This is a genomic window from Gordonia neofelifaecis NRRL B-59395 (genome assembly GCF_000192435.1).
GTDB lineage: Bacteria > Actinomycetota > Actinomycetes > Mycobacteriales > Mycobacteriaceae > Gordonia > Gordonia neofelifaecis.
In genome coordinates this window covers 57,672-113,052 of record NZ_AEUD01000007.1, presented here as the reverse complement: position 1 = coordinate 113,052, position 55,381 = coordinate 57,672, and the positions used below count along the sequence as shown (strand labels likewise).

The 55,381-nt window shown below is 68.1% G+C and carries 62 protein-coding genes and 2 pseudogenes (2 of these 64 only partly in view); 22 read left to right on the top strand and 42 right to left on the bottom strand.

Annotated features, from left to right (window positions below; translation table 11 throughout):
• From SCNU_RS09950 to mtrA, 10 genes are all read right to left on the bottom strand, one after another.
• Positions 1-312: the 5' portion of a mycothiol transferase gene (locus SCNU_RS09950; protein ID WP_009679236.1), read on the bottom strand. 282 nt of this gene lie to the left of the window's left edge; 312 of the gene's 594 nt are visible here — the first part of the coding sequence; the start codon lies at positions 310-312; its stop codon lies beyond the left edge, outside the window.
• 82 nt (positions 313-394) lie between these two features.
• Positions 395-892 (bottom strand): HPr family phosphocarrier protein, encoded by a 498-nt coding sequence (locus SCNU_RS09945; protein WP_009679235.1) that lies wholly within the window; start codon positions 890-892, stop codon positions 395-397.
• A 27-nt stretch (positions 893-919) separates the two neighbouring features.
• Entirely contained in the window at positions 920-2,365 is a 1,446-nt protein-coding gene (locus SCNU_RS09940; protein ID WP_040518185.1) for a wax ester/triacylglycerol synthase domain-containing protein, read from the bottom strand.
• Between the two features lie 59 nt (positions 2,366-2,424).
• Entirely contained in the window at positions 2,425-2,883 is a 459-nt protein-coding gene (locus SCNU_RS09935) for an Rv3235 family protein (protein ID WP_009679233.1), read from the bottom strand.
• Positions 2,884-3,166: 283 nt separating this feature from the next.
• Positions 3,167-5,938 carry a preprotein translocase subunit SecA gene (gene secA / locus SCNU_RS09930; RefSeq protein WP_009679232.1) on the bottom strand — a complete coding sequence of 924 codons (2,772 nt, stop codon included), beginning with the start codon at positions 5,936-5,938 and terminating at the stop codon, positions 3,167-3,169.
• A 211-nt stretch (positions 5,939-6,149) separates the two neighbouring features.
• Positions 6,150-6,875, bottom strand: coding sequence for a ribosome hibernation-promoting factor, HPF/YfiA family (gene hpf, locus SCNU_RS09925; RefSeq protein ID WP_009679231.1), 726 nt, complete (start codon positions 6,873-6,875; stop codon positions 6,150-6,152).
• A 259-nt stretch (positions 6,876-7,134) separates the two neighbouring features.
• Positions 7,135-7,836, bottom strand: a complete 702-nt coding sequence (locus tag SCNU_RS09920; protein ID WP_009679230.1) for a ComF family protein — start codon at positions 7,834-7,836, stop codon at positions 7,135-7,137.
• Positions 7,837-7,897: 61 nt separating this feature from the next.
• Complete coding sequence (locus tag SCNU_RS09915) at positions 7,898-9,625, bottom strand: LpqB family beta-propeller domain-containing protein (RefSeq protein WP_040518153.1); 1,728 nt, start codon at positions 9,623-9,625, stop codon at positions 7,898-7,900.
• On the bottom strand, positions 9,622-11,247 hold the full coding sequence (mtrB, locus tag SCNU_RS09910) for an MtrAB system histidine kinase MtrB (protein WP_009679228.1): 1,626 nt from the start codon (positions 11,245-11,247) through the stop codon (positions 9,622-9,624). Before mtrB ends, SCNU_RS09915 begins: the two co-directional genes overlap by 4 nt.
• Complete coding sequence (gene mtrA / locus SCNU_RS09905; RefSeq protein ID WP_175284095.1) at positions 11,244-11,930, bottom strand: MtrAB system response regulator MtrA; 687 nt, start codon at positions 11,928-11,930, stop codon at positions 11,244-11,246. Before mtrA ends, mtrB begins: the two co-directional genes overlap by 4 nt.
• A 111-nt stretch (positions 11,931-12,041) precedes the next feature.
• On the opposite strand from mtrA, the gene SCNU_RS09900 reads away from it, so the two are divergent.
• On the top strand, positions 12,042-12,671 hold the full coding sequence (locus tag SCNU_RS09900; protein WP_009679226.1) for a dTMP kinase: 630 nt from the start codon (positions 12,042-12,044) through the stop codon (positions 12,669-12,671).
• A gap of 217 nt (positions 12,672-12,888) precedes the next feature.
• On the opposite strand, the gene ahcY is transcribed toward SCNU_RS09900, so the two are convergent.
• From ahcY to SCNU_RS09885, 3 genes are all read right to left on the bottom strand, one after another.
• Positions 12,889-14,361: an adenosylhomocysteinase gene (ahcY, locus tag SCNU_RS09895; protein ID WP_009679225.1), complete on the bottom strand. Its 1,473-nt coding sequence runs from the start codon at positions 14,359-14,361 to the stop codon at positions 12,889-12,891.
• A gap of 96 nt (positions 14,362-14,457) precedes the next feature.
• Positions 14,458-15,972 carry an APC family permease gene (locus SCNU_RS09890; protein WP_083812587.1) on the bottom strand — a complete coding sequence of 505 codons (1,515 nt, stop codon included), beginning with the start codon at positions 15,970-15,972 and terminating at the stop codon, positions 14,458-14,460.
• Positions 15,973-16,222: 250 nt separating this feature from the next.
• On the bottom strand, positions 16,223-17,149 hold the full coding sequence (locus SCNU_RS09885; protein WP_009679223.1) for a cation diffusion facilitator family transporter: 927 nt from the start codon (positions 17,147-17,149) through the stop codon (positions 16,223-16,225).
• Positions 17,150-17,326: 177 nt separating this feature from the next.
• Here SCNU_RS09885 and SCNU_RS09880 point away from each other — a divergent pair, with 177 nt between their 5' ends.
• Together SCNU_RS09880 and SCNU_RS09875 are read left to right on the top strand one after the other, a co-directional pair.
• The gene (locus SCNU_RS09880; protein ID WP_009679222.1) at positions 17,327-18,469 is read left to right on the top strand and encodes an LLM class flavin-dependent oxidoreductase; all 1,143 of its coding nucleotides are present in this window, start codon (positions 17,327-17,329) and stop codon (positions 18,467-18,469) included.
• A 1-nt stretch (position 18,470) separates the two neighbouring features.
• Positions 18,471-19,127: a CE1759 family FMN reductase gene (locus tag SCNU_RS09875; protein ID WP_009679221.1), complete on the top strand. Its 657-nt coding sequence runs from the start codon at positions 18,471-18,473 to the stop codon at positions 19,125-19,127.
• 75 nt (positions 19,128-19,202) lie between these two features.
• On the opposite strand, the gene SCNU_RS09870 is transcribed toward SCNU_RS09875, so the two are convergent.
• The 6 genes from SCNU_RS09870 to SCNU_RS09845 form a co-directional block, all read right to left on the bottom strand.
• Positions 19,203-19,499, bottom strand: a complete 297-nt coding sequence (locus SCNU_RS09870) for a WXG100 family type VII secretion target (protein ID WP_009679220.1) — start codon at positions 19,497-19,499, stop codon at positions 19,203-19,205.
• Positions 19,500-19,574: 75 nt separating this feature from the next.
• A complete protein-coding gene (locus tag SCNU_RS09865) occupies positions 19,575-19,886 on the bottom strand; it encodes a WXG100 family type VII secretion target (protein ID WP_009679219.1) in 312 nt (103 codons plus the stop codon).
• A gap of 37 nt (positions 19,887-19,923) precedes the next feature.
• Positions 19,924-21,279 (bottom strand): hypothetical protein, encoded by a 1,356-nt coding sequence (locus SCNU_RS09860; protein WP_009679218.1) that lies wholly within the window; start codon positions 21,277-21,279, stop codon positions 19,924-19,926.
• Complete coding sequence (locus tag SCNU_RS09855; protein ID WP_040518181.1) at positions 21,276-21,566, bottom strand: hypothetical protein; 291 nt, start codon at positions 21,564-21,566, stop codon at positions 21,276-21,278. The genes SCNU_RS09860 and SCNU_RS09855 overlap by 4 nt, the downstream gene beginning before the upstream one ends.
• A gap of 43 nt (positions 21,567-21,609) precedes the next feature.
• The gene (locus SCNU_RS09850) at positions 21,610-21,978 is read right to left on the bottom strand and encodes a YbaB/EbfC family nucleoid-associated protein (RefSeq protein WP_139025931.1); all 369 of its coding nucleotides are present in this window, start codon (positions 21,976-21,978) and stop codon (positions 21,610-21,612) included.
• Positions 21,975-22,202: a hypothetical protein gene (locus SCNU_RS09845; RefSeq protein WP_238526421.1), complete on the bottom strand. Its 228-nt coding sequence runs from the start codon at positions 22,200-22,202 to the stop codon at positions 21,975-21,977. Before SCNU_RS09845 ends, SCNU_RS09850 begins: the two co-directional genes overlap by 4 nt.
• A gap of 53 nt (positions 22,203-22,255) precedes the next feature.
• Here SCNU_RS09845 and SCNU_RS21115 point away from each other — a divergent pair.
• The 10 genes and pseudogenes from SCNU_RS21115 to SCNU_RS09795 form a co-directional block, all read left to right on the top strand.
• Positions 22,256-23,260 (top strand): annotated as a pseudogene (locus SCNU_RS21115) (MinD/ParA family ATP-binding protein); the annotation flags it as partial.
• Positions 23,261-23,508: 248 nt separating this feature from the next.
• Positions 23,509-23,805, top strand: a complete 297-nt coding sequence (locus SCNU_RS09835) for a helix-turn-helix domain-containing protein (RefSeq protein ID WP_083812583.1) — start codon at positions 23,509-23,511, stop codon at positions 23,803-23,805.
• A complete protein-coding gene (locus SCNU_RS20010; RefSeq protein ID WP_009679212.1) occupies positions 23,802-24,287 on the top strand; it encodes a hypothetical protein in 486 nt (161 codons plus the stop codon). The genes SCNU_RS09835 and SCNU_RS20010 overlap by 4 nt, the downstream gene beginning before the upstream one ends.
• Complete coding sequence (locus tag SCNU_RS20415; RefSeq protein WP_139025929.1) at positions 24,284-24,607, top strand: hypothetical protein; 324 nt, start codon at positions 24,284-24,286, stop codon at positions 24,605-24,607. Before SCNU_RS20010 ends, SCNU_RS20415 begins: the two co-directional genes overlap by 4 nt.
• Before the next feature lie 101 nt (positions 24,608-24,708).
• Positions 24,709-26,277, top strand: a complete 1,569-nt coding sequence (locus SCNU_RS09825; RefSeq protein ID WP_009679211.1) for an AAA family ATPase — start codon at positions 24,709-24,711, stop codon at positions 26,275-26,277.
• 325 nt (positions 26,278-26,602) lie between these two features.
• Positions 26,603-26,965, top strand: coding sequence for a hypothetical protein (locus SCNU_RS09820; RefSeq protein WP_009679210.1), 363 nt, complete (start codon positions 26,603-26,605; stop codon positions 26,963-26,965).
• Positions 26,966-28,317: 1,352 nt separating this feature from the next.
• Complete coding sequence (locus tag SCNU_RS09810) at positions 28,318-28,557, top strand: hypothetical protein (protein WP_009679209.1); 240 nt, start codon at positions 28,318-28,320, stop codon at positions 28,555-28,557.
• Entirely contained in the window at positions 28,554-28,808 is a 255-nt protein-coding gene (locus SCNU_RS09805; RefSeq protein ID WP_009679208.1) for a hypothetical protein, read from the top strand. Before SCNU_RS09810 ends, SCNU_RS09805 begins: the two co-directional genes overlap by 4 nt.
• Before the next feature lie 307 nt (positions 28,809-29,115).
• Complete coding sequence (locus SCNU_RS09800) at positions 29,116-30,315, top strand: phage major capsid protein (protein WP_009679207.1); 1,200 nt, start codon at positions 29,116-29,118, stop codon at positions 30,313-30,315.
• 81 nt (positions 30,316-30,396) lie between these two features.
• Positions 30,397-30,972 carry a hypothetical protein gene (locus SCNU_RS09795; RefSeq protein ID WP_009679206.1) on the top strand — a complete coding sequence of 192 codons (576 nt, stop codon included), beginning with the start codon at positions 30,397-30,399 and terminating at the stop codon, positions 30,970-30,972.
• 63 nt (positions 30,973-31,035) lie between these two features.
• Here the strand turns inward: SCNU_RS09795 and SCNU_RS09790 are convergent, their stop codons facing one another.
• A complete protein-coding gene (locus tag SCNU_RS09790; protein WP_009679205.1) occupies positions 31,036-32,409 on the bottom strand; it encodes a recombinase family protein in 1,374 nt (457 codons plus the stop codon).
• A 35-nt stretch (positions 32,410-32,444) separates the two neighbouring features.
• Here SCNU_RS09790 and SCNU_RS09785 point away from each other — a divergent pair.
• Positions 32,445-32,861: pseudogene (locus SCNU_RS09785) on the top strand (MinD/ParA family ATP-binding protein); the annotation flags it as partial.
• Here SCNU_RS09785 and SCNU_RS09780 read toward each other — a convergent pair.
• Both SCNU_RS09780 and SCNU_RS09775 read right to left on the bottom strand, forming a co-directional pair.
• Entirely contained in the window at positions 32,843-33,268 is a 426-nt protein-coding gene (locus SCNU_RS09780) for a nuclear transport factor 2 family protein (protein WP_040518147.1), read from the bottom strand. The pseudogene SCNU_RS09785 and the gene SCNU_RS09780 overlap by 19 nt on opposite strands.
• Positions 33,265-33,879 (bottom strand): TetR/AcrR family transcriptional regulator, encoded by a 615-nt coding sequence (locus tag SCNU_RS09775; protein WP_009679202.1) that lies wholly within the window; start codon positions 33,877-33,879, stop codon positions 33,265-33,267. Before SCNU_RS09775 ends, SCNU_RS09780 begins: the two co-directional genes overlap by 4 nt.
• Before the next feature lie 151 nt (positions 33,880-34,030).
• Between SCNU_RS09775 and SCNU_RS09770 the strand changes: the two genes are divergently transcribed.
• From SCNU_RS09770 to SCNU_RS09760, 3 genes are read left to right on the top strand one after another with little or no spacing between them, the layout of a single operon-like run.
• Positions 34,031-35,695 (top strand): AMP-binding protein, encoded by a 1,665-nt coding sequence (locus SCNU_RS09770; protein WP_040518145.1) that lies wholly within the window; start codon positions 34,031-34,033, stop codon positions 35,693-35,695.
• Positions 35,696-35,749: 54 nt separating this feature from the next.
• Complete coding sequence (locus SCNU_RS09765; RefSeq protein ID WP_009679200.1) at positions 35,750-36,307, top strand: nuclear transport factor 2-like protein; 558 nt, start codon at positions 35,750-35,752, stop codon at positions 36,305-36,307.
• A 17-nt stretch (positions 36,308-36,324) separates the two neighbouring features.
• Positions 36,325-36,882, top strand: a complete 558-nt coding sequence (locus SCNU_RS09760) for a hypothetical protein (RefSeq protein WP_009679199.1) — start codon at positions 36,325-36,327, stop codon at positions 36,880-36,882.
• An 835-nt stretch (positions 36,883-37,717) separates the two neighbouring features.
• Here SCNU_RS09760 and truA read toward each other — a convergent pair.
• The 8 genes from truA to infA all read right to left on the bottom strand — a co-directional run bounded on the left by truA (position 37,718) and on the right by infA (position 42,418).
• Positions 37,718-38,608, bottom strand: coding sequence for a tRNA pseudouridine(38-40) synthase TruA (gene truA / locus SCNU_RS09755; RefSeq protein WP_009679198.1), 891 nt, complete (start codon positions 38,606-38,608; stop codon positions 37,718-37,720).
• Between the two features lie 50 nt (positions 38,609-38,658).
• A complete protein-coding gene (gene rplQ, locus SCNU_RS09750; RefSeq protein WP_009679197.1) occupies positions 38,659-39,165 on the bottom strand; it encodes a 50S ribosomal protein L17 in 507 nt (168 codons plus the stop codon).
• 80 nt (positions 39,166-39,245) lie between these two features.
• Positions 39,246-40,298: a DNA-directed RNA polymerase subunit alpha gene (locus SCNU_RS09745; protein ID WP_009679196.1), complete on the bottom strand. Its 1,053-nt coding sequence runs from the start codon at positions 40,296-40,298 to the stop codon at positions 39,246-39,248.
• Between the two features lie 98 nt (positions 40,299-40,396).
• Positions 40,397-41,002 carry a 30S ribosomal protein S4 gene (gene rpsD, locus SCNU_RS09740; protein WP_009679195.1) on the bottom strand — a complete coding sequence of 202 codons (606 nt, stop codon included), beginning with the start codon at positions 41,000-41,002 and terminating at the stop codon, positions 40,397-40,399.
• A gap of 24 nt (positions 41,003-41,026) precedes the next feature.
• Positions 41,027-41,434 carry a 30S ribosomal protein S11 gene (gene rpsK, locus SCNU_RS09735; RefSeq protein ID WP_006895581.1) on the bottom strand — a complete coding sequence of 136 codons (408 nt, stop codon included), beginning with the start codon at positions 41,432-41,434 and terminating at the stop codon, positions 41,027-41,029.
• Positions 41,434-41,802 carry a 30S ribosomal protein S13 gene (gene rpsM, locus SCNU_RS09730; RefSeq protein WP_009679194.1) on the bottom strand — a complete coding sequence of 123 codons (369 nt, stop codon included), beginning with the start codon at positions 41,800-41,802 and terminating at the stop codon, positions 41,434-41,436. Before rpsM ends, rpsK begins: the two co-directional genes overlap by 1 nt.
• Positions 41,803-41,975: 173 nt before the next feature.
• Positions 41,976-42,089: a 50S ribosomal protein L36 gene (rpmJ, locus tag SCNU_RS09725; protein WP_009679193.1), complete on the bottom strand. Its 114-nt coding sequence runs from the start codon at positions 42,087-42,089 to the stop codon at positions 41,976-41,978.
• A gap of 107 nt (positions 42,090-42,196) precedes the next feature.
• Entirely contained in the window at positions 42,197-42,418 is a 222-nt protein-coding gene (infA, locus tag SCNU_RS09720) for a translation initiation factor IF-1 (protein ID WP_005187701.1), read from the bottom strand.
• 202 nt (positions 42,419-42,620) lie between these two features.
• On the opposite strand from infA, the gene SCNU_RS09715 reads away from it, so the two are divergent.
• Genes SCNU_RS09715 through dtd form a run of 3 tightly spaced genes read left to right on the top strand, consistent with a single transcriptional unit; the run spans position 42,621 to position 44,090 of the window.
• Positions 42,621-43,022, top strand: coding sequence for a phage holin family protein (locus SCNU_RS09715; RefSeq protein ID WP_009679192.1), 402 nt, complete (start codon positions 42,621-42,623; stop codon positions 43,020-43,022).
• Positions 43,019-43,636: an SIMPL domain-containing protein gene (locus tag SCNU_RS09710; protein ID WP_009679191.1), complete on the top strand. Its 618-nt coding sequence runs from the start codon at positions 43,019-43,021 to the stop codon at positions 43,634-43,636. The genes SCNU_RS09715 and SCNU_RS09710 overlap by 4 nt, the downstream gene beginning before the upstream one ends.
• A gap of 1 nt (position 43,637) precedes the next feature.
• Entirely contained in the window at positions 43,638-44,090 is a 453-nt protein-coding gene (gene dtd / locus SCNU_RS09705; RefSeq protein ID WP_009679190.1) for a D-aminoacyl-tRNA deacylase, read from the top strand.
• Positions 44,091-44,097: 7 nt separating this feature from the next.
• On the opposite strand, the gene SCNU_RS09700 is transcribed toward dtd, so the two are convergent.
• A complete protein-coding gene (locus SCNU_RS09700) occupies positions 44,098-44,949 on the bottom strand; it encodes an LLM class F420-dependent oxidoreductase (protein ID WP_009679189.1) in 852 nt (283 codons plus the stop codon).
• Positions 44,950-45,035: 86 nt separating this feature from the next.
• Here SCNU_RS09700 and SCNU_RS09695 point away from each other — a divergent pair, with 86 nt between their 5' ends.
• Positions 45,036-46,262, top strand: a complete 1,227-nt coding sequence (locus SCNU_RS09695) for a glycosyltransferase 87 family protein (protein WP_139025927.1) — start codon at positions 45,036-45,038, stop codon at positions 46,260-46,262.
• 3 nt (positions 46,263-46,265) lie between these two features.
• On the opposite strand, the gene SCNU_RS09690 is transcribed toward SCNU_RS09695, so the two are convergent.
• From SCNU_RS09690 to rpsH, 10 genes are all read right to left on the bottom strand, one after another.
• Positions 46,266-46,694 (bottom strand): hypothetical protein, encoded by a 429-nt coding sequence (locus SCNU_RS09690; protein ID WP_009679187.1) that lies wholly within the window; start codon positions 46,692-46,694, stop codon positions 46,266-46,268.
• A 167-nt stretch (positions 46,695-46,861) separates the two neighbouring features.
• Positions 46,862-47,653 carry a type I methionyl aminopeptidase gene (gene map, locus SCNU_RS09685; RefSeq protein ID WP_009679186.1) on the bottom strand — a complete coding sequence of 264 codons (792 nt, stop codon included), beginning with the start codon at positions 47,651-47,653 and terminating at the stop codon, positions 46,862-46,864.
• Positions 47,654-47,660: 7 nt separating this feature from the next.
• Entirely contained in the window at positions 47,661-48,209 is a 549-nt protein-coding gene (locus SCNU_RS09680; protein WP_009679185.1) for an adenylate kinase, read from the bottom strand.
• Complete coding sequence (gene secY / locus SCNU_RS09675) at positions 48,206-49,537, bottom strand: preprotein translocase subunit SecY (RefSeq protein WP_009679184.1); 1,332 nt, start codon at positions 49,535-49,537, stop codon at positions 48,206-48,208. Before secY ends, SCNU_RS09680 begins: the two co-directional genes overlap by 4 nt.
• A 215-nt stretch (positions 49,538-49,752) precedes the next feature.
• Positions 49,753-50,193, bottom strand: coding sequence for a 50S ribosomal protein L15 (gene rplO, locus SCNU_RS09670; protein ID WP_009679183.1), 441 nt, complete (start codon positions 50,191-50,193; stop codon positions 49,753-49,755).
• 2 nt (positions 50,194-50,195) lie between these two features.
• Complete coding sequence (rpmD, locus tag SCNU_RS09665; protein WP_006895590.1) at positions 50,196-50,375, bottom strand: 50S ribosomal protein L30; 180 nt, start codon at positions 50,373-50,375, stop codon at positions 50,196-50,198.
• A 2-nt stretch (positions 50,376-50,377) separates the two neighbouring features.
• Positions 50,378-51,022, bottom strand: coding sequence for a 30S ribosomal protein S5 (gene rpsE, locus SCNU_RS09660; protein WP_009679182.1), 645 nt, complete (start codon positions 51,020-51,022; stop codon positions 50,378-50,380).
• Between the two features lie 34 nt (positions 51,023-51,056).
• A complete protein-coding gene (gene rplR, locus SCNU_RS09655) occupies positions 51,057-51,455 on the bottom strand; it encodes a 50S ribosomal protein L18 (protein ID WP_009679181.1) in 399 nt (132 codons plus the stop codon).
• Positions 51,456-51,458: 3 nt separating this feature from the next.
• Positions 51,459-51,995, bottom strand: a complete 537-nt coding sequence (gene rplF, locus SCNU_RS09650) for a 50S ribosomal protein L6 (protein ID WP_009679180.1) — start codon at positions 51,993-51,995, stop codon at positions 51,459-51,461.
• Between the two features lie 11 nt (positions 51,996-52,006).
• Complete coding sequence (rpsH, locus tag SCNU_RS09645) at positions 52,007-52,405, bottom strand: 30S ribosomal protein S8 (RefSeq protein ID WP_009679179.1); 399 nt, start codon at positions 52,403-52,405, stop codon at positions 52,007-52,009.
• Positions 52,406-52,774: 369 nt separating this feature from the next.
• Between rpsH and SCNU_RS09640 the strand changes: the two genes are divergently transcribed.
• Entirely contained in the window at positions 52,775-53,773 is a 999-nt protein-coding gene (locus SCNU_RS09640; RefSeq protein ID WP_009679178.1) for a type IV toxin-antitoxin system AbiEi family antitoxin domain-containing protein, read from the top strand.
• Between the two features lie 54 nt (positions 53,774-53,827).
• Here the strand turns inward: SCNU_RS09640 and SCNU_RS09635 are convergent, their stop codons facing one another.
• Positions 53,828-55,381: the 3' portion of a purine-cytosine permease family protein gene (locus SCNU_RS09635; protein WP_009679177.1), read on the bottom strand. 138 nt of this gene lie beyond the right edge of the window; the window shows 1,554 of its 1,692 coding nt (coding positions 139-1,692); its start codon lies beyond the right edge, outside the window; its stop codon occupies positions 53,828-53,830.

Here is a 55,381-nt window from a genome sequence, read left to right as displayed (position 1 = left end):
GGCGGCGTCGAACCGCTCGATCATGCCTGCCGCCGTCTCGTCGTCGGTGAGTGCGAAACTCCCCATGTATTCGGCGAAGGTCGACTCGTCGAGCACCAGTTCGGCCGCGGTCCCGTTCAGCTGAGCGACGGCGCCGCGCATGCCGCGTTCGATGTGCTTGAGCAGACCGCCGATCGACAGCGCGCTCCGGCACGGCGTCTCGCGGGCCTGCTCCTCGGTGAGTCCGTAGGCCGCCGCGCGAAGTGCTCCGAGCTGCTGATCCGCGTAGTTGATGAGGCCGGTGAGTTCATCGTCTCGGGCAGGTGCGTACATGCTGTCCTCCTGGGTTCGTCGTGCTCTGCCCATTCAGAATCGCAAGCTAACCGGACAGTTTCTGTCCGGTAGCGAAAACTTTCTACAGAAGTTCGAGAAGGAACGGCAGTTCCTGGGTCGCGTACCAGCCGAGGTCGTGGTCTTCGACGTCGCCGACGGCGAGCTCACCGTCCTCGTCACCGAGGTCGGCCTCGTCGATCACCGCGACCGCGGCACGGACGGCCTGCTCGGCGTCGGCCCCGTCGACGTGCACGGCGACGATGTCTCCGTGCGGGACGGCACCCGCGACTTTGACCACGGCGTCGTCCAGATCGGGCCGCGGCGACGCCTCCGCCTCGGCGACCACGACCACCCGGCGCACCGGCAGGTCCGAGGAGTCGACTGCCAGCAGACGCAGCGACGCGCGCGCCGCCTCGCGAAGCGCCACCTCGGAGAGCTCCTCGTCGTCGCCCGCCACATACGCCTCCCGCAGCGCTGGGGTGAGCGCGAATCCGGTCCCACCGACCGGTTCGAAGGGGCTGCCGGGCTCTGCGACCAGTTTCTCGATCATCGCGAGGGTGGCCGGGAGGTACACACGCATGAAGTCTCTTTCCTGGGTTGAGAACTGTCAGTGGTCGCGGCCGAACGACTGGCCGCCCGCGAGCAGTTCGTCGAGCGACTCGGTCACGTACTGGGACATCGCGGGCAGATCGACGACCACCGCACGGTCGGCGATGAACGAGAACTGGACCTGATTGGCGTACTCGTTGACGCTGATTCCCAGGGCACGCTGCGCGGCGAGCGTCGGGATGGTGAAGATTCCGGTGATCGGCATGCCGCCGACGAATTTGCGGCCGATCCGCCGAGCGCTCATCGAGATCGGGACGTTGTACGAACGCTGGAACAGACCGGCGAAGGCGCGCGTGGAGAAGTCCGCGAACGGAACCAGCCCGATCTCGGGCAGCAGCGGCCGCAGCCCGCGCGTCATCCGGCGGGTGGACTGCGAGTATCGGTCCGCCAGACCCGCCACCTGCATCAGACGCACCGCGGGCGCGTCCTCGCCAACCGGGAGGTCGGTCACGAACTCGGTGCCCCCGACCACGATCCAGGTCCCCGTCGGCTCACCTTCGACGGTCTCCGGGTCGCGTGCGGCGAGCGGCATGGTCGCGCGCATGGTCTCGCCGTGGCCGACCGAGTCCTTGACCGAGAGCGACCAGCGGCGGAGCACTCCGGTCAGGATCGCGAGGACGACGTCGTTGAACGAGCACTCGAATCGCCGCGCGACGGCTTCGAGGTCTCGGCGGGAGACCGAGGAGAACGCGAACAGCCGGGACGAGGTGGTGACGGTGTTCAGCGGGCTGTCGGGGGCGGAGTTGACCATCTGGCTGACCGCGTCGCTGACGAAACGAACGGACTTGTCCGCCACCGACCACAGATCCGCGACGGGTCCGTTGCCACGCAGCACCGAGTCGACCACCTCACCCGGCCGCGCCATGGCCTCGGCCAGGGCGCCGACGGTCAGCGAGGCCGCTCCCGGGGGATGTCCGGGCATCCACAGGTCTTCGGCCATCGGCTCGGCGTCGGCGACGTCGTCGCAGATCACTTCACTCAGTTCTGGGTTGTCGGCGCCGCCGAGCAGGCAGCGGTGGGTCTTGGTGAGGATCACCGCGCGACCGCGGCTCAGACCTTCGATGAGGTACATCTCCCACAGTGGCCGCGTTCGGTCGAGGGGCCGCGACATCAGCCGCGACACGAGTTCCTGGAGCTGGTCGGCGCTCCCCGGCTGCGGCAGCGCCGACAGCCGGATGTGGTAGTTGATGTCGAACTCGCGGTCGTCGACCCACACCGGACGACCGAGGCCGAGCGTCACCTCGGTGACGACCTGCCGGTACCGCGGAGCGAGCTGCAGACGGTTCTCCACGAGCGACACCAGCGAGTGGTAGTCGACGGTGGTGGCGTCGCCCTTCGGCAGCTTGCTCGGGTCGAGGATCAGGACGGCGCCGAGATGCGCCGTGGTCCCGGACCCGTCCAGGAAGTAGAACATCGCCTCGTCCGGCGACAGCCGATTCACCATGATGCCGTCGAGTTTATGCCGACGCCCGGGCGGCGAGCGCATCATCGCCGGGGTGGGTCTCATACGATCGACAGTTCGACGAGCGTCCACCTGTCCTCGGTCCGGCGCTCACCGCCTTTCGACGGCAGCCGCACGGCGCGGACCTCGAGACGTCCGGCGACCGCCCGGACCCGATCGCCGCGGACGAACGTGCCGAAGTACTCGGCTCGCGCCGGTGCCCCGAGCTGAACGTGAACGCGCAGCAGCCGCGCGGCGTCGGTGTCGGCCGCGGTGTTGCCCGAGTTCGGCGGTCGGCGCCGGAGCAGCGCCCGGACCTGCGCGAACACGTCTTCGGTGACAGTCCGGAGCAGATGATCGACGGGCCTGCGCCCGTCGAGGACTTCCAGGACGTGCTGCAGCGACCGGATGGTCGCGGCCCGCGCCGCGGCCGCCTCCCGCGGCGGCCCCGCACCCCCGCGGTCCCCGTCGCCTGCGACCCGCTGCGCGAGCCGCCCCTCCCCGAGCGTCTTCACGGTCATACCCTTCGGACGCACCGCCGAACCGTTCGGTTCCCAGACACGCCGAATAACCACAAACTTCACAGCGATTCGACGAAGCACCGCGCACAACCAGACCGGACTCGTGAACGGTGGTGGCGGGGCGGGCGTGGGGAGATGTCGACGAGCCCTCCGCAGCGACGAGCCCCAAGGGGCGAGGAGCGAGGACTGCCGAGACGACATCTCCCCGCGCCCGCCCCGCCACCATCACAAAAGCGAAAGCCCGGGCTCGAGGAGAACTCGAACCCGGTCTGACGACGAACCGCTACCGCTTCTTCTTCCGCGACTTGGCCGGCTTGTTCGACGGCTTGGCGCCGGATCGGGCCGCGGCACGACGGTCGCGGCGGCTGCCGAGCACCTCGGTCGGGGTGCCGGACGCATGCTCCTCGACCTCGGAGAGGACGGCGGCGTCGCCGCTCTCCGTCGGACCGCTGTAGGTCATCGGCGCCGCCTCCTGCGCCTCGGAGTCCCCGCCGAACGCCGCACCCGCGAGCATGTCGCTCACGGATGTGCCGAGCGCCGGAGCGGGCGCCTGCGTCTCGACCTGTGCGTTGAAGATGTAGGTGACGGCCTCTTCCTTCATGGCCTCGAGCATGCGCTGGAACATGTCGTATCCCTCGCGCTGGTATTCGACCACGGGATCGCGCTGTGCCACCGACCGGAGGTGGATGCCCTCCCGGAGGTAGTCCATCTCGTAGAGGTGGTCGCGCCACTTGCGGTCCATCACGGTGAGCAGGATCGACCGTTCCAGCTGGCGCATCGCGCCGTCTCCGGCCATCTCGGTGAGCTCGGCTTCGCGGCGGTCGTACGCGTCGAGCGCGTCGCCGACGAGTACTTCGCGCAGTTCGGCGCGCGAGATGTCGTCGCGTTCGCCGTACTCGTTCTCGCCGACGACCTTCTTACCGTCGAGGGAGATCGGATACAGCTTGCCGAGCGCCTCCCACAGCTTGTCGATGTCCCAGTCCTCGGCGTATCCGAGTTCGGTGGCGGCGTCGGCGTAGGCGCCGACGACGTCGCTGACCATCTCGCGGACCTGCTCCTTGTGATCCTCGCCTTCGAGGATCTCGCGGCGCTCGCCGTAGATGACCTTGCGCTGCTCGTTCATCACCTCGTCGTATTTGAGGACGTTCTTGCGGATCTCGAAGTTCTGCTCTTCGACCTGCGTCTGAGCGCTGCGGATGGCGCGCGTGACCATCTTGGCGTCGATCGGCACGTCGTCGGGCAGGTTGAGGCGCGCCATGATCGTCTCGAGCGCCGCACCGTTGAACCGCCGCATCAACTCGTCGCCGAGTGAGAGGTAGAAGCGGGACTCGCCCGGGTCGCCCTGACGGCCGGAGCGGCCACGCAGCTGGTTGTCGATACGCCGGGACTCGTGGCGCTCGGTGCCGAGCACGTAGAGGCCGCCCGCTTCGCGGACGTCGTCGGCCTCGGACGCCGCGTCCTGGCGTGCCAGGTCGATGGCCTCGGGCCAGGCGGCCTCGTACTCGTCGGGCGTGTTGACCGGATCGAGCCCGGCCTTGCGCAGACGCGTGTCGGCGATGACGTCGGGGTTGCCGCCGAGCACGACGTCGGTGCCACGACCGGCCATGTTGGTCGCGACGGTGACCGCGCCGAGCCGACCGGCCTCGGCGACGATCTGGGCTTCCTGCTCGTGGAACTTCGCGTTCAGAACGGTGTGCTTGATCTCGCGCTCGGAGAGCAGATGCGACAGGTACTCCGACCGCTCGACGCTGGTGGTGCCGATGAGCACCGGCTGCCCCGCGGCGTTGCGCTCGGCGATGTCGTCGACGACCGCGTGGAACTTGGCCTCTTCGGTCTTGTAGATCAGGTCGGTCTGGTCCTTGCGGATCAGTGGCCGGTTGGTCGGGATCGGCACCACGCCCAGCTTGTAGATCTGCTGGAACTCGGCGGCCTCGGTCTCGGCCGTACCGGTCATGCCCGCGAGCTTGTCGTACAGGCGGAAGTAGTTCTGCAGCGTGATGGTGGCGAGAGTCTGATTCTCCGCCTTGATCTCGACGCCCTCCTTCGCCTCGATCGCCTGGTGCAGACCTTCGTTGAAGCGGCGACCGTCGAGCACACGACCGGTGAACTCGTCGACGATCATCACCTCGCCCTTGCGGACGATGTAGTCCTTGTCCTTGTGGAACAGCTCCTTGACCTTGATCGCATTGTTCAAGTAGCCGACGAGCTGCGAGTTCTCCGGCTCGTACAGGTTGTCGATGCCGAGCCGGTCTTCGACGAATGCGACACCGGCCTCATGGACGCCGACGGTCTTCTTCTTGATGTCGATCTCGTAGTGGACGTCCTTGTCCAGCAGCGGCGCGATGCGCGCGAACTCGGAGTACCACTTGCTCGAGGAATCGGCGGGACCGGAGATGATGAGCGGAGTGCGGGCCTCGTCGACGAGGATCGAGTCGACCTCGTCCACGATCGCGTAGGCGTGCTCCCGCTGCACCAGATCCTCGAGGGTGTGCGCCATGTTGTCGCGCAGGTAGTCGAAGCCGAACTCGTTGTTGGTGCCGTAGGTGATGTCGGCGGCGTACGCCTCGCGCCGCTGGTCCGGCGACATGCCGGTGAGGATGACCGCGGTCTCGAGTCCGAGGAAGCGGTGCACGCGACCCATCCACTCGGCGTCGCGCTTGGCGAGGTAGTCGTTCACGGTGACGACGTGGACGCCCCTGCCGTCGAGCGCGTTCAGATACGCCGGGAGCACACACGTCAGGGTCTTGCCCTCACCGGTCTTCATCTCGGCGATATTGCCGAAGTGCAGAGCCGCACCGCCCATGATCTGGACGTGGAAGTGCTTCTGATCGAGCACTCGCCAGGCCGCCTCGCGGGCGACGGCGAACGCCTCGAGCAGCAGATCGTCGAGCGTCTCGTCGCCTTCGAGGCGCTCGCGGAACTCGACGGTCTTCGCCCGCAGTTCGTCGTCGGAGAGCGCTTCCATCTCATCGGAGAGCGCTTCGACGCTCGTCGCGATGGCGTCCAGGCGCTTGACCATGCGTCCTTCGCCCAGTCTGAGCAGCTTGTTGAGCACCGGCAATCCTCTAGGTTCGCGTGTCTGTTCACCCGTCCTGCCGTGTCGAAGAGCGACTCGGCGGACAGACCTCGTTCCATGGTACGGGGCGCGTTGCGGCCGCGTCCCACACAGGCACTCTCGACAGCCCGATTCGGCCGCGCCGACGATCCTGCGAACGCGACGCGGCCGTCGCCCGATCGGGCGGCGGCCGCATACGTGGGATGGAAGTTCAGGCGAGCCTGATGACGCCGTAGTCGAAGGCGTGGCGGCGGTAGACCACCGACGGCTTATCGGTCTCGCAGTCGTGGAACAGGTAGAAATCGTGACCGACGAGTTCCATCTCGTACAGTGCCTCGTCGACCGACATCGGCGACGAGGTGTGGTCCTTCACGCGGACCACCTGTCCCGGCTGGTGGTCGTCGACGCTGTCCTCGAACGGGTCGGCAGGCGCGGCGGGTTCGTCCGGCAGCAGGTGCGGCGCGTCGGCCGCGGCCTCGGCGAGCGAGGTCGGACGGTGCATGCCGTCCTTGCGGATCCGCTTACGGCTCTTGGCACGCCGGAGTCGCTTGTGCAGTTTGTCGAAGGCGAGCTCGCAAGCCGCGTAGAAGTTCTCGCCTGCGGCCTGCGCTCGTACCACCGGGCCGCGTCCGCGAGCGGTGATCTCCACGATCTCGGCACTCTTGGCCTGCCGCGGATTCGGTTCGTGGTACAGCACGACTTCGAAGCGGAAGATCGTGGTGTCGAAGTGCTCGAGCTTGGCGAGCTTGCTGCTCATGTACACGCGGAAGTGGTCCGGGATCTCAACATTCCGGCCACTCATGGTGAGTTCTGCCTTGAGCTCGCCGGCATCCGACGTGTCGATGCTGGCCGGCAGTTGGAAAGCGGCTGTGAGGTCAAGGCGTTCGACGGGTGCAGCTTTCGACTCTCGCTGGCCCTTGCGATGAACGACCGTCATTTCGACATCCTCCTCAGGTTGCGCTCGTCCGGATGTCAAGTCCGGACCGAGGTACCAATTCGCTTGTCGCACAATCACGTTCGATTAGGTGATTCAGTGCGAAGGACAGTGACCCGCTGACGATGAAGCGGAGGATCCACCGAGCGCAGGCAAAGCATCGGCGCGGTGGAAAAGGCTTGGTCACCTCCCGGCACTCGATGTTCATCACTGCCACTTCCGAAGGTATCCGCAAACTCGCCGGGCGGCCACGTTTTGCTCATCATGCACCCGCCAGGACGACGACCGCGGCCACTCGAGCCCCGGCGGACCGAAGGCGTCTCACCGCATGCGTCGCCGTCGCCCCGGTGGTCAGGACGTCGTCGACGAGCACCGCAGGCACCGCGGTCTCGCCGCGTCCGCGCATCGCGGCGGGCAGCGGCCGATTCAGTCGCACGGCTCCGGTCAGATTCGTGTTCCGCGCACCGGCGGTCAAGCCCGCGGAGTCCCGGACCCACGCGGCGGTGACCAGCATCGGCGTCACCCGGACACCGGGCCCCAAGACGACCGCCGCCTCCCCGGCCACCGCGGTGACCGTGTCGCCGCCCCGCGCACGTGCCGCGAGGGCCCGCGTCGGTGCAGGCACCAGCGCCAAGCGCGACGTCTGGGGCAGGTCGCCCCATCGGGCGATGGCGACCAGTCCGTCCGCGAGAAGCCGCCCCAGCACCGGCGCCAGATCCCGGCGGCGATGCTCTTTCAGGTTCACCACCGCGGACGCCATCGGCCCGCCATAGCGAGCGAGCGCCCACACCGGGACCCCGGGATCGATGCGCGGGCTCAGCAACCGCGGCACATCGCTGAGCCGCCGCGCACAGCCTTCGCACCACGCGGTTCCCGGCCGCCCGCATCCGCCGCACAGTTCCGGAACGACGAGGTCTGCGATCGCCGACAAGGCCGCGCGGGCGATGCCTCGATCCCCCGCCATGCTCGACGATTGTCCGCCGCCTCCGACCGCATGTCACCGGGGCGGTCCACAGCCCGCGGCGTCAGCTTCCCGGGATCACCGGCCTGGTGCCCGGCCCGGCGTCGGGGCCCACTGCCGTCCAGTACTGGTCCGGGCGGGTCTGGCCGGTGCCGATCTGCTGCACGCCGCGGTTGTCCGCGACGTAGACGGTGGTCGGTGACGCCGCGATGTCGACCACCGGCGGCTTGAGATTCCCGCTGACGAGCTCTCCCGGCTGGGTGCCGACGATCGAGGCGGTCCACACCGGGGTGTCGTCGCCGGACACCGCGATGTACATCGTCTTCGTCGAGGACCAGGCCACCGCGACCCCCGGGCCCCCGATATCAGGAGCCAGCGGATACACGCCGGTGAGCGACGGCACGCCTCGGTCGTTGACGGAGACGACGGCCAGCAGCACCTTGCCGCCGACCACCAGCGCCACCCGGACGCCGTCGGGAGAGATCTGCATGTCGGTGATCGGGCCCGGAGCCGCGGCCGTCACCTCGCTCGCGTCGATCGGTTCGACGCTGCCCGGGAGGCCGCCGTCGGCGGCGACCCAGCGGACCGGCCTGCCGTCGATCACCGTGTACCCGGTGGCCGCGTCCGGGGCGAACGAGGGCGTGGTGATCGTGGCGCCCGAAGCCACCTCCGCCGGATCGCCGCCGTACGGTCCCACGAGCAGCGTCCGTCGCCCGCCTCGATTCGCCACCGCTGCGCTCCGGGTGAGATCTGCGGAGATCGCGGCCGACTCCAGATCGTGGCTGGATCCCAGCGGGCCGTCGACCGGGACCGCGCGATTGCCCGTCAGCCGCGCCAGGCCACCGTCACGCACCAGATGTACGGGATCGGCCGCGCGCTTGACCGGCTCGGGTTCGAACGAGCTGACGTCGGCCGGCCGCCACCCCTCATCGCGTCCCTGCACCAGCGGTGCGCCGTCGGCGGTGATCCGATACGTTCCGGTGATCCCGGCGTAGTCGAGGGTCCAGACGATCTGCGCGGCCAGCACCGTCCGATCCTTCTGGTCGGTGTCGGCGACGTTGCCGAGCGGGACGGTCACCGTGTCGCCGACGACCGTGACCGGCCCGGACAGGGCGACGCCCCGCGCGGCGCCCTCGCCCACCGCCCCCTCGAGCTGGGGCGTCGGCCCCGCGAGCAGACGGTTGACCAGGACCGAGCCGTCGGGCTCGGAGCCGAAGAACCAGCGCGGATCGGCGATCAGCCGGGTCAGCGTGCGGTCCGGATAGAACAGGTCGGCCTGTCGGTACGCGGTGAGGAACTGGGAGGCGTCGGTGATCGACCCGGCGGGGACGTCGCCACTGACCTTCCACTCGCCGTCGACCCGCTCCAGCGACAGTGCGATCACCTCCGACCCGCTGGTCGGCCGCAGGGTTCCGGCGGGTGTCAGGGCGCCGGTCTTCTCGCCGGTGATCCGCAACCGGACGGCGTCGCTGGTGCGCTCGTCGATGATCACTCCGACGTCTCGTATCACCGTCATGTCGCCCTGGTCGTCCCAGCGCTGACTGGCGTCCGGAGTCAGGAACTTGCGCGCCGCCCGATGTCCGGCGGTCGGGTCCGACATCGACTTCACGAAGTTGCGCGCAACGGTCTCGGGGTCGTCGCCCTTCTTCGGCGACGGCACGATGTTCGTCGGACGCTTGCGGTCGAACGCCTGGATGGGCTGCGGCGACGACGAATCCGGGATGTCGACGCAACCGGTCAGCACCAGCGCGCCCGCGAGCAGCATGGACAGGAGCACGACGACGCGTCTCATCGACCACCCTCTCCGATCGGTTTCAGCGGCAATGGGCTGCCCAGCAGTTTGTGCCCACGCACCAGCGGCAGGGTGAGACGGAAGCACGAGCCCTCACCGGGAGCGCCCCACGCCTCGAGCCGACCCTGATGCAGGCGGGCGTCCTCGATGCTGATCGCCAGACCGAGCCCGGTTCCGCCCGAGCGTCGCACGCGCGACGGATCCGATCGCCAGAACCGATTGAATACGAGCTTCTCCTCTCCGGGACGCAGACCGATGCCCTGGTCCCGCACGGTGATGGCGACCGCGTCGCCGTCGGACCGCATCGTGAGCGTCACCGGCCGGTGCTCACCGTGGTCGATCGCGTTCGCGAGCAGATTCCGCAGAATCCGCTCCACCCGCCGGGGGTCGATCTCCGCCAGCACCGGCTCGGCCGGCATGTCGACGATCAGATCGCTGCCGCTCTCGGCCGCGAGATGGGCGACCGTCGAGACGGCCGCGTCGATCGGGACCGCGATGTCCAGTCGTTCGGCGGCGAGTTCGGCCATTCCCGCGTCGTGCCGCGAGATCTCCAGCAGCTCGGTCAGGAGCGTCTCGAACCGGTTCAGCTCCTTGTCGAGCAGTTCCACCGATCGTCGCTGGACGGGGTCGAGGTCCTCGCGGCCGTCGTAGAGCAGGTCCGCGGCCATCCGAACGGTCGTGAGCGGTGTGCGCAGCTCATGGCTGACGTCCGAGGTGAACTGCCGCTGCAGTCCGCCGAACTCCTCCAGGTGGTTGATCTGCCTGGACAGGCTCTCCGCCATGTCGTTGAACGAGACCGCGAGCCGCGCGAACTCGTCCTCGCCCTGGACCGGCATCCGCTCGGACAGCCGCCCGTCCGCGAACCGCACGGCTGTTCGCGACGCCGCCCGCAATGGGCCCATCACCTGCCGAGTCACCAGCCAGGCGATCGCCGCGAGCAGGCCGAGCAGCACGATGCCGCCGGTCAGGAGGGTCCCGCGGACCAGCGAGACGGTGTTCTGCTCGCTGCCCAAGGGGAACACCAGATACAGTTCCAGACCCTGGATCGGACTCTCCACGGGCGACCCGATGACGAGGGCGGGCACGGTGTCGCCGCCATGCTCGATCGAGGTGTACTGAAACGCGACCTGGCCGCCCGCCACCATCTTCCGCAGGGACGCAGGCACGTCACGCACCGGTCCCACGGCGACCTCCTGCTCGCCCGCGGATTCGGCGGGCACCACCAGGACCGAGTCGAACGATCCGGCGACCGATGCGCTCTGCGTGGTCTCGGTGTCCTGATCGGTGAGCAGCGAACGGGCGCGCGCCAGGCGGTTCTGCACCGCGGTGTTCGACTCGGCGCTGCTCAGCACCCGTTCGACCACCGCGCGCATCCGCGCGATCTCGTCGGTCGCCACCTCTTCCTTGGCGTCCAGGAGCCGACCGGTGATCTGACTGATCAACACGAAACCGAGGATCAGCAACACCACGAACGACAGGACCAGCGTCGAGACGATGACCCGGGTCTGCACCGAGCGGCGCCACAGTTGACCGGCCGTGTGCCCGACGGTCGTGGCGGCACGCCGGAGCAGAGCGATGAGACGATCGAGCGGCCCTCGGTGGATCCGACGGCCTCCGATCACGGCGGACCGGCCTTGTAACCGACCCCTCTCACAGTGAGCACGATCTCCGGATTCTCCGGGTCGATCTCGACTTTGGCGCGCAACCTCTGCACGTGAACGTTCACCAGCCGGGTGTCGGCCGGGTGACGGTATCCCCACACCTGTTCGAGCAGCACGTCACGCGTGAACACCTGGCGCGGCTTACGCGCCAGCGCGACAAGCAGGTCGAACTCCAACGGCGTGAGCGAGATCGGCACGCCGTCGCGCGTCACCTTGTGCGCGGGAACGTCGATCTCCACCGGGCCGATCGCCAGGAGCTCCGCGGGATCGTCCTCGGTGCGGCGAAGCCGCGCCCGGATCCGTGCGACGAGTTCCTTGGGTTTGAAGGGCTTCACCATGTAGTCGTCGGCGCCGGACTCGAGCCCCAACACCACGTCCACGGTGTCGGACTTGGCGGTCAGCATCACGATGGGCACGCCCGAATCCGAGCGGAGGACCCGGCAGACGTCGATGCCGTTCATCCCCGGCAGCATCAGATCGAGTAGGACGAGGTCGGGCCGGACTTCGCGGACGGCGGTCAGGGCCTGCGTGCCGTCGCCGACGACGAAGGGCTCGAAGCCTTCGTTCTTGAGGACGATCGTCAGCATCTCGGCGAGCGCGGCGTCGTCGTCAACGACCAGGATGCGAGGCTTCATGCCTGTCATCGTGTCATCTTCGTCGCCGATCCTGCGGTGCGACACGCCTTGGCCCGCAGGTCCGGGCGGTTCCGGCGCGCCTGGACCGCAACTACGGCAGCACTGCCTACACTGTGCGGCGTGGGCATTCTGGTAGCTGTCGAAGGGCTCGACGGTGCAGGCAAACGCACCATCGTCGGACGCATCGAAGCGGCCGCGACCGACCGAGGCGCATCGGTCTCCACGCTGGCGTTCCCTCGCTACGGGGAGTCGATCACCGCAGACCTGGCCTCCGAGGCACTGCACGGACGGCACGGCGATCTGCGCGAAAGCGTGTACGCGATGGCGTTGCTCTTCGCGCTCGACCGCGCCGCCGCGCGCAGACAGCTGCGCGAGGCGCTCACCGCGCACGACCTGGTGATCTGCGATCGGTACTGCGCGTCCAATGCGGCCTACAGCGCGGCCCGGCTCGGAGGCGGCGCCGATTCCGAGGTGGTCGAGTGGGTCGCCGATCTGGAGTTCGGCCGGTTCCAGCTACCCGTCCCCGACCATCAGCTGCTTCTCGGCGTGCCGCCCGACGTCGCGATGAGCCGAGCGAACGGTCGTGCCGAGACCGATGCCGACCGACCCGTCGACTCCTACGAGCGCGACGCCGAACTCCAGCACGCGGTGTACCGCGTGTACGGCGAGTTCGTCGAATCGCACTGGATGTCGTCGTGGTCGTGGGCCGACGGCGACGACGCCGTCGCGGCGGTGCTGGCTCAGCTGTAGTCGTACCCGGGCGCAGAAGTCCTCTTACCGGGGCCCGGGTCTCGATACGCGACGCCCCATAGACGAACGAAGTGCGTGACGAGATCAAGGCTGTCGTTCAGTGTCACCTGGTGGCACCGAACGACAGCCTTAGACCTCCCGCACGCCGTATCGATGGGCTCGACAACCCCAGTGGCGTGACGGCGGAGAACAGGACCTCCCCAACCGACCTCCGAGGTCAGTAGCGGTAGTGCTCCGGCTTGTACGGGCCTTCGACGTCCACGCCGATGTACTCGGCCTGATCCTTCGTCAGCTTGGTCAGGCTGCCGCCGAGGGCCTCGACGTGAATCCGCGCGACCTTCTCATCGAGGTGCTTCGGCAGGCGGTACACCTCGTTGTCGTACTCGTCGGCCTTGGTCCACAGCTCGATCTGCGCGATGACCTGGTTCGCGAAGCTGTTGCTCATCACGAACGACGGGTGGCCGGTGGCGTTGCCGAGGTTCAGCAGACGTCCCTCCGACAGGACGATGATGCTGTGGCCGTCGGGGAACACCCACTGGTCCACCTGCGGCTTGATGTTGATGCGGGTCATGCCTTCGGCCGACTCCAGGCCGGCCATGTCGATCTCGTTGTCGAAGTGACCGATGTTGCCGAGCACAGCCTGGTTCTTCATCTTCTTCATGTGGTCGAAGGAGATGATGCCGAGGTTGCCGGTGGCGGTGATGACGATGTCCGCGTTCTCGATGGCCTCGTCGACGGTGACCACGTCGTAGCCGTCCATCAACGCCTGCAGCGCATTGATCGGGTCGATCTCGGTGACCTGAACGCGCGCGCCCTGGCCGGCGAGCGACTCGGCGCAACCCTTGCCCACGTCGCCGTAACCGCAGACCAGCACCTTCTTGCCGCCGATGAGGACGTCGGTACCGCGGTTGATGCCGTCGACGAGCGAATGACGGGTGCCGTACTTGTTGTCGAACTTGCTCTTGGTGACCGAGTCGTTGACGTTGATCGCCGGGAAGTCGAGCTCACCGGCCGCGGCGAACTGGTACAGCCGCAGAACGCCGGTGGTGGTCTCCTCGGTGACTCCCTGAACCGACTCCGCGATCGCCGACCACTTGCCGGAGTCGGCGGCCAGCGAGCGGCGAAGCAGTTCGAGGAAGACCTTGTACTCGGCGGGGTGGCTGTCGTCAGCGGGCGGGACCACGCCGGCCTTCTCGAACTCGGCGCCGCGCAGGACCAGCATGGTCGCGTCGCCGCCGTCGTCGAGGATCATGTTCGCGGGCTCACCCGGCCAGGTCAGCATCTGCTCGGCCGCCCACCAGTACTCCTCGAGCGTCTCGCCCTTCCACGCGAAGACCGGAACGCCCTTGGGCTCTTCGACGGTGCCGTACGGGCCGACGACGACGGCCGCGGCCGCGTGGTCCTGCGTCGAGAAGATGTTGCACGACGCCCAGCGGACGTCGGCGCCCAGGTCGACGAGGGTCTCGATGAGGACGGCGGTCTGCACCGTCATGTGCAGCGACCCCGAGATACGCGCGCCCTTGAGGGGCTTGACGTCGGCGTACTCGCGGCGCAGCTCCATCAGGCCGGGCATCTCGTGCTCGGCCAGGCGAATCTCCTTGCGGCCGTAGTCGGCCTCGGAGAGGTCGGCGACCTTGAACTCGACGCCGTTGCGGGTTTCGGTGGTCAGAGCGCTGGAAGGCGCGGTCATCTGGTGCCTCTCGATTGACATGTGGATCGTGAACGACGGTACCGGCCGCCGTTTCGGCGACCGGTACCAGTCCTAGGTCCTTCTACGCTATCGCGATCACGTCGAACTGGTCGGACCGCTGTCCGATCCGGTGCCGGATCCCGGGGTCAGGTCGTCGTACGACGGCAGTTCCTTCCGCTCGCGCATGCCGAGCACCGAGTGCTTGGCGCCGTAGGTCAGGTAGACCACGATGCCGATCATCATCCAGATCACGAACCGGATCCAGGTCTCGATCGACAGGTTGATCATCAGCCAGAAGCAGGCGATGACCGCCAGGATCGGGACCAGCGGGACGAACGGCACGGTGAAACCGCGCTTGAGATCCGGACGCGTTCGGCGCAGCACCACGACGCCGACGCAGACGAGGACGAATGCGAACAGGGTGCCGATGTTGACCATCTCTTCGAGCGTGCCCATCGGGAAGAAGAAGGCGAGCGCCGCCGAGACGACGCCGACGATCAGCGTGATGCGGACCGGCGTACCGCGGTTGCCCGTCTTGGCCAGGCCGCGCGGCAGCAGGCCGTCGCGCGCCATGGCGAAACCGACGCGCGTCTGGCCGAGCAGCATGACCATCACGACCGTCGTCAGTCCGGCGAGAGCGCCGATGTTGATCGCCCATTGCGCCCACGTGATGCCGTGTGCCTCGAACGCTGTCGCGAGCGTCGACGATTCGACCGTCCCGTCGGGCAGGGTCTTGTCGGCGAGGTCGGTGTACGGCACCATGCCGGTCAGGACCAGCGAGACGCCCACGTACAGGATCGTCACGATGACGAGCGAGCCGAGAATGCCGCGCGGCAGCGACTTCTGGGGATCCTTCGTCTCCTCAGCGGTGGTCGCGACGACGTCGAAGCCGATGAAGGCGAAGAACACGAGCGATGCCGCGGCGAGGAGTCCATACCAGCCGTACTGACTGCCGGTGGCGCCGGTGATCCACGAGAACAGCGTCTGATGGATGCCGCTTTCGCCGGTCTCGTTCGGTTGCGCGGGCGGGATGTACGGCGAGTAGTTCTTACCGGTGATGTAGAAGGCGCCGACGATGATGACGAGGAGCACCACCGCGACCTTGACGGCGGTGATGATGACCGAGACCCGCGACGACAACTTGGTGCCGAGGATGAGGAGCGTGGTGAGCACGGCGATGAGCAGTGCCGCACCCCAGTCGTAGCTGTGCCCGCCGACGACGAAGACGTTGTTACCGGCGCCGATGACGTTGCCGAGGTATGACGACCAGCCCTTCGCGACCACCGACGCGGCGAGCGCGAACTCCAGGATGAGGTCCCAGCCGATGATCCAGGCGACGAACTCACCGAACGTCGCATACGAGAACGTGTAGGCCGACCCGGCGACCGGAACCGTCGAGGCGAACTCGGCGTAGCAGAGCGCCGCCAGTCCGCAGGCGATGGCGGCGAGGACGAACGCCAGCGACACCGAGGGCCCGGCGACGTTGCCCGCCGTTCGCGCGGTGAGGGTGAAGATGCCTGCACCGACGACCACGGCGACGCCGAAGACGGTGAGGTCCCAGGCGGTCAGGTCCTTCTTCAGCTTGGTCTCGGGCTCGTCGGTGTCGGCCATCGATTGCTCGACCGACTTCACACGACCGAAGAAATTGGTCACGTACGTGCTCCTTGCTCATTCGCGGGATTTCCGCTGCGGGATGAACGGTCGGGACGGCGTCTGCGCTAGGTGTTGCGCGTACTCGTCGAACAGCGTTGTGGCCTCGCCCGAGCCGACCCCATAAGTGTGATCCCTTCCACATTCATTGCGGTTTCAGAGGCTAGCGCATGAGTGGGCTTCATCAGGTCGCATCCGGATCAGGAGTTGGTCACGAACCGCCCTCGCCGCGATCGATGTCGGGTTCGAGGTAGATCACGCGCGCCTGCGGCACCACCGCGCGGATCCGCGCCTCGGCACCGTCGATGGCCGTGGCGATCTCGACCGCACCCAGCCCGGGCGCGATCGCGATCTTCGCCGCGACGAGGAGTTCCTCCGGACCGAGGTACTGCGTCTTCATGTGGATGACCCGATCGACGTCCTGTCCCGGGATCGCCGCGCGCAGCGCCTGCTCCTCGGCGTCGGTGGCGCCCTCGCCGATCAACAGGCTCTTCATCTCGATGATCAACACGATGGCGATGAGTCCGAGCAGGACGCCGATGGACAGTGTTCCGATGCCGTCCCAGACCGCGTTGCCGGTGATCATCGTCAGCCCGACGCCGGCGAGCGCGAGCACCAGGCCGATGAGGGCCCCCGAGTCCTCGAGCAGCACCACGGGCAGCTCGGGGTTGCGCGAGGTGCGGATGAACTGCCACCACGAGGAGTCTCCGCGGAGAACTCGCGACTCCTTCTGCGCGGTGTGGAAGCTGTAACCCTCCAAGCAGATCGCGACGAGCAGGATCACCACCGCCACCATCGGCGAATCGAGTCCGTGATCGCCCGCGTGCCGGATCTTCTCCACGCCTTCGTACAGCGCGAACATCGAACCGAGGGTGAAGATCACCAGCGCGACGATGAAGGAGTAGAAGTACCGGCTCCGTCCGTAGCCGAACGGGTGGAGCTTGTCGGCCTCCCGCGAGGCGCTGCGCTGACCGAACAGCAGCAGCCCCTGATTCGAGGTGTCGGCGACGGAGTGGACGCCTTCGGCGAGCATCGACGACGAACCGGTGATCGCGAAGCCGACGAACTTGGCGACCGCGATCCCGGCGTTGGCGGCGAGGGCGGCGACGATGGCGCGCGTCGACCCTTCTGCGGACATGAGTTGCCTCTCGTGAAACTGATGCGGCCGAGCGGCCGCGAATGAAAAGACTAGTCGGCGCCGCTGCAGCGATCCGTGACGTGTGGCACAGCGGTGCGTCTCCGGAATTAAACGGACCATGGTCCGGTTATGCTTGCTGAAAGCCGCGCGAGCGGATCTACCACCGAGGAGCCTTCGATGCAGTTCGGAATCTTCAGCGTCGGCGACGTCACCACCGACCCGATCACCGGCGACACCATCAGTGAGCACGACCGGATTCAGGCGATGACGGCGATCGCACTGAAGGCCGAGGAGGTGGGCCTGGACGTCTTCGCGACCGGCGAGCACCACAACCCGCCCTTCGTGCCGAGCTCGCCGACCACCATGCTCGGCTGGATCGCCGCACGGACCGAGAAGCTCCGGCTGACCACCGCGACAACGCTGATCACCACCAACGATCCGGTCAAGATCGCCGAGGACTTCGCGATGCTCCAGCATCTGTCCGGCGGTCGCACCGACGTCACACTCGGTCGCGGCAACACCGGTCCGGTGTACCCGTGGTTCGGCAAGGACATCCGTCAGGGCATTCCGCTGGCGGTGGAGAACTACCACCTGCTCCGCAGGCTGTGGCGTGAGAAGAACATCGACTGGGAGGGCCGCTTCCGCACCCCGCTGCAGGGTTACACCTCCACTCCGGCACCGTTGGACGACACTCCGCCGTTCGTCTGGCACGGCTCCATTCGGTCTCCCGAGATCGCCGAGCAGGCCGCGTTCTACGGCGACGGCTTCTTCCACAACAACATTTTCTGGAACAAGGAGCACACCGAGCAGATGGTGAATCTGTACCGGCAGCGCTACGAGCACTACGGGCACGGTTCGGCCGACCAGGCGATCGTCGGGCTCGGGGGCCAGGTGTTCATGGCCGAGACCGAGGCGGAGGCCAAGCGGCTCTTCCGTCCGTACTTCGACAACGCGCCGGTGTACGGGCACGGGCCGTCGATGGAGGAGTTCACCGACATGACGCCGCTGACCGTCGGCACCCCCGAGATGGTGATCGAGAAGACGCTGTCCTTCGCCGATTACGCGGGCGACTACCAGCGCCAGCTGTTCCTCGTCGACCACGCCGGCCTGCCCCTGCCGCAGGTGCTCGACCAGATCGAGATGCTCGGCCGGGACGTGGTGCCGACGCTGCGCGCCGAGTTCGACCGTCGCCGCCCGGCGCACGTGCCATCCGACCCGCCGACGCACGAATCGCTGGTCGCCGCAGGACCCGAATCGGCGCACCGCCAGGTGACGCCGGCCCAGGCGACGGCCACCGCAGGTGTGAAGGGAGACCGGTGACATGGCACGCCGTCTACTCGTGATCAGCGCCGGCGTCTCGACACCGTCCTCGACTCGACTCCTGGCCGACCAGCTCGCCGACGCCGTGGTCACCGGCGTGACCGCCCGCGGCGAGTCCGTCGACGTGGAAGTGCTCGAGCTCGCGCCGCTGGCTCAGTCGCTCGCCACCACGGTGACGACCGGCGTCGCGCCCGCCGACATCACCGCCGCCCGCGAACAGATCGCGGCCGCCGATGGAATCATCACCGTGACTCCCATCTTCGCGGCCTCGTACAGCGGGCTGTTCAAGATGTTCTTCGACGTTCTCGACCCGGACGCCCTGACTGGGGTCCCGATGTTGATCGCGGCCACCGCCGGTACGCCGCGGCACAGCCTGGTGCTCGACCACGCGGTCCGGCCGCTGATGAGCTACCTCCGCGCGGACACGGTTCCGACGGCGGTCTTCGCTGCCACCGAGGACTTCGGCACCACTGAGTTGGGCGGCCGCGTGCGTCGAGCCGCGGGGGAACTCGCCCAGCGACTGGTCGGTGCCGCGGCGGTATCCGGATTCGGCGGACCCACCGATCTCGACACCGCCCCGCGCCGATCGACCGGCGCCAACGATCTCGGTGAGGTCACCCCGTTCGCGGAGCTGCTCCGCGGACACACCGGCAGCTGATCGACGCACACCGATCCCGGACCCGGTGCACCGCGAACCGCGCGGCGCACCGGGTCCGTTCACGTCTGCGGCCGGTCAGACCGCGAAGGTCTTCCCCACGCGCACGTCCGTCTCCCGCATGTGCGTCGCCGCCTTCGAGACCCCGACACCGAGCGAGTCGAGACGCGCGCGGGCGTCGGCGAAGATCCGGTCCCAATTGCCCTGCGCCTGCTGGTACGACGCCGCGCCACCGGAGTCCCAGTGCGTCGACAGGGCCGAGACCTGCCGCTTGAGCTGTCCCGACAGTTCCTCCAACCGCTGGAACTGCCCTCGGAGGTCGCCCGAAAGCGTCCCGAGACTGGCGAAGTCGTACCTGATGAGTCCACTGGCCATGCTGATCCCCCTATGTCGTCGTTGATGTGTCCATGTCGGCGGAACGCCCGCCGATCGGCAATCCCCCTGCCGCGGTCAGAGCGTGAGATGCCCCGACTGCCCGGTGAGCTGGCCGGCGACCGTCGCGTCCTCGTCGTCGTACCCGCGGAATCCCGTGGTCAGCTTCGATTCGATGTCGTCGAGCGCGCCCTGCAGCTTCGTGGCGATCGAGTGCCAGTCGGTATGCGTGGTCTCGAACGCCGAGGACGCCTTGCCGTCCCATCCGGACTTGCCGCTCACCGCCGACTTCTGAATCTGCCCGATGATGCGCTGCATCTCGTCCACCACTCCCCTGATCGACGCGGCCGACGCCTGTCCTGCCGCGACGTCCAGCTTGAGTCCCTGCATATGACGGTCCCTTCCCTAGTGTTTCCTCCGCGCCGGATCAGGCCGATCCGGCGAGGTTCTCATCGCCGAGCCCCAGCGCGAGCGCGACGTCGAAGTCGATCGACTCCGCTGTCACCGCGCTCAGCCACTCCGGATCGGCCGAGGTGTCCGGCACGACGGCGACCGGCACCGCGGGAACGACCCGGGGTGCTTCGTTCGACGGTCGTGCCGACGCGGGAACCACGGGTGCCTGTGCCTGCGGAACCGCGGACACCGGGTTCGCTGCTGCGACCGGTGTCGCCCGCACCGTATCCGCCGAGGTGGGCATCGCGGCGTTCGTCGTCGGCCGGTCGGCGAGCGGCATCGGCTCGGGCGCCGAGACCGACGGGGTCGCGGCGACCGTGGCAGCGGTCGTCGACGCTCGGGCCGTCGGCGCACTGGGTGCCGATCCGGGTGCGTGCGCCGCGGACGTCGGAGCGCTCGCGGTACCCGTTCGGTCGCAGGCGGCCGGGCACGGGGTGCCGGTCGACCCCGGGACGGGCTTCTCCGGCGGCCCGGTCGGCTCCTCGACCTGCGTGGCACGCGAGCCGTCCAGCCCGGTGCCGCTCAGCAACTTGGTCGCGAGTCCGGTACCCGCTTGGACCAGCGGCAACGCCGACTGGAGCAGCCTGCCCGCGACGCTGAAGAGGTCCCCCTCCGCGCCGGGAACGCCGGTCACCGGCACGAGCTGTCCGTTCGCCGCCATGTGCGTGGTCGGCGCGATGAGCTGGGCGCGGGTCGCCGCCACCACCGCCAGTCCTTCGGCCAGGCCCTCGGCCGCGATTCCCAGTGCGGCGATCTGTCCCGGCGGTGTCGCCAGCGCGGGCCCGGCGGCAGCGAGCAGCCCGGCCGTCTTGACCACGATGCCCTGCAGTTGCGCGGCGCCCGCCGCGACCACGGCGGCCGCAGCCTGCAGGTCCGTCGAGATGCCCGCGCCCTGCGCGGCGAGCAGACCCGACTCGCCTGCGGAACGCGTGGCGGCACTGACGGCTGCCGTGGCCGCCTGGCCGGCCCATCCCCCGTCGAGCGATCGCACCGCACCCAGGATCGTCCCGACGCCGTCGCCGAGCACATCCGCGATTCCCTGATGCGCGACCGCGGGGTCGCCGCCGGCGCCACCGAGCCTGCCGGAGCCGAACGTCTGCAGCAGATCGGTGATCGGCTTGACGAGCATCGTCGGATCCAGAGACGGGAGGGTGGGCAGCGCAGGAAGCGCGTGCGGCAGCTCGATCGACAGCGGCGCGGGGACGGCACCGATCCCGAGCCGGGCCAGCGCGTCCTTCGTGCTGCCCCCGACCACGGCACTCGGGTCCGTCGGGGTCGCGCAGTCGGCCACCGACTCGTCGGCGCCGGCCACCGCCGGATGCCGGGTCACACCGACACGCCGCTCGCCCCGGCGGCATCGCCGCTCGCGAACGAGACCACGCCGGACGCCGCGGCCGCAGCCGTCGCCGCGTGTGCGACGGCCAGCCGGCCGATCGCCTGGAGATGGTTGGCCTGGGCGATCGCGTACGCCGCCGCGAACTCCTGTCCGATCACGCCGAAGACCGCCGTCACCGCCGCGCTCATCGCCGCTGCGTCGAGTCCGCCTATCGCGCCGGTCGCCGTGCCCAGCGCCGCCGAGGTGGCCCCGAATGCTCGCACCGCTTCCGGATGCACCATCACCTGCTCCACGTGTCCCCCTGAGATCGTCGGAATCGAGCTGTCACTGAATTGGACGCACGGCAACCCGGTCCGGTTCCCGCGCCGCGCCGATTTCTGCGATGGGATCGGTGAGAGCGGCGAACTCGCCGCAGAACTCGCGCATGATCTCGGCTCGTTCGGCGAACACGTCCGTGGCCGCACGCACCGCGGCCCCGACGATCTCGTCCGCGAGCCTCGCCGCCTTTCCCGCGCAGGCGCCCGCCGACAACTCGAGATCGATGAGCGCACCGTTTCCGTTCACCACCACGCGGATTCGCCCGTCGTCGCCGACCCCGGTCGCACGCAAGCACTGCAACCGTCCATGGACGTCCTCCAACGCCCCGAGCTGCCGCTGCGCGCGATCGGCGATGGCGTCCATCTCCGGGTTCATCGCCTGCGCCGAGTCGCACTCGCGTCGGCGGCGGCTTCGGCCGCGACCAACTCGTTCCGTGACGGCAGTCCCAACAGCGCCAGGGCATCGTCGGCGACTCCGCGCTCCGCCAGGTCGCCGCGCATCCGCACTCCGGCCGTGGCGCCTGCGAGTCGGCACAGCGCCAGGATCTCCCCGGCGAGTGCCGCAGGCGTCCGGCGCATCGCTCGAGCCGAGATGGTCATGCGCACCGGAAGCCCGGCCGCGGTGCACGTCACCGACACCGCGCCCGACCTCGATGAGACCGACGTCAGACCCGTTGTGCCGCAACCCTGATCCGGTTCTTCGTATTCTGCTGCCATACGACTTGGACGCACCGGAACCGGTTTCGGTTCCATCGATTCGTTCGCGGGCGTGTCGCGGGACGCGGTGCCTACCGTTCCCCGCATGCCCCGCGACCTTCGCGGCGGACCGACTCGAGGAGGACCGCATGAATCCAGACGCCCCGTCGACCGAGACGCCACCGTGGCTCGACGACCGACCGACCACCGGACCGGACATCGATCTGACCGCGATCATCGGCCTCTCGACGCTGAATCCCGCTCCGTGCGAACCGATCCCGCCACGCGGCCCGGCGCCGGCGGCGTTCCCCGTCCCACCGACGCCGTTCGCCGGGCCGCCTCCCATGCCGGGCCCGGTTCGGCCGGCCGTCGATCGGCAGGTGCCGGTGCCTCCAGGCCCGGCGGCCGGTCCCGCTCTCGACCAGGTCGCCCTCCTCCGCAAGGCGCGTCGCGCTCCGGTCCGGGGGTGGCGCCGCGCGGTGCACGCGCTGTCGGCGGGTCTGGTCAATCCCGGCGAGGCACCGTCCGAGATCGAGTACCAGCAACTGCTCGAGCACCTGCGGCGGCCGATCCGGGGCGACCACCGGATCGCGGTCCTGTCACTGAAGGGCGGGGTCGGCAAGACGACGACCACCATCGGGCTCGGCTCGACGTTCGCCTCGCTGCGCGGCGACCGCGTGGTCGCCGTCGACGCCAATCCGGACCTCGGGACACTCGCCCAGCGCGTGCCGCAGCAGACGTCGTCGACCGTCCGGGACCTGCTCGCCGACGGCGCCGTGCACCGATACTCCGACGTGCGGGCGCACACGACGCAGGCCCCGAGCCGGCTGGAGGTGCTCGCCTCCGAGCGAGACCCGGCCGCCGCCGAGGCGTTCAGCGAGCAGGAGTACCGCGGTGTGATCGACATCCTGCAGCGCTTCTACAACATCATCCTGACCGACTGCGGTACCGGGATGAGCCACGTTTAAGCGCTATCTAGTGTCACCCTCTGGTGTTGACGCATAGCGTTAACACCAGGTCAGAGGATGTTTTGGTGCTTGACGGACCGCCGACGACACACGTAATGTCTGTCCCATCGCGTCCGCGACCAAGGCACGAGTACCTGGCTTCATCGACAGTTGACCATGGTGGTGCGCTTGAAAATGGGCACCAGGCCGACCCTGGGAGCTCACGGAGTGATCTACCTCTGTGATCCCAGGAGATTCTCCTCATGTCCAACCATCGGACACCCACTTCCCCGTACACGTTTGCCGAGGCCGCCGCGCTTGAGGGCGTGTCGGAGCGAACCATCACCCGCCGCGTCAAGCGTGGCGACCTCCAGACCATCCGCACCGGCGGACGTGTCCTCATCGAACAGTCGGCCCTAGACCGCTTCCACGACGCCGAGGCAGAGGACGCCGCGGCCATCGAACGCCGCCGCCACATAGCCGCGCTGGTACGCAAGGCCCCGCCGCTCACCGCCGCCCAGGCCGCCCGGATCACCGCCGTCCTCAAGGTCTCAGCATGACCGGCCAACCGTGCTGGATCGGTATTCCAGCCGCCGCCGACATGCTCAATGAGAACCCCAGCGTGTTCCGCCGCCGCATATCCGCGGGCCAGATCGACATGATCCGGGTCAGCACGCGGATCATCCGCGTCCGTATCTCGGACGTGGAGGCTCTCAAGGGGACGCCGCCGCCGGAGCCGCGCCCCAAGTCCTCACCGCGCGACATCGTCGGGTACGGCGGAGCGCATACCCGCGTTCGCGCCGCCAAGGGCAAGGCGTCCGAGTACCCGTGTGTGGACTGCGGTCACCCGGCCGAGGACTGGAGCTACGACCACCAGGACCCGGACGAGCGCTATGGATCGGACGGCGCGCGTGGACGAACTCCCATGCCGTACTCAATGGACCCCGAGCACTACGCGCCGAGGTGCAAGAAGTGTCACTACGCGTTCGATGGGGACCGTCTGGCGGGGCACCGTAGCGGCCGACGCAAGGTCTCAGCATGACCGGCCCCGCGGTCCTGGCCGCCGCCATGCTCCTCGGACTCTCCCTCGGTGTCTGGCTCACCCTCGGCCTCCACGCGCTGGCCGTCCGTCGTCGGCCGTCGCCGGTGTGCGTGCTGGCCTCGGCACCGGCCGACGCCACCGCCGAGCTGGCCCGAGTGTTGGCCGCCGAGGTCCGACCGACACCCAGACGCCACGACGCCCCCGGCGGCCCGTGTCCTGAGACCGCCGAGGGCGCCGATAGTCCCACCAACCCGATTGCCGGAACCACGCCTCGTAGAGGTGTCTCCAGGATACCGGGCCGGAGCGGGTCTCCGGGGTGACGACTCCGCGGCGCGCACCAACCCGAGCACTGTGCACCAACCCGACCAGGTGGACGCGTCAAGGCCCAAGGGCCGCAACCTATTTCACACCGGAGACAACAGTGTCCACACAAGCACTCACCAGCGCCGACCCCGGCGCGATCATCGACCACGACCCCGAGGCCGCCCCGGAACAGTCCGGGAGCGCCCCGGTAACCGATCACACCCCGTATGGGGCCGCCGACCCCATCGTCTGGGTCAACCTCACTGGCCGCCCGGTCGCACGTCCAGGCCGAGACAAGCGCTCGGTCTGCTGGGTGGTCAACGCCCACGCCGGTGACCAGTTCGACGCCATCCCGTGGTCTCGGTACCGGGACCTGGAGGTCCACATGGTGGTCACCGAGGAGAACGTCTCCGGCGTCCCCAACGTGCTCGGTGAGCTCAAGCGTCTCGTGGGCCAGGACATCACGGTCCACGTGATCCACATAGGCGACGACGGCCGCGCGTACGACCGCGACACCGGCCGCCGACTGTTCACGCCTCGTACCGCCCAGGAGGACCGTGTCCGTAAGGGTCTGGTGAGCAAGCGGACCCGCGCCACGGTGAACTCCGCCTACGCCGCCGAGCGGCTGGAGGCCTCGGGATACGCCGACACCGGCGAGCTCCAGGACGTGGACGCGGTCATGGACGCCGCGCCGCCCAAGCCCATTGTCCACGGTCATCTGGACGCCGGGACCCTGGACGTTCTCACCGGACCAGCCAACACCGGAAAGACCGCGGTGGCTCTGGACCTCGGTCTCAGCGTGTCCACCGGCCGCGCATGGGGACCGGAGACCACCACCCGGGGCCGGGTGGTCTACCTCATCGGTGAGGGTGGAGGCCGCGCGTTCGGCGTCCGCGTGGAGGCCTGGCTGGACCACCACGGCGTGAGTCGGGACGAGATCCGCCCGTGGTTCAAGGTCCGGGACCCCTCGGCACCGTTCCAGTCCCACGCGTGGGACCTGCTGGCCGACGCGCTGGAGGCGTACCGGCCGGACTTGGTCATCGTGGACACCCTCACCACCCACCAGCCGGGAGTGGACGAGAACGCCACCTCGGCGGCCTCGGAGTCCATCGCCAAGGTGGCCGACATCCGGCGTCGTACCGGCGCGGCCGTGCTGGTCTTGCACCATCCCGGCCGCGCCGGGAGCCACGGACGAGGGTCCGGCGCGTGGGAGGACTCCGCCGAGTCCGTGTTCCGGCTCAAGGCCGACGACAAGGGCACGCTCAAGATGACCACCGCCAAGCAACGGAACCACGACACCACCGGCGCGTGGGATCTCCGACTCCTGGAGGTGGAGGTCCGCGATAACGGCACGTTCCCCACGTCCGTTGTCGCGGTCCACACCGTGGACGCCGAGGCCGAGGATAAGGCCGCCAAGGCGGCCGAGCGCGCCGCCCGTCGTCGCGCGTCCAAGGACGACAAGCGCGCCGCCGAGGCCGCCAAGGACCGCGCCACCGTGCTGGCCCTGGTGTCCAAGGCCACCGAGCCGGTGACCGGCGCGGGCCTGGAGAAGCTGGCACGCGCGGCCGGGATCTCTCGGAGTCGGTACGAGAGGGCACGTGACGCGCTGGTGTCGGCCGACGCGGTGACCGTCCAGAGCGGGGACCGAGGAGCCAACATCTACACCCTCCCCGAGGCCTCGGAGTAGGGCTCCTGACCTCCCCGATTGACCTCCCGGATGACCTCCCCAAACAGGCCCACCTCCCGGGGAGGTCCCGGGAGGTCAACCCGGGAGGTCAACCCGGGAGGTCAAAACCGAGGCCTACCAGCACAAACAATCAAAAATCACCACCACCTCCCGGGACCTCCCGGGACCTCCCCAAACCACCCGGCCGCACGGTCCCTCTCTCTTATAGAGAGGGCCAACGGTGGGGAGGTCGGGAGGTAGGGCAACGAACGACTCTCAACAACTCCACTTCCAACCTCCCCAAAGCCTCGGGGACCTACTCACACCGAACAAGGAGAACAACACCGTGAACGGATCGAACTACGCCATCATCGGAGCCTCGGATACCTGGGCGCTCGTACTCACCACCCCGTCCCGCGGCGCGGACGACAAGGTGCCGGAACTCCAGATCCTCCGGGTCATCGGGTGGGCGTTCGAGGACCGTCATCCGTCGATGGGAGAACCCATCGTGGTCGATGGAACGGGGTACACCGACCACCTCACGAGGGACTCCCTTGACCGTGTCCTCTTCATCGGTGACCGCTCGGCGTGCGAGACGTACAAGGAGACGGTCCCGCCTACCGAGATCGAACTGGCCGAGCATGACGGGTACCGGGCCGCCGAGCGCCTCCGCGCCAACATCATCGACGCCGAGGACGGCCGCCGGTGACCGAGACCATCTCCGCGCGACGACGGACCCCGCCGCGCCGTTTCGATGGCCCGGTGGCCTTGGCGGCCGAGATCTTGCGCGGGACCGCCGACCTCCGCGGTGCCGCGTGTACCTCGGAGCCCAAGCTCTATGACCCGGATGTCCCGGCGTCCGAGCTCGGGCTCACCGACAGGGAGAGGTGGGCGGCCGTCAAGTCCATTTGTGTCGGGTGTCCGGCGCGCGGACGGTGTTGGGAGTGGGCGAGCGGGCTCAACGGCCATCGTCGGCCTCGGGGTCCGCTGGCCGATGTCCACTCCGACCCGTTCGCGGGTGTCCGCCGCTGGGACCAACGACGCGCGGGCATACCGGACCCCGACCCCGAGCCGCGACCACCCAAGCCTCCGCGACCACCCAAGCCCAAGCCCAAGCCGGAGCCGTGCCTCGGTCGGGAGTGTGACCGTCCGGCGGTCCGGTCGGGCCTGTGCGCGTCCCACGCGGCGCGGATGAGGAGACATCCCGACCAGCCGAGGTACATCATGCTCCGGCCGCTCGGTGAGCCGCTCCCGCGTCCCGAGCCCGAGCGCGAGCGCGTGGACCCCGAGCCACCACCGCCGCCGCCGCCGAGCGTGGACCCCGAGCCCGTGCGCTCACCGCGGCCTCGGCGTCCGGTCTGGCACACCACGGCGTGGGTCCGCCGGTGCCTCGGGCGTGGGTGCTCTAAGCCCGCGTGGGCAAACGGTCTGTGCCAGGCCCACAACATGCGCTTGCACCGGGACCCCGACCAGCCGAGGGACCAACTACTCGGCCCGCTCCGGCGGAGTCCCCGAGACCCCGGCGACCCACCGCCGCGCAAGCGTGGCGCGCGCTCTCGCGTCCGCCCCAACATCCACCGCAAGAAGAACCGAGCCAGGAGGCACCGACGATGACCGGCACATGTTCGGTTGCCGAGTGCGACCGTCCGGCGGCCCCTGGCCGTGGTGGCTGGTGTTCGACCCACTACGCGCGCAACTGGCGTACCGGGTCCCCAACCGGCGCGGTCCCGAGGCGTCGGCGGGATCTCACCGGCCAGCGCTTTGGCCGCTTGGTGGCCGCCGAGCCTGTCGCTGGAGGTGGTCGCTGGCTCTGCCGGTGCGATTGCGGACGGACCCGCACGGCGCGGGCCGCCGATCTGCTCCGCGGCCTGGTCCGTGAGTGCTCCACCCTCGGCGTGGCGCACGGCCGGGAGGGGTAGGGGGTGACGATCACGCGGCCACGCCCTCCTCCCCAGGTCCGCCGGTCAGCTGGCGTTTGAAAAACGGCCAGCGTCAACACGTTTCACCCCGACAAGCTAACGGCCGGCGTCAACACCGGCCCAACAGACAAGGAGGCCCACCGTGGCCGAGAACAGCAAGCAAGACCGCACCATCTCCTACGCCGCCCGTGTCGTCCTGGCCCTCACAGACGAGGACCTGGACTCGGCGTTCCGCGCGCTCACCGAGGCCAGCACGTCCCGCGGCCTCGGCGGCCTCCAGGCCGTGGCCGTCGCGCTCGGCCAGATGGCCGCGGACCGGATGACGCCCGCGGACGCCGAGATCCTGGCCGCCGCGTGCCTGGACGCCGAGGCCACCCGATGACCGCCGCCGAGCTGGTCCCGGTCCGGTCCACCGGCGTGACCTCAACCCACCACGTCCGCGGCGTCGGACACCACGATCACGAGGAGTACGTGACCGACGACGGGACGCGCGTCATCGTCTCGGAGTACCGACGCCGGACCGACCCGCTCACGGTGACGTGGTGGGACGACGACGGCCGCCGCCAGGAGGTCCGAGCCCGAGGGTCGGCGCGGCTGGTGCTGGCCTCGGCCGGGTTCACGCTCATCGACTGACCACCCCACCAAGTTGACGCCCACCGTCAACGGAACACGCTGTCCCGCAACATGTTCCGTGACGGTGGGCGTCGTGGCCTGTATCGTCGTGGGTGGCCGAGGCGAACACGCCGACGCCACCGCTCGCCAGGCTATGCCGCTGGACGTTGCGGGTCCGTCTCCGAGCCCTCCGGGCGTCGATGTCAGACCGACCACGCCGCCGCCGCTTCCGGGAGTGCTGCACCCCTTGAACGGTTCACCCGGCCCGCGTGCTGCTCCTCCAGGGCCACGCGGGCCGGGTGGATCTCCCAACTTCCCGGAGGTCCCAGTGACTAACTTCCTCGGCCAGGACGGCCGCCTCAACTTCCTCGACCAGTCCGATGACCAGCTCCGCGCGCGCCGCGCCGAGCTGCTCAAGGAGGGCAACGCGTTCGTTGCCAAGGAGCGCAAGAGCGGTGCGGACATCGAACGCGCGGGCCGGATCGTCAACCACGCCCACGCCATCGACGCCGAGCTCAAGTCCCGCGCCGAGCGTCGGGCCGCCGGTGACAGCGGCGACGCGCGCCGGATCAACCACGACGAGGGCACCCTCGGCGCGGGCCTCGGTGGCTCGGTCAAGGGGTACCTCACCGGCCGCGCCATCAAGGCCGCCGCCGAGGGCATGGCCGCCAAGATCTCGGCCGCCCGTGAGGGTAAGAGCCTCACCGCCGCCGGTGGCACCGAGGTTCACGTCGTGGACCCCGGCCTGGCTCCGATGGGACGGCCGACCACCGTCCTGGATGTCGTCCCGGTCATCGGTGCCTCGGCCCCGGCCGTGCGGTACATGCGCCAGACCAGCCGCACCAACAACGCCGCGGTGGTCGCCGCCGGTGCCACCAAGCCGACCAGCACGTACGGCGTGACCCCGGTGGACCGTACCCGCAAGGTGTTGGCTCACCTCTCCGAGCCGCTCCAGGAGTACGACATCATCGACGTGCCCGCGCTCCGGGACTTCGTGGACACCGAGCTCCAGTTCGGCCTCATGGCCGCGCTGGAGCGTGAACTGTTCTACGGCGACGGCACCGCGTCCCACCTGCACGGGATCGCCCAGGAGTCGGGCGTCCAGGCCGTCACGTTCGATACGGACCTGTTCCGCACCACGCGTAAGGCCGTCACCGCTGTGGTGAACCTCGGCTACAACCCCCAGGTGTTCGTCGTGAGCCCGTCCGACCTGGAGACCATCGACCTGGCCACCACCTCGGGCTCGGGTGAGTTCGTGAACAAGTCGGGCCCGTTCGACCCGGCCGAGTCGCGGCTCTGGGGCGTCCGCGTCGTCGTCTCGACCCAGCTCGACGCCGGGGAGGCGTTCCTCCTCTCGGACGACTCGGTCAAAATCTACGCCGACACCGGCGCGACCGTCCGCACCGAGTGGGACCGCACCGGCGACGACTTCACCAAGAACGCGGTCCGGTGCCGCCTTGAGGGTCGGTTCGAGGTCGGCGTGAGCCGCCCCGAGGCCATCGTCAAGATCGACACCTCGGCCGCCTGACCGACCACCGCACAATGACCACCAGCGGCCTCGGGGAGATCCTCCGGGGCCGCTGGTGTCTGACTTGAGAGGAGGCCCGCCATGGGCCTATGGGGTGACGATGGGCTCTCCATCGGCGGCATGTTCTCCGGTGGGATCTCCGGCGGACGTATCCGCCTCGGGATCAACCTCCCCGGACCGCTCCCGGACATCAAGCTGGTGGACGAGCCGTTCGGGCTCCGCGACGGTGGCCGGATCGGGGACGACAAGCGCGCCCAGGCCTCGGCGCGCAAGCTGGCCGAGATCCAGGGACGCCGAGGTCCCACACGGGGCCAGGCCGCCGAGGCCCGCGCGTCGGCGTCCAAGGCCGCGCTGGACGAGCTCCAGGCCCGGAGCGGGCCGACCCGCGAACAGGCCGCCGAGCGACGACGCCGGACCGGGAGGCCCGCCGCCCGTCTGATCTCCTCGGACGGCCATGAGCCGGGGTTGGTGTCGGGGTCCGCACGCCGGGACGCGGCCTCGGGGTCCCAGACCGTCGTGGGAGCCACCGGACACGTCCCCGTGGGCAAGATGGCCCACCCGCTCGGACGGACCGCTCCCATGCGACTCCGGCACGAGATCCGGCCCGGTGTCCCGTGCCCGTCGTGCGCGCGTGGGGAGACCTACCCGCTCCTGTAGGGACGACGACGATGGCCCCGGACCTCATCGAGATCTGGGGCCATCGTTGTCGGCGTCGGTGGTCTAGTCGGTTCCGCGCCAGATGACACTCACGCTCTCGGGGTCAAACACGTTGCGGCCCTTGACACCTCGGTGTAGCCGGACCTCGGCTAGGGAGTCGATGATGGCGCGCTGGGCCATGAGACCCGACGACAAGAACGCCGCGGCCGGGTCCGGGCTGGCAAGGACGCCGCCAAGTGCCGAGCCCGTCCGGTGGCTGGCCAGCTTGCCGTCCAGCTCGGTGAGCTCGGCCTGGAGCCTGGCCACCTTGTCCCGGCGTAGCCGCGCGTCGATGAGGTCGGCCATGTACTCCTCATCGACCACCGCGATACGCGACCGGAGCCGCTCGGCCTCGGCCACCAGAGGCTCCAGGTCGGCCTCCTCTGGTGCCAGGAGCTCCGAGGCGTCGGCCTGGCGGAGCCGCTCGGCTATGACCTCCAGGACATAGTCGTCCACCACGGCCTGGAGCCTGGAGACGTGCCCGAGGCACTGATAGGACCGTCCACCCTTGAGCTTCATGGGGCCGCCGCACTCCGCGCACCTGTACAGGCCCGAGCCCAGGTGTTTCCGGGCCGTGGACACTTTCAGAGCCTTACGCGCCGGGTCATTGAACTTGGCTTGCACCAGGTCAAAGTCCGCGGAGTCGATGATGGGCTCCCACTGGCCCACGACACCCTCTAGGACCTGGCCGTCATAGACCACGCGGCCGACGTAGCGCGGGTTCTTGAGGATGGTGGTGACCGTGGCCGGATTCCACCGCCGCCCGCTCCGCGTCGGCACACCCTCGGTCTCCAGCCGCGTGGCGATACCGTGGACCGCTCCCCCGGCCAGGAACTCCGCGAAGATCCGCCGGACAATCGCGGCCTCGGATTCGATGACCCGTCCACCGAGCTCATACCCGGTGAGACGGTGACCCTTGACCGGGGCCTTACCGGACCGCGCGCGCTGGATCTCGGCGCGTTTCTGGCGGGCGGACTTACGCTCCACCTCGGCGCGCGCCACCGCGGCCTTGATCCTGGCGAACAGCCGACCGGCGTCGGTAGTCAGATCGGCCTCACCGTTCGTGGTCACCAGCGCCAGGCCGGAGGCCTCGGCCGCGTCGATCCAGTCCTCCAGTTGCCGCGGCTGGCGCGTGAGCCGGTCCAGGTCGTAGCAGACCAGCGCGTCGAACGCTCCGGCGTCGTAGGCCTTGACCAGCGCGTCATATCCCGGCCGAACCTTGCGCGCGTCCGACGCCGAGATGGAGTTGTCCGACCAGACCCCGGCGACCTCCCAGCCGCGTGACGACACGATGGCCCGCGCGTCCTCCTCCTGGCGTGTCACGCCGAGCCCGTCCCCCGACGCGTCTAGTGAGATCCGGGTGTAGATTGCCGCGCGCCGCGCGTTCGTGCTGGTCATGGCCGCGAGTATATAGCGCTTTAGCGTGAGTCATGGGTATGAGCCACTCCGCGATGCGCGGCGTCCTCGACACCGCGGACGCGCTCGTGCTGGTCAGCTCCCCCGCACTCGACGGCGCCCGCAGTTGCGGCTCGACTCTCGACTGGCTGGCGGGGCACGGCTACGGCCACCTGATCCAACGCAGCGTCGTCGTCCTCAGCTCGGCCCGGCCCGGCGCGTCGACGATCGATGTCGAGCAGCTGTCCCAGCACTTCCTCACGCGTTGCCGCGCGGTGCACGCCATCGACTTCGACGACCACCTCGCCGAGGGCGCAGACATCGATCTGGAACTGCTGAACAAGTCGACCCGCCGCGCATTCGTCGAACTGGCCGCGACCATCGCCGACGACTTCGGCGGCGCACGCTGCCGAGACGGGCGCGCGGGGCCGCCGGATCAGATCGACTTCATGTAGCCCTTCTCCTCGACGCGGCTGCAGATCCGCCAGCCGGCGTCGGTGCGGACCAACTCGTCGCGGTACCAGAGGCCGACGTAGAGCACCTGGTCGGCGCCCGCCTCGTCGCGCGTGACCATCGGATTGAAGAGGATGGTCCGCGCCCGTGCCCGGTCGCCACGGAGATCGAGCTTGGTGGTGGCGACCAGGTGCTGCGTCACCGGGAATGCGGGCAGGACCGAGGCCAGCCAGGCCTTGACCTCCGGGTACGGACCGTCCACTCCGCCGGCCGCGCGATAGTCGACGTAGGCGTCCGGCGTGAAGACCTCGTCGAGCGCATCCCACTCCTTGTCGTCGATCGCGTGACTGTAGCGAGCCAGCAGATCCTGGATCTCAAGGCGATCGGACATCTCCTGCAACGGCATCATCGAGCGGCCTCCGTCGGCCGTCGGTCGGCGCCCACCCCGGCGAGCAGCAGTTCGGTCATCGCCGCGCGCCACCGGCCGTCGAGTCCGTCCGCGCCGCGCAGGAGCGCCGCCATCAGCGCGGTCCCGAACGTCGTCTCGACCACGAGATCCACATCGACCGACAGATGCACTCCGTCTCGTTCCGCGGCCTCGGCGAAACGCTCGCCGAGATCGGTCCACACGGCCTGTCGCAGCCGGGCCGTGAGCTCGCGCTGCAAGTCCTCGTCGGCGGCCAGATCGCTCAGCAGGCCGGTGATCGCGCGGACCATCGCCGGGCTCGACATCAGCATCGCACAGCTGTCGATGACCGCCGCCGCTTCGTCTCGCAGGCTCGTGTCATGCCGCCGCGGCGGCACAGCGACGTCGTCCGGAAACACCGCGTGGTGTACCAGATGCGCTTTGCTCGGCCACCGGCGGCGGATCGCAGGCACCGAGGTTCCGGCACGGGCCGCGACGGCGGTCATCGTCAGATCCGCGTAGCTCAGCTCACCCAGCAGATCGCGCGTCGACTCCAGCACCGCGCGGTCGATGCGGTCGTCGCGCGGCCGCCCCACGTTCACCGTCTCCGTCACGCGACAACCTCTCTTCGTCCCGACAGCCGGGACATCCGGCCGCCTCCGTGACGATTGTGCGCCACGATCAATTTCGTCGATAGCTTGACGTACATCACATTCCAATTCACATTTCGTGTCAACACAGAACGTAATTCCGGAGGAACGAGCGATGCCTGAAGCCCCAGCTGCACCCGTGACCACGGCCGATCTCCTGCAGGATCGGCGCAACGACGACGCACCCGGCCTGTTGTTCGAGGACAAGTCCTGGAGCTGGCGTGAGTTCGTCACCGAGTCCGCAGTCCGGGCGGCGGCGCTCACCGAGCTTCGCAAGCAGCAGCCCGACGGCCCCTGGCACGTCGGCGTGCTGATGGACAACGACCCCGAGTACCTGTTCCTGATCTGCGGCGCCGCACTCGCCGGCGCGACGATCGTCGGCATCAACCCGACCCGCCGCGGCGCCGAACTGCAGTCCGACATCACGCGTACCGACTGCCAGGCGATCATCGTCGGCGACTCCCAGCTGGACCTGGCACGCGACTTCCCCGACCACGTCCGGACGATCGAAGCCTCCGGCGACGAGTACCGCGCGCTGCTCCAGAGCGGAGCCGGCTCCACCGCCGACGACTGGACCGATCGCTCCGGCCAGAACCACAATCTCCTGCTGCTGTTCACCTCCGGCTCGACGGGCGCACCGAAAGCCGTCAAGTGCAGCTCCGCTCGGCTCGCCGCGATCGGCGTCCTCAATGTCCACGGCATCACCGCGGACGACGTCGCGTACAACGCGATGCCCCTCTTCCACGGCAATGCCATCATGAGCGCGTGGGCACCGATAGCCTCGGTGGGCGGCACGTACGCCCTGCGGTCCAAGTTCTCGGCATCCGGATTCCTCCCGGACATCCAGCGGTTCAAGGCCACCTTCTTCAACTACGTCGGCCGATCCCTCGCCTACATCCTCGCGCAGCCGGAGACGCCGGCCGAGGCCGACAACAACCTGCGATTCGGTTGGGGCACCGAGGCCTCCGCGCGTGACCGCGACGAATTCACCCGCCGGTTCAAGGCACCGATCACCGAGTCGTACGGCTCGTCGGAGGGCGTCTGCGTCATCGTTCGCGACGCCACCACTCCGCCGGGAGCGCTCGGCAAGCCGAATCCGATGCTCGGTATGACGGTCCTCAACCCGGCCGGTGAGGAGTGCCCGCCCGCCGAGTTCGCCCCCGACGGCTCGCTGCTCAACGGTGCCGAGGCGATCGGCGAGATCGTCGCCCGTGGCGGAGCCGCTCGATTCGAGGGCTACTACAACAATCCCGAGGCGGACGCCGCCAAGATCCGCGACGGCGACTACTGGTCGGGCGATCTGGCCTACCGCGACGCCGACGGCGTCTACTGGTTCGCCGGTCGCACCAACGACTGGATCCGGGTCGATTCGGAGAACTTCTCCACCGCGCCGCTCGAGCGCATCATCGCCCGCTACCCCGGGGTGACCGGTGCCGCTGCCTACGCCGTCCCCGATCCGCAGACCGGCGACCGGGTGATGGTCGCCCTCGAGTACGCCGGCGAGTTCGATCCCGACGGCTTCCTCGACTTCCTGCAGCAGCAGCCGGACATGGGCACCAAGTGGACCCCCCATTTCGTCCGCATCACCGAGGCCTTCCCCCTCACCGCCACCCGCAAGCTGGACAAGGCGCCGCTCCGTCGCTCCGGATGGCGGACCACCGATCCGGTGTTCGAGCGCGTCAACGGCGACGGCTACCGGCCGCTCGACGATGCCGCAGCCCTGCGCCTCACCGATGAGTTCCGCGCCTACGACCGCGCCCATCTGATCCCCAGCAACTGACACCCACGACGCAGTTCCCTCCCGAACAGCCCCACCGAACGAAGGAGCACCACCATGGTCGAGATCAATCAGGAAGCCCTGTGCGAGGTCATCAAGGCTCGTCTGGCGAAGACCACGAACGAACGCCACCGCACCATGCTCGAGCGCATGCTCGAGCACGCCCACTACGAGCATCAGGGCGACCTCGAAGGTCTGATGGGCACCCTCGGACCCGACACGAACTACCACTTCTGGGAGTTGTCGGGCGACGTCGGGCCGAAGGGCCTCGACGGGGTGCGCGACTACTACTCGCATCTGGTCGAGATGAAGGCGCACATCCTCGAGTTCGACTGCGACCGCATGGTCGTCGACGACGACTGCATCGTCATCGAGGGCTGGCTCACGATGATCTCGCCCGGCGCCTACCTGGCGGAGAACCCGATGGCCGCATCCTTCGCTGACGCGTCGAAGAACTACCTGGTCAAGATGCGAAACGTCATCTTCTGGCCGTTCGACGAGAACCTCTACATCATCGGCGAGGACTCGTACACCGGCGGGCCGATGGAGATGCGCGAGCTCGCCGACGACGAACTGCCGCACCAATACCGGGCCGTCATCGGACTCCCGGCCTGAGGTCCGGTGATCACCCGATGATCGAGATCGATCAGGAAGCTCTCTGCGAGGTCATCAAGGCCCGCCTCGCGAGGACCACGAACGAACGCCACCGCACCATGCTCGAGCGCATGCTCGAGCACGCCCACTACGAGCACCAGGGCGACCTCGAAGGTCTGATGGGGACCCTCGGACCCGCCACGGACTACCACTTCTGGCGGATGTCCGGCGACGCGGGCCCCAAGGAGCTCGGCGGCGTTCGGGACTACTACGCGCATCTGGTCGAGAGCAATGCGCACGTGCTCGAGTTCGACTGCAAGCGCATGGTCGTCGACGACGACTGCATCGTCATCGAAGGCGAGCTCACGATGATCACACCGGGCGCCTTCCTCGCGGAGAACCCGATGGCCGCGTCGTTCGCCGAAGCGGGCAAGAACTACCTGTTCAAGATGCGGAACGTCATCTTCTGGCCGTTCGACGAGAATCTGTACATCATCGGCGAGGACTCCTACACCGGCGGCCCGGTCGAGGTCCGCGAACTGGCCGACGACGAACTCCCGCTCGCCTACCGTGAAGCGATCGGCATGCCCGCCTGACGCTTCTCACCGACCACGCCCCGGCTCCGACGGCCCCCACCCTCCCCACTCAAACGTCGGAGTCGGGGCGTTCCCATGCACGGGCGGGCCTCGTCTGTCTCCTGTAAGGAAGATCCTGCATTTCCGCTGGTCACATCCCAGGGTTGTCGAGTAGCGAGGAACGAAGTGACGAGAGTATCGAGCCTCAAGGGGCTGCGCCCGACACGCTGGTGCGAAGGTCCGCCCCAGCCTCCCCCCCGGTTGATCGAGTAGCCCCGGCGCGCAGGCGCCGCGGCGTATCGAGATCCCGCACGCAGGTCTCGACACGCTGGCTCACTCCGTTCGCGCGCTGCTCGACCAACCTGGGTGCGGCTCACAGCTTTTGCGTGACGGGAGCGGTGACCAGCGGAAATCCAGGACATTCCTTACAGATCCCCACGCTGACGGACTACAGCTGTCGTTTGGTGCCACCAGGAGACACCAAACGACAGCCTTGATCTCGTCACGCACTTCGTCCTTACCTGACCAGCGGAAATACTGGACCTTCCATACAGACACGCCCGCCGACGACACAGGTCTCGACACGCTCGCTCACTACGTTCACGGGCTGCTCGACCACCCTGGGGAGCGACTCACAGCTTTTGGCGACGGGGCGTCACGAGAAGGTTGTCGAGTAGCGAGGAACGAAGTGACGAGCGTATCGAGGCCGCGTGCGGGATCTCTATACGCCGCGGCGCTTGCGCACCGGGGCTACTCGATCAACCTGGGGGAGCCGGGGCGGGCGGAAAGCTGGGCAGCTGGGAAACCGCGGAGGACCTTCGCCACCATCGTGTCGGGCGCAGCCCCCTGAGGCTCGCTACTCGACTTCGCCTGCGGACCGACAGTCCAGATCTGCTGCGTCACGAACGTCGCGCGTGCGCTCATTCCGCGCCGCCCACTCCTCGGGCGGCGGATAGTCGACGCCGATCAGGCTCAGCCCTCGCGCCTGGGCGACGGGGACCTGCGCCGATCGGGCTCGCTGATCGAGCAGGTCGGTGCACCAGCCGAGGGAGCGCCTGCCGTCGCCCACCGAGGCGACGGCACCGACCAGCGATCGGACCATCGACCAGCAGAAGGCGTCGGCGATCACCGTACCGACCACGACCGGCCCCTCACGCCGCCAGTCGAAGCGCTGCAGTTCGCGGATCGTCGTCGATCCCTCGCGGTAGCGGCAGAAGGCCGCGAAGTCGTTGAGTCCGACCAGACCGGCGGAGGCCGTGTTCATGGCCTCGACGTCCAGCGGACGCGTCCAGTCCGCGGTGATGCGGGCGAGGGTCGGCTCGGCGCCCCACGGGGCGTCGGTGAGCCGGTACTCGTAGGTGCGGGCGAGAGCGGAGAAGCGGGCGTCGAAGTCCTCGGACACCGCCTCGATCCGTTTGACCCGGACGTCGTCGGGGAGCATCTTCGCCAGTCGGCGCACCAGTCGCGCCGGATCGCCGTCGATCGACCGGGTCCGCAGCGACGCCGCGGGAACGTCGCAGTGCGCCACCTGGCCGGCCGCGTGCACACCCGCGTCGGTCCGGCCCGCGACAGTGAGGCGGATCGGAGCGCGGAGCACCGTGCCGAGCGCCTGCTCGATCGTCTCGCACACGGTGCGGCGGCCGGGCTGCGTGGCCCAGCCGGAGAAGTCGGTGCCGTCGTATCCGATCAGCAGCCGGAGACGACACAGCCCGCCCTCATCGATGATGGGGGCGGGCTGTGTCGTCATGGATGGTGACCACTCCTCCGGCGACCGAGGTCGCCGGAGAGGAGCAGTGACTAGTCCTGTGCCTCTTCGGCAGCGGCCTCAGCGGCCGGAGCTTCAGCGGCCGGAGCCTCGTCGGCAGCCTCTGCCGGAGCAGCCTCTTCAGCGGCCTTGGCCTTCGAAGCGGCGGCACGGGTGGCGCGGCTGGCCTCCGAGGACGCGGTCTTCTCCTGCACCAGCTCGATCACGGCCATGGGGGCGTTGTCGCCCTTGCGCGGCATGGTCTTGATGATGCGGGTGTAGCCGCCACTCCGCTCCGCGAAGTGCGGACCGATCTCGGCGAACAGGGTGTGAACGACATCCTTGTCGCGGATGTCCTTCATCACCTCGCGACGGTTGGCCAACTGGCCGGCCTTCGCGTGGGTGATCAGCTTCTCGGCGTACGGGCGGAGCCGCTTGGCCTTGGCTTCGGTGGTGGTGATTCGGCCGTGCTCGAAGAGAGCCGTGGCGAGGTTCGCCAGGATCGCCTTCTGGTGGCTGGCCGACCCGCCGAGGCGGGCACCCTTAGTGGGCTTGGGCATTTCTTTCTCCTAGGAGCGACTCACGATCTCGCGACCGGAAGTCCGTTGGTCTGGAAAAACCAGGTGGTTCGTTGCGAGCCCTACAGCTGCTCGGTCTCGGCGTAATCCTCGCCACCGTCGGTGTCGAACGACGCGTCATCGGACCAGGTGCCGGTGGCCGGATCGTAACCGGCGACCTGCGACGGGTCGAAGCTCGCCGGGCTGTCCTTGAGGGCCAGACCCAGGCTGTGCAGCTTGACCTTGACCTCGTCGATCGACTTCTGACCGAAGTTGCGGATGTCGAGCAGGTCCGACTCGGTGCGGGCAACCAGCTCGCCGACGGTGTGAACACCCTCGCGCTTGAGGCAGTTGTACGACCGAACGGTCAGCTCGAGATCCTCGATCGGCAGGCTGAACGCGGCGATGTGATCCGCTTCCTGCGGCGAGGGGCCGATCTCGATGCCCTCGGCCTCGACGTTGAGCTCCCGAGCCAGGCCGAAGAGCTCGACCAGGGTCTTGCCCGCCGACGCCAGGGCGTCACGCGCGGTCATGGAGTTCTTCGTCTCCACGTCGAGCACCAGACGATCGAAGTCGGTGCGCTGCTCGACACGGGTGGCCTCGACCTTGTAGGTCACCTTCAGGACCGGCGAGTAGATCGAGTCGACCGGGATGCGGCCGATCTCGGCGCCGGTGGCCTTGTTCTGCACGGCCGGAACGTAACCGCGGCCCCGCTCGACGACGAGCTCGATCTCGAGCTTGCCCTTGTCGTTGAGGGTCGCGATGTGCAGGTCCGGGTTGTGGACCGTGACACCGGCGGGCGGAACGATGTCCGCACCGGTGACGGCGCCCGGGCCCTGCTTACGGACGTACATGGTGACCGGCTCGTCCTCTTCGGAGCTCACGACCAGACCCTTGAGGTTCAGGATGATGTTGGTGACATCCTCCTTCACACCGGGAACGGTGGTGAACTCGTGCAGGACACCGTCGATGCGAATGCTGGTGACCGCTGCGCCCGGGATGGACGACAGCAGCGTGCGCCGCAGCGAATTGCCCAGGGTGTAGCCGAAGCCCGGCTCGAGCGGTTCGATGGTGAACTTCGAGCGGTTCTCGGCGATGACCTCTTCGGACAGGGTGGGTCGCTGTGAGATGAGCATGTGGTGGGATTCTCCTTCGGCCGCCCACTATTTGACGGCGTCGAGGTGGACCGAGCAGCTGATGCTGCTCAGTAGGTTTCGCGAAAGCTCGGGCGAGACTACTTGGAGTAGTACTCGACGATGAGCTGCTCGGTGAGCGGAACCTCGATCTGTGCGCGCTCGGGCAGCGAGTGCACCAGGATGCGCAGAGTCGACGGAACCACCTGCAGCCAAGCCGGGGTCGGACGATCGCCGAGGGTCTCCTTGGCGATCTGGAACGGCGTGGTCTGCAGCGACTTCGGACGGACATCGATGATGTCGTACTGGCTGACCCGGTAGCTGGGCACGTCCACGCGAACACCGTTCACGGTGAGGTGGCCGTGGCTGACCATCTGGCGAGCCTGACGACGCGTCCGGGCCAGGCCGGCGCGGTACACGACGTTGTCCAGACGCGACTCGAGGATCTGCAGCAGCACGTCACCGGTCTTGCCCGAGCGACGGTTGGCTTCCTCGTAGTAGCGGCGGAACTGCTTCTCCATGACGCCGTAGGTGAAGCGAGCCTTCTGCTTCTCCTGCAGCTGGAGCAGGTACTCGGTCTCCTTGATCCGCGCGCGACCGTGCTGGCCGGGCGGGTACGGACGACGCTCGTACGCCTGATCTCCACCGATCAGGTCGACGCGGAGTCGACGGGACTTCTTAGTTGCGGGGCCGGTATAGCGAGCCATAGTTCTTTCTTCCTCCCTTTCCCGCTAGACCCGGCGCCGCTTGGGCGGACGGCAGCCGTTGTGCGGCTGCGGGGTCACGTCGGAAATGGTGCCGACCTCGAGGCCGGCTGCCTGCAGCGACCGGATGGCGGTCTCACGACCCGAACCCGGTCCCTTGACGAACACATCGACCTTCTTGACGCCGTTCTCCTGCGCCTTGCGGGCAGCGTTCTCGGCAGCGAGCTGAGCGGCGAACGGGGTGCTCTTACGCGAACCCTTGAAGCCGACGTGGCCGGAGCTGGCCCAGCTGATCACGTTGCCCTCGGGATCGGTGATCGAGACGATGGTGTTGTTGAACGTCGACTTGATGTGGGCGTGACCCAGCGGGACGTTCTTCTTGTCGCGACGACGGGTGCCCTTCTTCGGGCCAGCGCTACGTGACTTGGGTGGCATTACTTCTTCTTCCCGGCGATGGTCTTCTTCGGGCCCTTGCGAGTGCGGGCATTGGTCTTGGTGCGCTGACCGTGGACCGGCAGGCCGCGGCGATGACGCAGACCCTGGTAGCAGCCGATCTCGATCTTGCGACGGATGTCGGCCTGCACCTCGCGGCGCAGGTCACCCTCGACCTTGACCGAAGCCTCGATGTACTCGCGGAGCTTGGAGACGTCCGCGTCGGTCAGATCCTTGGCGCGCAGATCGGCCGAGAGACCGGTAGCGGCGAGGATTTCCTTCGAGGTGGTACGACCCACCCCGTAGATGTAGGTGAGCGCGATCTCCAGCCGCTTTTCGCGGGGGAGATCCACACCTGCAACACGTGCCATGTGGCTGTTCCTTACATTCTCAGAGGTCTGCTCCCAGTCCGCCCTGGACTCTGCGCCAGGCTCCGGCCTCTGAACCGGGGGTCGGCACCCGCGCGTCTGCGGATGCTGGTTCTGGAAGTTCTTCAGATGACGATCTTCAGTTGTGTGTCTTCAAGCGACCTTGAAGAAGTCGATCAGCCCTGACGCTGCTTGTGACGCAGGTTGTCGCAGATCACCATGACCCGACCATTGCGGCGGATCACCTTGCACTTCTCGCAGATCGGCTTGACGCTCGGCTTGACCTTCACGTCAGCTTCTCCCTTGATTCTCCTGTTGCGTACTGCCGTATGCCTCGACAGCACGGTGTCCGGACAGCACGAAACGACGCATCGTCCCGGTACCGCCCGTACGAGGGTTACTTGTACCGGTAGACGATGCGTCCGCGACCGAGGTCGTAGGGCGACAGCTCCACGACCACGCGATCCTCAGGCAGGATGCGGATGTAGTGCTGCCGCATCTTGCCACTGATGTGGGCGAGGACCTTGTGTCCGTTCTCCAGCTCAATGCGGAACATCGCATTGGGCAGGGGCTCGACTACGCGACCCTCGACCTCAATGGCCCCATCTTTCTTCGCCATATCCTCCGCGATTCTCCGGCGACCGGTTGCCCGTGTCTGCCGACTTCAGCTTCGTCTATCCGCTACGGTGGCGATATCGAACGGCCACCCGAGTCCGGCACCGTGAGGCACCGGGCGCGGGCATGCGTGACCGCACGACGCACCGACGTTCGAGTCTACGCCAGATACGACTCCAGTCCAAACAACGTGACAGACTGGGCGTATGCGAGCATTCCTCATCCGTAGCGCTCTGACCGGTGTCGCCCTGTGGATCGCGACCCTCCTCGTTCCCGGCATCTACTTCGAGTTCGGCGGTCTGGACTCGTGGTGGACCAAGCTCGGCATCGTCTTCTTCGTCGCCGTGGTCTTCGGTCTGGTCAACGGCTTCATCAAGCCGATCATCCAGATCCTGTCGATCCCGCTGTACATCCTGACGCTGGGGCTCATCCACATCGTCATCAATGCCCTGATGCTCGAGATCACCAGCTGGCTGACGAACAACGTCTTCCACCACGGCCTCGTCGTCGACGACTTCTTCTGGTCGGCGATCTTCGGCGCGATCGTCGTGTCGATCGTCGGCTGGCTCACCGCGATGGTCATGCGCGACAGCGTGGAGAACCTGTGACCGACGTCCGAACGGTATCGGTCGACGGCAGCGGCCGAGTGTCCGCGGTTCCCGACGTCGTGCGCGTCCAGATCGGCGTCGCGGTGGCCGACGCCGATGTGTCGACGGCCATGGACCGGGCGGGTGTCTCCATGCGAGCGGTGATCGCGGCGGTCGTCGACGCGGGTGTCGCGCGCACCGACCTCGCCACGTCGCAGTTGTCGGTCCAGCCGCAGTACCGCCGGGGCGACGACCCCGGAATCACCGGATACGAGGTGTCGAACATGCTCACCGCGACGGTGCGCGAACTCGACGCGGCCGGGTCCGTGCTGTCGGCCGCCGCCGGCGCCGGCGGTGACGACCTGCGGGTGCACGGACTGTCGCTGTCGGTCGCCGATCCCTCGGGGGCCCTGACCGCCGCCCGCGACGCCGCGTTCGCCGATGCCCGTGATCGCGCCGAGCAGTACGCACGGCTGGCCGGTGCGTCTCTGGGCCGTGGGCTCTCGATCAGCGAGGGCGCGCCGAGCACCTCACCCGTGCCCCGCCTGGCGGCCTTCGCCGGCGGGGAGCCGCCGATCGAGGCCGGGGAGCAACAGTTCTCGGCGTCGGTCGCCGTCGTCTTCGAGCTCGTCTGACATGCGCGCGGTGGTGCAGCGGGTCAGTTCCGCCTCGGTGACCGTCGACGGCGAGACGGTCGGTCAACTCGACCTGTCGGACGGCGAGCTCGGACTGGTCGCGCTCGTCGGAGTCACGCACGACGACGGTCCGACGGCCGCAGCCAAGCTCGCCGACAAGCTCTGGCGACTCCGCATCCTGGACGGCGGCGACGACCGCCGCGAGGCGTCGGCCGCCGATCTGAACGCGCCGATTCTCGTCATCAGCCAGTTCACCCTGTACGCGAACACCGACAAGGGGCGGCGGCCGTCGTGGAACGCCGCGGCCCCCGGCCCGGTCGCCGAACCGCTCGTCGAGCGAGTGGTCGACGAACTCCGCGGCCTCGGTGCGACGGTCGCCACCGGCCGCTTCGGCGCCCACATGCACGTCGACCTCGTGAACGACGGCCCGGTGACGCTGGTCCTCGACGTCTGAAGCCCGATCACCGCTTCGGTGACGCGAGGATCGCCGCGAGGTCTGCGGTCAGGTCCGACGACCCGAGGACCTGCAGTGCGACGTGATCGGCACCCGCCGCGAGGTGTTCGTCGACCTGTGCGCGGACGGTGGCGGCGTCGCCGTGCGCGACCAGTGCGTCGATGAGGGCGTCGCTGCCGCCATCGGAGATGTCGGCGTCGGTGTAGCCGAGCCGCTTCAGGTTCGACGTGTAGTTGCGCAGATGGAGGTACGGCTGATCCACGGGCGGGCGGCCGACGGCGCGCGCCGCCTGCGGGTCGGCGTCGACGACCACCTTGTGCTCGGGAGCCAGGAGTACGCCGTCACCCACCGTCTCGCGGGCGACAGCGGTGTGCCCGGGTGTGGTCAGGTACGGATGGGCACCGAGGGCGCGCTCGGCGGACAACGCCAGCATGCGGGGACCGAGAGCGGCGAGAATCCGTCGATTCACCGGGACGCCGCGGTCGTCGAGAACGTCGAGATACTGCTGCACGGCCCGGTACGGCGAGGTGTACTCGGCGGTGGCCTCCGGATGGCCCGCGCCGATGCCGAGGTAGAAGCGGCCGGGGAAGTCCTGTTCGAGGTCGGCGAACTCGGCGGCGATGGCGGCCGCATCGGTGTTCCAGATGTTGACGATGCCGGTGGCGACGGTGATCGCCTCGGTGGCCTCCAGGACCCGCCGGACCGGCCGCAGGTGTGCCGGCGAGCCGCCGAGCCAGATCGTCCCGTAGCCGAGCCGTTCGATCTCCCGTGCGCTCTCCGGTGAGAACTGGTTGAATCCGCCCCAGACGCCGTGCCGGCCGAAGCGCTGAATGTGCGATGCCCTGTCACTGTCGGTCATGGTCCGTGCAACCGGTGGTCACCACCGCGCTATTCCCGGTCGGCTTGATCCGGGTCCCGGCACGGCGCGCTGATACCCTTCCCCTCGTGCCGAATCCGCTGAGCCGTACGACCACCGCCCAGCGGGGCCGTCTCTTCGGTCTGGCCGTCGCGCTCCTCGCGATCAACACGGTCATCGGGATCCGCTGGCAGAGCTACCTGGACCTCCACGTGTACCGGATGGGCGCCCGGCTCTGGCTCGACGGCGAGTCGCTGTACGGCCCGACGCCTCTCGTCGACGGCCACGCACTGCCGTTCACCTATCCCCCGCTCGCGGCGATCGCGTTCAGTCCGTTCGCGATCATCCCGACCGCCGCCGCCGACGCCCTGATGTTCGCCCTCACCCTCGCCGCCGTGGGGCTGACCCTGTGGATGGTGCTCGCGAGGTTGGCGCCGCGGATGAACCTCATCGACCGCTGGACGGTCGTGATCGGCGGCACCGCGATCGCCGAGTTCATCGAGCCGGTGCGACAGACGCTGAGCTACGGGCAGATCAACGCCGTCCTGATGGCGTTGATCGCCTTCGACATCCTGTGCCGGCATCCCCGTTGGCCACGCGGGCTGCTGATCGGCGTCGCGGTGTCGATCAAGCTCACCCCCGCGGGCTTCCTGCTGTACTTCCTGCTTCGCCGCGACTGGCGCGGTGCGGCGACCATGGTCGCGGGCACCGTCGGCGCGGTCGCCGTGGCCTGGCTCGTGATGCCGGCCGACTCCGCGAAGTATTGGTTCCACACGCTCGGGGAGACCGGCCGGATCGGCGCGCCCTACTATGCGGGCAATCAGTCGATCAAGGGCGCGGTGTTCCGGTTCGGACTCGGTGAAGGCGTGTCGACGGCTCTGTGGATCGCGCTGTCCGCGCTGACGGTCGTGCTCGCCGCGGTCTGGATGCATCGTCTGCTCGCCGCCGGCCAGCAGGCGACGGCGCTGCTCGTCAACGCGGCCGCGGTGCTGCTGGTGTCGCCGGTCAGCTGGTCGCACCACTGGACCTGGGTGGCGCCGGCGCTCTTGGTGGCGGTCTACGCGATCACCACGCGGCGATTCGGTTGGCCTTTGGTCGCCACGACCGTCCTCGCCACCGTCGTCTTCGCCGTCGGTCCGCACTGGCTGCTGCCCGGCGGCCACGACGCCGAGCTCGGCTGGACGTGGTGGCAGCGGATCGTCGGCGACGCCTACGTCTGGTTCACCGTCGCCGTCCTGGTGGTCGGCGCCGTCCGCTGGCGACCGACCGCGGCGCTCGAGACAGCCGACCGCACACCGGTACGTGCCGGGGACTGAGGGTCAGGCCCAGACACACCACCGGCCGTCGACCTTCCGCAACTCCGCGGGCAACGGCACGTCGGTCCCCATCGTGTTGAGCGCGCCGTCGACGCGTGCCGTCGTGCCGTCGACGGTGATCGACACCAGTTTCACGCGGACCTCGCTGCCCGCCGTGCCGATGCCGCTGAGCATGCCCTCGGTCTGCGCGAGCTTCTCGGTCGGCTCGGTACGTCCCGTGCACACGCGGGCCGAGGCGACGTCGCCGGACTGCACGGCCATCGCATAGTCGTGGTAGACCGCCTCGACCTGCTCCCGCTGCTCGGCGTCACCGGTGTCCGACTGCTTCGCGCTGTTCACGACGAAGAACACGATGACGGCCACCGCCACGACCGCGAGCCCGCTCCCCAGCACGGCCAGCCGATGCCGCATCTGGATTCCGTTGTCGCTCATGGGCACCGTGCTCCTCCGCCTCCGCCGACGAAGTTCGTCCGCCGCGTCAACCGCATCGTAGGCCCGACCCCGACGCTGCGGGACCGGCCGACGAAACCGAAGACCCCCCGACCGAGTGGACTCACTCGATCGGGGGTCTCCCGTGAAAATGCTGCCGTGCGCCGGTGTCAGCGTCGCGGCGTCAGAATGCGCGGGCCGTCCTCGGTCACGGCCACCGTGTGTTCCCAGTGGGCCGACCGCGAACCGTCGTCGGTGACGACCGTCCAGTCGTCGTCCAGCACAGTGGTCGCCTCGGTGCCGAGCGTCAGCATGGGCTCGATCGCCAACGTCGATCCGACGACCAGCCGAGGACCCCGATTCGGCTTGCCCTCGTTGGGCAGGAACGGATCCATGTGCATTTCGCGGCCGATGCCGTGGCCGCCGTAGCCGTCGACGATGCCGAAGTCACGACCGAACGTGGCCGCCGCCGCGTAGGTGCCCTGCTCGATCGCGTGCGAGACGTCGGTGAGCCGGTTACCCGGGATCATCGCCGCGATGCCGGCCTCCATCGAGAGCCGGGTCGCCTCACTGAGCTCGCTGTCCGCCGTCGACAGCTCACCGATGCCGAAGGTCCACGCCGAGTCGCCGTGCCAGCCGTCGAGGATGGCTCCGCAGTCGATGGACACCAGATCCCCGTCGGCGAGCACCACGTCCTTCGACGGGATGCCGTGCACGACCACCTCGTTGACCGAGGAGCAGATCGAGCCCGGGAACCCGTGGTAGCCCTTGAACGACGGCACCGCGCCCGCATCGCGGATCACCGACTCGGCGATCTCATCCAGGTCGAGCGTGCTCATGCCGGCCTTCGCAGCGTTCCGGACCGCGACGAGGGCGGCGCCGACGATCGCGCCCGCCGCCTCCATCGCGTCCAGTTCACCCGCCGACTTGAACGGGACCGGCTTCGGCTTGCGGAAACCCACTGGAGGATCAGGCCTTGCCGAGCGCGCGCAGCACGCGCTGGTGCACCTCGTCGACACTGCCGACGGCGTCGATCTCGGTGACCTGGTCCGCGTAGTGGTCGAGCAACGGCGCGGTCTCCGCGTCGTAGACCGCCATGCGGTTGCGGATGACCTCTTCGGTGTCGTCTGCACGACCGCGGGCGAGCATGCGCTCGACGACGACGTCGGTGTCGACCTTGAACGACAGCACGCCGTCGAGCTTGGTCGAGAGGTCGTCGAGAATGCCCTCGAGGGCCACGGCCTGCTCAGTGGAGCGCGGGAACCCGTCGAGGATGAAGCCCTTCGACGCGTCCGGCTCGGCGACTCGCTCACGGACCATGTTGATCGTGATCTCCGGCGGGACCAGGTTGCCTGCGTCGAGGTACTTCTTGGCCTCCACCCCGATCGGCGTGCCCTGCGAGATGTTCGCGCGGAAGAGGTCACCGGTCGAGATGTGCGGAATGCCGAGGGCCTCCGACATCAGTTCGGCCTGTGTGCCTTTGCCCGCTCCGGGCGGTCCGAGGATGACGAGTCTCACTTCAGGAACCCTTCGTACTTGCGTTGCATCAACTGGCTGTTCACTTGCTTGATCGTGTCGAGGCCGACGGCCACGATGATCAGGAGGGCGGTACCGCCGAACGGGATGTTCGAGGCGCTGCCGCCGCCGATGTCCATGAACAGGTTCGGGAGGATCGAGATGATGCCCAGGTACAGCGAGCCGGGCAGCGTGATCCGGCTGAGCACGTAGCTCAGGTAGTCAGCGGTCGGCTGTCCGGGGCGGATGCCCGGAATGAATCCGCCGTACCGCTTCATGTCGTCCGCGCGCTCCTCCGGATTGAAGGTCACGGCGACGTAGAAGTAGGTGAAGAAGATGATCAGCAGGAAGTACGCGACGATGTGGAACCAGCTGGACGGGTTGATCAAGTTGTCCTGGAGCCACAGCTTCCAGCCCGCCGCTTCGCCGTCGTTGCTGTTCGTCAGCTGAATGACCAGCTGCGGGATGTAGAGCAGCGAGGACGCGAAGATCACCGGGATGACGCCCGCGGTGTTGACCTTGATCGGCATGTACGTCGACGAGCCGCCGTACATCTTCCGCCCGACCATGCGCTTGGCGTATTGCACCGGTACTCGTCTGGTGCCCTGCTCGATGAAGACCACCGCGACGAGGATCAGGAAGATCGCGACGCAGACGAGGCCGAAGGCGAGGCCGCCGCGCTGCTGGAGGATGGTGCGTCCCTCCGAGGGGATACGGGCGGCGATGCCCGTGAAGATCAGCAGCGACATGCCGTTGCCGACGCCGCGCTCGGTGATGAGCTCACCGAACCACATGACGAGGCAGGCGCCCGCGGTCATCACCAGCACGATGATCGACAGGCCGAACACGCTGGTGTCGTTGAGGATCGCGTCGGCGTTGCAGTCCGCGCCGCTCGACGGGAGCAGATTTCCGGTGGCTGCCAGTGCGACGATGCCGGTCGACTGCAGCAGCGCCAGGGCGACAGTCAGATAACGCGTGTACTGCGTCATCTTCGTCTGGCCCGACTGGCCTTCCTTTCGCAACTGCTCGAACCGCGGGATGACCACGGTGAGCAGCTGAACGATGATGCTGGCCGTGATGTACGGCATGATGCCGATCGCGAACACCGACAGCTGCAGCAGTGCGCCGCCGGAGAACATGTTGATCAGCGAATAGATCTGACCCGAGTCGCCGCGGCTGGCCGCGTCGACGCAGCTCTCGATCTCCTTGAAGTCCACACCGGGCGACGGAAGCGTCGTACCGAGGCGGTAAAGCACGAGGATGCCGAGGACGTAGAAGATCTTCTTCCTCAGGTCGGGCGTCCTGAAGGTCGCCACGAGGGGGGAAAGCACTAACTCCTCCTATAGCACCGCAGACTCGGTGGGCACGTCAGCCTCATCGTGCATTGGCGGTCGACTCGGAAATGACCCGGGCGCCCGACGACGGACGCCCACGGTGAAACTTTAACAGTCCGGTGAACGGCCACCGGTCAGGTGCGCGGCCGACGACTCAATAGTCGTGCGGACGCTCACCTGACCGGTTCGGCTGTTCTGCATGCGGCGGAGGCTCAGGCCTGCGTCGCGGTGCCGCCGGCAGCGGCGATCTTCTCCTTGGCGGAGCCCGTGAACTTGTCGGCGGTGACGTCGACCTTCACGTTGAGCTCACCGTCGCCCAGAACCTTCACGAGCTGGTTCTTGCGGACGGCACCCGCAGCGACCAGGTCGGCGATGCCGATGGCGCCGCCTTCCGGGAACAGGCGGGCGATGTCGCCGACGTTGACGACCTGGTACTCCACGCGGTTGCGGTTGGTGAAGCCCTTCAGCTTCGGCAGGCGCATGTGAATCGGCATCTGGCCGCCTTCGAAGCCGGCCGGAACGTTCTTGCGCGCCTTGGTGCCCTTGGTACCGCGACCAGCGGTCTTACCCTTGGAGCCCTCACCGCGACCCACGCGGGTCTTCTCGGTCTTCGCACCCGGAGCGGGGCGAAGGTGGTGCAGCTTGATGGTCATGACTAAACCTCTTCGACTGTCACGAGGTGACGAACCACGTTGATGAGGCCGCGGTTGATCGGGGTGTCCTCGCGGGTGACGGTCTGACGGATGCCCTTGAGCCCAAGGGTGCGCAGGCTGTCACGCTGGTTCTTCTTGGTACCGATGGTGCCCTTGATCTGGGTGATCTTCAGCTCAGCCATGGTCATGCTCCCTTGTTCGCAGCGGCAGCGGCGCGTGCGCGCAGCATGCCTGCCGGAGCGACGTCCTCGACCGGCAGTCCACGACGAGCAGCGACCTGCTCCGGCTGCTGCAGCATCTTCAGTGCGGCGACGGTGGCGTGAACCACGTTGATCGCGTTGTCCGAGCCGAGGCTCTTGGCGAGGACGTCGGTGACGCCCGCGCACTCGAGGACGGCACGCACGGCGCCACCGGCGATCACACCGGTACCCGAGCTGGCCGGACGAAGCATCACGACGCCGGCCGCGGCCTCACCCTGAACCGGGTGGGTCACGGTGCCGCCGATCAGCGGAACGCGGAAGAAGTTCTTGCGAGCCTCTTCGACGCCCTTCTGGATCGCCGCGGGAACTTCCTTGGCCTTGCCGTAGCCGACGCCCACCATGCCCTGGCCGTCGCCGACGACCACGAGAGCGGTGAAGCTGAAGCGACGACCGCCCTTGACGACCTTCGACACGCGGTTGATGGTCACCACGCGCTCGAGGTGGTTCTTCTCCTCGCGCTCGCGGTTGCGGTTGTCGCGGCGATCGCCGCGGCCGCGACGCTCGCCGCGGTTGTCGTTGCTGTTGTTTCCGGCGGGTCCGTTGCCGCCATCACGCTGACGTCCGGGCATCAGAAGTCCCCTCCGTTAATCTTGTTGGTCATCATCAGAACTGCAGTCCTCCCTCGCGGGCGGCGTCTGCCAGAGCCGCGATGCGGCCGTGGTACGCCTTGCCACCGCGGTCGAAGACGACGGCTTCGATGCCTGCGGCCTTGGCGCGGGCGGCGACGAGCTCGCCGACCTTGGCGGCCTGAGCCGACTTGTCGCCACCGGCGGCGCGCACGTCAGCCTCAATGCTGCTGGCGGCGGCCAGGGTACGACCGGTCAGGTCGTCGATGACCTGGACGTGGATGTGACGGCTGCTGCGCTTGACGGCCATGCGCGGACGCTCGGCGGTGCCGTTGATCTTCTTGCGCAGACGGAAGTGACGACGGTTGGTCGCGGTGCGACGACGAGTCGAGACGTCCTTGCCGAGGGGCTTGCGAACGGTTGCTGTTTCACTCATGGCTTACTTACCCGTCTTTCCGACCTTGCGGCGGATCTGCTCACCCTCGTAGCGAATGCCCTTGCCCTTGTAGGGGTCCGGACGACGCAGGCGGCGGATGTTCGCCGAGATCTGGCCGACTAGCTGCTTGTCGATACCCGAGACCGAGAACTTGGTCGGGGACTCCACCGCGAAGGTGATGCCCTCCGGAGCCTCGATCGGCACGGGGTGGCTGTAGCCGAGGGCGAACTCGAGGTCCTTGCCCTTGGCCTGGACGCGGTAACCGACACCGAAGATCTCCATCTTCGTGGTGTAGCCCTGGGTCACACCGACGACGAGGTTGTTCAGCAGCGAGCGGTTCAGGCCGTGCAGTGCACGGTTCTGCCGGTCGTCGTTCGGACGCGTGACGACGATGGCGTTCTCTTCCTTCGCCACCTCGATCGGCGAGGTGACCGTCAGGCTGAGTTCGCCCTTCGGACCCTTCACCTTGACGTCCTGGCCGTCGATTGCGACGTCGACGCCTGCGGGGATTTCAATGGGGTTCTTACCAATACGCGACATGTTTCGCTCCCCTACCAGACGTAAGCGAGGACTTCGCCGCCCACGCCCTGGTTTGCTGCCTGGCGGTCAGTGAGCAGACCGGACGACGTGGAGATGATGGCCACGCCGAGGCCGCCCAGGACCTTGGGCAGGTTGGTGGACTTTGCGTACACACGCAGACCCGGCTTCGAAACACGGCGGAGGCCGGCGATGCTGCGCTCGCGGCTCGGGCCGTACTTCAGGGTCACGGTGAGCTTCTTGCCGACTTCAGCGTCTTCGACCTTGAAATCGGTGATGTAGCCCTCGCGCTTGAGGATCTCGGCGATGTTCACCTTGATCTTCGACGACGGCAGCGACACCTCGTCGTGGTACGCCGAATTGGCGTTACGCAGACGCGTCAGAAAGTCTGCGATCGGGTCAGTCATGGTCATGGTTGACCGTCAACCTTTCTCGTAGCGGTTCCCATACAGCGGTGTCACCGGCATCTCTGCCGATCAGCACTGGTGGGCCTTCCACGAAGTGGATAGTTGTGCATTGTTCAACGCCCGAAGATGCCATTGGCTTTTCACCGGCACCGTCAAGCTGTATGAAGTTGTGGGCCCTGGGGGCACACTTCACCCAGGCAACCTGAAACAGTGTAGTGAATCTGCAGGCAGAACCCAAATCAGTGGGCGGCGTTCCCCCAGTGTTCGGCGTGACCATCCGGTGGTCACGCCGAACACTGGGGATTTCGTACGGGACTGTCCACAGCCGGTCCGAATGTCTTCCGCTGCCCCGCCGGCCGATTCAGACTCATCCGCATGGGGGAAGCGGGACATGAGCACGTCGCAGCGGCACGACTGTCGAGTCTGCTCCGCGACCAGGACGGCGTGGTGACGCGCGAGCAGGTCTGCGCGTGCGGACTGGATTCGGCCTTCATCCGACGTCGGCTCCGCAGCGGCGCGTGGGTCCGCGTTCACCCGGGTATCTACCTCACCCACACCGGACCGGCGACGTGGCTGCAGAGGGCGTGGTGCGCGATCCTCGTCGCCGAGCCCGCGGCGTTGAGCGACCAGTCGGCGCTGCTGGTCGCGTCCGGCGACGCCCAGCGGCTCGGCGGATCCGACGCGATTCACCTCGCCATCGAATCCGGTCGGCGAATCACGCCCAAGCGCGGCGTCGTCTTCCATCACCGCTCGGATCTCGACGCCGTCACCATGACGGGTGCGCTGCCTCCCCGGGTCCGAGTGGACGAGGCAGTCCTCGACGTCGCCGCCCGCGCGACCACCGAGCTCGGCGTGATCGCCGCGCTGGCCGACCCGGTGCAGGCCAGGCTGACGACCGCGCCCCGCCTTCTCGCGGCGCTCGATCGGCGGGCACGGATCCGCCACCGGGTACTCATTCACGACGTCCTGACGGACGTCGCCCGCGGCACCTGCTCGGCGCTGGAACACCGATTCCTCACCCGGGTGGAACGTCCCCACGGGCTGCCCACCCCGAACCGGCAGGCGCCGACGACCGCCGGGCGAAGCGGATTCCGGGACCTCCACTACCCCGACCTCGGACTGATCGTCGAGTTGGACGGCAGGCTCTTCCACGACGACGCGCTCGCCCGCGACCGCGACATGGAGCGAGACCTCGACGCGGCCGTGTTCGCCCGCGCCCGCACGCTCCGACTGTGCTGGGGACAGGCGGCGGTGCGGTCGTGCACGACCGCCTCGAAGCTCGGCGTCGTGATGAATCGCCTCGGCTGGACGGGCCGGACGACGCCGTGCGCGTCGCCCGAGTGCGCCGTCCGGCAACAGCAGTGTTCGGCGTGACCACCTGGTGGTCACGCCGAACACTGGGGATTCATGCCGGGGACTCCGCCCAGGTCAGGTGCGCTGTTCGGGCAGGATGTGCGCGCCCGTCTTGTCGCACGCCAGGGCCAGCGACGAGATGTACTGCTTCGACCCGTCCGGCGCAGGCAGTGCCGAGGCCAGCATGTCCGGGCGTTCGAACTCGGTCTGGGTGACGCAGCACCAGAGCTTGGCGTCGCTGGGATTGCCGTGCTCGTCGTACATCGGCAGGTCGATGCCGTCGTCGGTGCGACGAAGGTAGTAGCGACCTCGGGTGAGGATCGCGATCACCGGCGGCAGGACCACGGCCAGACCCGCGGCGACGAGCGGTGAGAACGGCGCGATCCCGTCGCCGAACGCTCCGAAGAAGACCGCGATCGAGGCGCCCGCGGCGACGATCACCGAGACGAATCCGACCGGGTTCACGGCGTACAGCATGCCCCGGCGGAACTCCGGATCCTTCGGGCTGATGCCGAGCAGGTACTTGTTGACGACGATGTCCGTCGCGACGACGACGATCCAGGCGATGCCGCAGTTCGCGTAGAAGTTCAGGAGTTCGGACAGGAAGCTGAACATGTTCGCCTCCATCAGCACCAGCGCGATCGCCAGGTTCACGACCACGAAGACGAGGCGGCCTGGGTAGGTCTTGGTGACCCGCGTGAAGGAGTTGGTCCAGGCCAGCGAACCGGAGTAGGCGTTGGTGACGTTGATCTTGATCTGCGAGATCACCACGAGGACCACGGCCAGGGTCATCGCCAGCCAGGCGGGCATCATCTCGTCGTAGACGGCGACGAACTGGTGGACGGGCTGATTGGCGATTCCCGCGCCGTCCGCGACGTTCGCGATCAGGTAGACGGCGAGGAACAGACCGACGATCTGCTTGACGGCGCCGAACAGCACCCAGCCCGGGCCGGCGATCAGGACGGCGGTCCACCACCGGCGCTGATTGTCGGGAGTCTTGGGCGGCATGAACCGCAGGTAGTCGATCTGCTCGGCGATCTGTGCGATCAACGACAGGCAGACGCCGGCGCACAGCATGATTCCGGCCCAGCTGACCCCGGCTCCGCGGGGCGCGCCGTTCTCGTCGACACCGGAGAACGCGAGGAACTCGGAGACCGAACCCGGGTGCGCGGCGAGCAGGTAGATCAGCGGACCGACCATCATCACCAGCCACAGCGGCGTGGTCCACACCTGAAGTTTCGCGAGGGCCTTCATTCCGTAGATCACCAGCGGCAGCACGATCAGCGTCGACGCGAGATAGCCGATCGGCAGCGGTATCGACAGACCGAGGTTGAGACCCTGGGCCATGATCGAGCCCTCGAGCGCGAAGAAGATGAAGGTGAACGACGCGAAGATCAGATTGGTGACCACCGAGCCGTAGTAGCCGAATCCGCTGCCGCGGGTGATCAGGTCGAGGTCGAGGTTGTACCGAGCGGCGTAGTACGCGAGCGGGATGCCCGTCGCGATGATCACCGTCGCGAACAATCCGATGCCCCACAGCGCATTTCCGGTGCCGTGCGCCATGCCGATGTTCGCGCCGATCGAGAAGTCGGCGAGGTAGGCGATGCCGCCGAGAGCCGACGTGGCGAC

Coding starts and splice junctions, on each gene's coding strand:
- rplQ (WP_009679197.1), bottom strand. CDS start 39,165: ATGCCCAAGCCCACTAAGGGTGCCCGCCTCGGCGGGTCGGCCAGCCAC.
- rplF (WP_009679180.1), bottom strand. CDS start 51,995: ATGTCGCGTATTGGTAAGAACCCCATTGAAATCCCCGCAGGCGTCGAC.
- SCNU_RS09890 (WP_083812587.1), bottom strand. CDS start 15,972: ATGGCCGACACCGACGAGCCCGAGACCAAGCTGAAGAAGGACCTGACC.
- SCNU_RS09855 (WP_040518181.1), bottom strand. CDS start 21,566: ATGGTGCATCCGGAAGCGGTGCGAGCATTCGGGGCCACCTCGGCGGCG.
- infA (WP_005187701.1), bottom strand. CDS start 42,418: ATGGCGAAGAAAGATGGGGCCATTGAGGTCGAGGGTCGCGTAGTCGAG.
- rpsH (WP_009679179.1), bottom strand. CDS start 52,405: ATGACCATGACTGACCCGATCGCAGACTTTCTGACGCGTCTGCGTAAC.
- rplR (WP_009679181.1), bottom strand. CDS start 51,455: ATGAGTGAAACAGCAACCGTTCGCAAGCCCCTCGGCAAGGACGTCTCG.
- ahcY (WP_009679225.1), bottom strand. CDS start 14,361: ATGACCGCGCCTTCCAGCGCTCTGACCACCGAAACCCGCAACGGCGTC.
- SCNU_RS09940 (WP_040518185.1), bottom strand. CDS start 2,365: ATGGTGAATCGGCTGTCGCCGGACGAGGCGATGTTCTACTTCCTGGAC.
- SCNU_RS09850 (WP_139025931.1), bottom strand. CDS start 21,978: ATGAACCCGGAGATGGACGCCATCGCCGATCGCGCGCAGCGGCAGCTC.
- SCNU_RS09920 (WP_009679230.1), bottom strand. CDS start 7,836: ATGGCGGGGGATCGAGGCATCGCCCGCGCGGCCTTGTCGGCGATCGCA.
- SCNU_RS09805 (WP_009679208.1), top strand. CDS start 28,554: ATGACCGCCGCCGAGCTGGTCCCGGTCCGGTCCACCGGCGTGACCTCA.
- rplO (WP_009679183.1), bottom strand. CDS start 50,193: ATGACCATCAAGCTGCACCACCTTCGCCCCGCTCCGGGTGCGAAGACC.
- SCNU_RS09885 (WP_009679223.1), bottom strand. CDS start 17,149: ATGTCCGCAGAAGGGTCGACGCGCGCCATCGTCGCCGCCCTCGCCGCC.
- SCNU_RS09945 (WP_009679235.1), bottom strand. CDS start 892: ATGCGTGTGTACCTCCCGGCCACCCTCGCGATGATCGAGAAACTGGTC.
- SCNU_RS09780 (WP_040518147.1), bottom strand. CDS start 33,268: ATGATGCCGTTGCAGGAGATGTCCGATCGCCTTGAGATCCAGGATCTG.
- SCNU_RS09835 (WP_083812583.1), top strand. CDS start 23,509: ATGTCCAACCATCGGACACCCACTTCCCCGTACACGTTTGCCGAGGCC.
- SCNU_RS09865 (WP_009679219.1), bottom strand. CDS start 19,886: ATGCAGGGACTCAAGCTGGACGTCGCGGCAGGACAGGCGTCGGCCGCG.
- dtd (WP_009679190.1), top strand. CDS start 43,638: ATGCGCGCGGTGGTGCAGCGGGTCAGTTCCGCCTCGGTGACCGTCGAC.
- truA (WP_009679198.1), bottom strand. CDS start 38,608: ATGACGACACAGCCCGCCCCCATCATCGATGAGGGCGGGCTGTGTCGT.
- mtrA (WP_175284095.1), bottom strand. CDS start 11,930: ATGACAGGCATGAAGCCTCGCATCCTGGTCGTTGACGACGACGCCGCG.
- SCNU_RS09790 (WP_009679205.1), bottom strand. CDS start 32,409: ATGACCAGCACGAACGCGCGGCGCGCGGCAATCTACACCCGGATCTCA.
- rpsD (WP_009679195.1), bottom strand. CDS start 41,002: ATGGCTCGCTATACCGGCCCCGCAACTAAGAAGTCCCGTCGACTCCGC.
- rpsE (WP_009679182.1), bottom strand. CDS start 51,022: ATGCCCGGACGTCAGCGTGATGGCGGCAACGGACCCGCCGGAAACAAC.
- SCNU_RS09745 (WP_009679196.1), bottom strand. CDS start 40,298: ATGCTCATCTCACAGCGACCCACCCTGTCCGAAGAGGTCATCGCCGAG.
- SCNU_RS09845 (WP_238526421.1), bottom strand. CDS start 22,202: ATGACCATCTCGGCTCGAGCGATGCGCCGGACGCCTGCGGCACTCGCC.
- SCNU_RS20415 (WP_139025929.1), top strand. CDS start 24,284: ATGACCGGCCCCGCGGTCCTGGCCGCCGCCATGCTCCTCGGACTCTCC.
- SCNU_RS09915 (WP_040518153.1), bottom strand. CDS start 9,625: ATGAGACGCGTCGTCGTGCTCCTGTCCATGCTGCTCGCGGGCGCGCTG.
- SCNU_RS20010 (WP_009679212.1), top strand. CDS start 23,802: ATGACCGGCCAACCGTGCTGGATCGGTATTCCAGCCGCCGCCGACATG.
- SCNU_RS09870 (WP_009679220.1), bottom strand. CDS start 19,499: ATGGCCAGTGGACTCATCAGGTACGACTTCGCCAGTCTCGGGACGCTT.
- SCNU_RS09880 (WP_009679222.1), top strand. CDS start 17,327: ATGCAGTTCGGAATCTTCAGCGTCGGCGACGTCACCACCGACCCGATC.
- SCNU_RS09935 (WP_009679233.1), bottom strand. CDS start 2,883: ATGACCGTGAAGACGCTCGGGGAGGGGCGGCTCGCGCAGCGGGTCGCA.
- rpmD (WP_006895590.1), bottom strand. CDS start 50,375: ATGGCTGAGCTGAAGATCACCCAGATCAAGGGCACCATCGGTACCAAG.
- SCNU_RS09700 (WP_009679189.1), bottom strand. CDS start 44,949: ATGACCGACAGTGACAGGGCATCGCACATTCAGCGCTTCGGCCGGCAC.
- SCNU_RS09760 (WP_009679199.1), top strand. CDS start 36,325: ATGATCGAGATCGATCAGGAAGCTCTCTGCGAGGTCATCAAGGCCCGC.
- SCNU_RS09875 (WP_009679221.1), top strand. CDS start 18,471: ATGGCACGCCGTCTACTCGTGATCAGCGCCGGCGTCTCGACACCGTCC.
- SCNU_RS09640 (WP_009679178.1), top strand. CDS start 52,775: ATGGGGGAAGCGGGACATGAGCACGTCGCAGCGGCACGACTGTCGAGT.
- SCNU_RS09795 (WP_009679206.1), top strand. CDS start 30,397: ATGGGCCTATGGGGTGACGATGGGCTCTCCATCGGCGGCATGTTCTCC.
- SCNU_RS09770 (WP_040518145.1), top strand. CDS start 34,031: ATGCCTGAAGCCCCAGCTGCACCCGTGACCACGGCCGATCTCCTGCAG.
- SCNU_RS09715 (WP_009679192.1), top strand. CDS start 42,621: ATGCGAGCATTCCTCATCCGTAGCGCTCTGACCGGTGTCGCCCTGTGG.
- rpsM (WP_009679194.1), bottom strand. CDS start 41,802: ATGGCACGTGTTGCAGGTGTGGATCTCCCCCGCGAAAAGCGGCTGGAG.
- hpf (WP_009679231.1), bottom strand. CDS start 6,875: ATGACGGTCGTTCATCGCAAGGGCCAGCGAGAGTCGAAAGCTGCACCC.
- SCNU_RS09690 (WP_009679187.1), bottom strand. CDS start 46,694: ATGAGCGACAACGGAATCCAGATGCGGCATCGGCTGGCCGTGCTGGGG.
- rpsK (WP_006895581.1), bottom strand. CDS start 41,434: ATGCCACCCAAGTCACGTAGCGCTGGCCCGAAGAAGGGCACCCGTCGT.
- SCNU_RS09765 (WP_009679200.1), top strand. CDS start 35,750: ATGGTCGAGATCAATCAGGAAGCCCTGTGCGAGGTCATCAAGGCTCGT.